This is a genomic window from Rhodothermaceae bacterium (assembly GCA_009838195.1).
Classification (GTDB): Bacteria; Bacteroidota; Rhodothermia; order Rhodothermales; family Bin80; genus Bin80.
In genome coordinates, this window is sequence record VXSC01000038.1 from 1 (window position 1) to 57,671 (window position 57,671).

The window sequence follows — 57,671 nt, forward strand, 5'->3', positions numbered from 1 at the left end:
AGACCCTTCATGACACCACCTATCCGGCTATCAACTATTTTTCGGGCAAGCACTATTTACCGGTAATGATGGTTATCCTGTGATGACTTGGTGTTTAAACATTTGCACCGTCAGGCTACTTACAATTTTACGATCCTCCTTGGCAAACTCACAGCCCTCCTCATCTTGTATATCCTCCATCATTGCTTTGATTACCAGCGGGATCGTCTTGCCCAACGATTCAACAGTATCCAGCTCTTCTTCCGTAACAGCGCCTTCCTGGAGTAATCCTTGGAGTACATGATGTAATCGTTCTTCTGTGACATGCACAGCATATTCACTTTTCAGAGGTTCTTTCCATGTCTTCTTTACCTTGGTTTCCATAAACGGCTTAGACTTAACTTTTAAGTACCAAGGATACGTAGTTGGATGATAAGGCGAGATCACATATCCTTCGCTGACTCCTTCCTCGTTATTTGCTTTGGTAGGCTGAACAGGAGCAAAGTTCGGATCAAGTTCAAGAATCTCTCTCAGAGGACGGACAGTCTTCAATAATGGGACTAGTTTGCACTTAGACGGAAACCCTATTTTATTCATAAAAACATATTTTAGAAAGTCATAGCCCAATGCGAGACGAATGAGATTGCCATTCTCCACATACTGGATATGCATATCGTAGAAGAATACATCCAATCCATCAAAGTCCCAGGTGAAACGCCTCTGCATTGAGTTTCCAACCAGTTCTCCAAAGAAGGCAATATCAAGGACACAATCAGCATCAATAGGAGAAACCAGATGCGAATGGGGAGACGTTTTTGAGTGATTTAGAACATACTCTAATGGATTGTCTTGTTTCCAGTACTCTAGGAATGCTACGAGCGGTTCACTAAACTTCATCGCTTGTGGATGCTTATGCCAATCGTCAAGTTCAGAGCTTCGCTGACCAATATAGAACTTCCCCTCTCTCCATCCCATCTTGAAGTTCTCGCCATCCAGTTTCTCCGTAGCAATTGCCTTTATCTCACCAGATTCAATCTCTGTATTTATACGAGATAATATCTCTGGATCAAAATAGCGGGACAGTTGTCCGTTATAGGCTTGGATTCCTCTACGTACCGTATTCTTGTGATTAGAGATCTTAAAGAATTTCATCTATTCATAAGTACAATTAAGCATAAACCCCTTATAAAACTACTACATTGTGCATTTTGGTCATGTACCAGACCGGCCGGCGGTTTTGCAACTATACCGCCCAGCGAAAATTCAAGGGATCCCGGTGAACCGCTAAGAAAGCCCTCGCATAGAAGTTGATTCCGCGATAAACTGATGTCGTGTAAAGTAAAAATTTGTGGACTGACGACTCTGGCGGATGCACGATTTTGTGCCGGAGCCGGAACTGATTACCTAGGTTTCATCCAGCATCTTCCTAGCCCACGATATATTCCGCCGGAAAAGGCAAACGAGATCAAGGAATGGATCTACGGTCCGCAAACGGTTGGAGTATTCGTGAATGCGGATGCAGAAACGGTCAATCAAAGCTGCGAAACCGCACGATTTGATCTGATCCAATTGCATGGAGATGAGTCTCCGGCGTACTGCAGACGTATGACACGCCCGATCATTAAGGCATTTCCTGTCCGGCCCAATGACACCGTCCGGTCACTTTCAAGAATTCTGACCGCCTATGAGGATTGTGTAGAGACCTTCCTCCTGGATACTTGGCATCCTGATTTGCCCGGTGGAACAGGAAAATCTTTTGACTGGAGTGTTGCAAAGGATCTAGCATCCGATTTTCCCATTATCTTAGCAGGTGGTCTAGACGTTGACAATGTTCAAGATGCTCTGGAAACTGTGTCCCCATGGGGTATGGATGTATCCAGCGGGCTTGAGGATGCCCCGGGGCGTAAAAACTTTGACTTGGTAACCAAATTCTTTGACTTAATTTCGGAGAATGATCCCGACCTATAACGCACCAAATGAGAACGGACGCTTCGGTCCATACGGAGGAGCATTTGTTCCTGAGATCTTGATTCCCGAGTTACAAGCCGTCCAAGCGGCCTTTGAGCAATCTTGGACTGATCCAGAATTTCAGAATCAGTATCTGCACCTGCTTAAAACTTATGTTGGACGCCCCACTGCCCTAACCCTCGCCGAACGGCTGAGTGACGAGCTCGGCACAGGACGAATCTTCCTGAAACGTGAAGATCTATGTCATACCGGGGCCCATAAGATTAATAATACCATTGGGCAGATCTTGCTCGCCCGCAGAATGGGAAAAACACGAATCATCGCGGAGACAGGTGCAGGGCAGCACGGTGTCGCTACTGCTACGGTTGCCGCCCGGTTTGGACTCCAATGCGTCGTCTATATGGGAGCCGAAGATATGAAGCGCCAGGCCCTGAACGTAGCTCGCATGCAACTGTTGGGAGCGGAAGTCCGCTCGGCAACGAGCGGGAGTCAAACCCTCAAGGATGCCACGAATGAAGCGATCCGTGACTGGGTTTCGAACCCGTCAGACACCTTCTATATCATCGGATCGGTCGTTGGACCACATCCATATCCAATGATGGTACGAACATTTCATAATGTCATCGGGGAAGAGGTTCAACGTCAACTAATGGAAATGACTGGTAGAAATACCCCCGACGTGTTGGTGGCCTGCGTTGGAGGAGGTTCAAATGCTATTGGGATGTTTTACCCATTCATCGACCATCCTGAAGTGCAGATGTTTGGCGTCGAAGCGGCAGGAGAAGGGCTTAACGGAAAACATGCCGCTACACTTTCACGAGGAACTGTCGGAGTGCTTCATGGAGCGATGAGTTATCTCTTGCAGGATGAGGACGGACAGATCTCGCTCGCACATTCGATTTCTGCAGGGCTAGATTACCCAGGTGTCGGACCAGAGCATTCGTGGCTGATGGACCTTGGTCGAGTGACTTACCTTACCGAGACAGATGAGGCTGCCCTGAGAGGTGTTACCCTCTTATCAAAAACAGAAGGAATCATTCCAGCCCTCGAAACGGCACATGCCATCGCAGCACTTGAAAAAATTGTGCCCGAGATTGCACCCGAGTCAATTATTGTGGTAAACTGTTCCGGGCGTGGAGACAAGGACATGCAAACCATCATGGATCATTTATGAGTTCCCGGTTGCCTTCCACACTGTACTCGCTCAAATTGAAGGGTGAGAAAGCCATGGGAATCTTTCTGACAAGTGGATTTCCCGATCCCTCGGCGACCAGCCTGCTCTTGGATGCGGTTGATCAGGGGGGGGCTGACTTCATCGAATTGGGGATGCCTCACAGTGATCCTCTTGCAGAAGGCTTGCCGATCCAGCATTCCAGTACCTGTGCATTGCAGGCTGGCGTCACCATGCAGAAGACACTAGAAGCTGTTACCGCCTTCAGGAAACACAGTGATACACCGCTCTTGCTGATGGGCTACATTAACCCAATTCTCCGTTTTGGTATGGAAGAGTTTTGTAAGCAGGCTGCTAGTGCAGGTGCAGATGGATTAATCATTCCTGATCTGCCCCCTCAGGAGTCATCCCCGCTCCGAGAAGAGGCACAAAAAAATGACTTGAGCATGGTGTTCCTGGTTGCACCGAACACTCCAACCGAGCGCATGGAGGAGATTGATCGCATGTCCGATGGATTTGTCTACTGCGTATCAATTACTGGACTAACCGGAACAGGGATTACCGGGCGGATGGATATGATCACTACCTATCTCAAACATGCGCGGCAGATTATTACCAAGAATCCGCTTCTTGTAGGTTTTGGGATTCAGACACAAGAAGATGCACACCGGTTGTCAAAATATACGGATGGATTTATCGTCGGGTCTGCCGTGGTCAAAGAGATTGAACATCTTTGGGCACGCCCCAACCTCTCGTTAACGGAACGAGGTCGGCTTCTGGCACGGTTTGTGCGCTCACTCAAATAACTCAAAGACAACTAATAATCATGCGATATACCATCCTCATATTCGCTGTGCTGCTGTCTTCCACAGGCTGTGGTGAAGGAGGATTTCTTGGAAGTGATTTCCGGCCTGATGCCACTGGCCTTGAAGGTCAGATTACTGTTGTGATTGATTCCTCTCTGTGGAATGGATCAGTTGGAGAAGCACTCCTGAATCATGTGGGCGGTGCAATTGAAACACTTCCAGCCGTGGAACCAGAATTTGACTTGGAACCGGTCAGGCTATCTTCTCAGGATGCCTTGAATATGGCCCAAGACCGGAAGAACGTGCTTTTTGTGGGTCTGATTTCTGACTCAACTGCCGAAAAGAGTGTTCCAGAAAATGAATATCTGAGCACCCTGTTCAGTAATGATTCCCTGCGACAGATGATTATGGCCGGATCCCCGGCCCTGGTTGCCAGGCCAAACCACTGGCGTAGAAACCAACTGGTCTATTATCTGGCAGCAGCTTCCCCCAGTGACCTGATTGCATCCATTGAACAACATTCAGGTCAGCTCAGATATCACTTTAATGAGATAGCAAGACAGCGTCTGCATCGTGATATGTTCGATATCGGTCGACAGCATGATTTAGAACAAAGACTGATGAATCGGCATCAATTTGCTGTCCATGGACAACATGATTATTTCATCGCCATTGATACCACACAGTTCGTATGGCTTCGCCGCTCACTCACCGATACATGGAGAAGCATGTTCGTGTACTATGAGGAAAATGGGGATCCCTCGAAGTTGAATGAAGCCTGGATTGTTGAAGCCCGAGACGCACTGACCCAGCGCTATATTGGTGGGACGGCAGGGGGATGGATTGAGGTTGATCGTCGTCGTCCAATGACCACAGCACAGATCAACTTCAAAAGACGTTACGCGATTGAGTTTCGAGGACTTTGGCATATGGTCGGGGAAGAGAATGGTCGTAAATTCCCCTTCGGAATGGGCGGCCCCTTCGTGACCTATGCCTTCTATGATGAGCCCAGCGGGAGACTTTATCTAATTGATGGAATGGTGTTCGCACCCAATTTTTCCAAGCGTGAATTCATGCGGCAAATGGAAGTCATTGCTTACACATTCCGTACCCTTGAAGAGGAGGAAAGTGAGAGTACATAGCCGATGCCTTGCAGTAATGCTCGCTCTGTGTGCCACAGCTTGTTCTCCGACACCTGAAGAGCTTGGAGTGACGCAGGGCGACAGCCTGATGATTGAGATTATGGTGGATATACATCTGATCAATGCACGTGCTGAATTGGGATATGGAGTAGATGAACTGTCACTGGATACGATCATTACCCTACACGGTCTTTCCCGAAAAGAGTATGATGACCAGATTGCGTTCTATACCGAACATCCAGATACATATTTAGCGGTCTTGAACAAGGTGATGGAGCGTATCGGGCAGGATGCTAGGCTGATCTCTGGTTATTAGCACGAATACGATCCTTACCTTATGGAGACCCCACATGTAGCCGTCATCATCGTCTCGTATAATGGGCTCCCAATTGTACAGCAATGCCTTCCAACAGTCGCACAGACAAAGTGGGAAAACCTGCAGATTGTATTTGTAGATAATCACTCTTCCGACGATTCTGTCGGCTGGGTAAGAGAGCACTTTCCTAACATTCAAATTCTTTCCAACCCGGACAACTGGCTGTTCAGCCGTGCAAATAATGAGGCGATCCGCCAAACTGAGTGCGATTATGTTGCCCTCTTGAACAATGATGTTGCCGTTTCTGATGATTGGCTAGAGCCCTTGGTAAAGCGTGCAGAAAGCTCTTCCCGCATTGCAGTGCTTCAGCCAAAAATTTTACAGTTCCACCGAAGGAGTCATTTTGAGTATGCAGGAGCCAGTGGAGGATTTCTTGACCAGCTTGGATACCCACTAGCACGTGGTCGTATTTTTGAGCATACTGAAGAAGATGTGGGGCAATATGATACGTCGATAGGGATTGACTGGGCAAGTGGTGCCGCCATGCTGCTGCGACGCAGTGCACTGGATGACGTGGGACTCCTTGATGAGTTTTTTGAACTCCACATGGAAGAAATAGACCTCTGTTGGCGGCTTCGCCGAGCAGGGTACAAAATTGAAGTGGTCCCCGAAAGCAAAGTATTCCACATAGGTGGTGCCACATTATCAAGAACCAGCCACCGCAAACTCTATTACAATATTCGTAACAACATCCTCATGCTGTACAAAAACCTTCCCCCTGTACAATTTAGGGCAGTGTTTTTTCAGAGAGTTATTCTGGACTATTCAATTGGACTTGCTTGGCTCCTGACAGGAAAGTGGAGACAATCTCTGGCAGTCCTCCGAGGGTATCTTGATGCACACAAAATGAAGCATCATTATTCCCCACCAATCAATGCAGCCGCACTTCCCTCTTACCGAGGACGAATTCTTCTGGATTACCTACTCCTGAGGCACCGCCACTTCTCCGATCTGCCTATCAAAAGATTAAAAAACACTCCCTCCAGCGGTAATATTCAATGAGTTCTCTTGATGCGCGTTGACCACTGACCTGCAGTACATTCAGGAATAAATTGGCATACTCCGACTTAATTCCAGAGCCTAATAATCGTACTTTCATAGCTTATCTTTTTCCTCTAAGGAAACCAAGCTTTACCTGAAGTTACTAAATTTTACAACTAAACTTCTGGGGCAGATGTGGAAATCAATCCAGGACTATGAGCAAAATCCAGAGACCTTGGCTACAAGGGAGATCGAAACTTTAGCTGCGCTTTGGAATGAACAACGAAATAAGTTGTCTGATGTGGGAGAATTTGACAGACGCATCAATCGAAAGTGGGCTATTGAAACTGGATTAATTGAACGTCTATATTCTCTAGACCGTGGTACGACCGAAATCCTGATTCAAAGAGGTTTGAACTCAGCATTGCTTCCCCATCGAATATCCAGAGGAGAGGCGGAGTATACAATTGCAATGATCAGCGATCAGCAGGATGCGATTGAAGGTATTTTTTCATTCGTAAGGCAAGATCGTGAATTGTCAACAAGCCTCATCAAAGAATTACACACAGTATTTACAAGGAACCAAAGGACTACTGAAGCAAGAGACCAGTTCGGCAATATCATAAAGGTTCATATTGAGCCTGGTCAGTATAAAACTGCTCCCAATAATCCTACCAGACCCAATGGCCAAGTTCATATCTACTGTCCCCCAGAGCACGTACATTCAGAGATGGATCGATTGATCCATATGCACAGAGAGCATCAATCCCAAAATATTTCCCCTGAAGTGGAAGCAGCTTGGCTTCATCATAGATTTACACAAATTCATCCATTTACGGATGGGAACGGGCGTGTCGCCAGAGCATTGGCCACTATGGTGCTGATTCAAGGAGGAAGTTTTCCCCTAGTCGTTCGTGATGAAAAGCGGTCCGATTACATTGATGCTCTTGAAGAGGCCGATAGAGGGAAATTAGCCCCCTTGGTAAATTTTTTCGTGTCACTTTTGAAACAGGAATTTATAGATGCCTTTGGAGTTATCAAAGAAACAGAGCGACATCTCAAACTCAGTAAACGGCTAGAATCTATAAAGGCATTGTTTACCAAATCACAGATTCAATTAGAACGAGAATTGAAAATAACTTTGCAGTACGCCAACGAGTTGCATGATCTTGTAAAGCTCCGACTGAATGAGATAAAGGAACAGCTACTTGAAATAATCCCAAAGAATTTTATCCTCTATGTTCATGATGCCGATAACGATTCTAAACAAAATTATTATTTCCGCCATCAGATCATTGAATCTGCCAGAAAACTTAATTACCATGCAGACACCAGCATTTATCGGTCATGGGTTCGGTTGTGTATAAAAGATTCTGCTCGCGAATACTCAATTCTAGTTTCATTACATGGAATCGGATATGACTTCAAAGGAGTACTTGTTTGTTCAGTGATTTGGTTTGAAAAGGTTCGTGTTAGTAGGAACGAATCGGAAATCGGAGACAACATCCCACTGTGTAAAGAGGTTTTTCTGGTCAACTACAAAGATGATCTTCCAGAGGTAAAGCGCCGCTTTGATAACTGGCTGGATGCTCCACTTGAAAATGGACTTGCGATCTGGCAGAACACAATTCCCAAAGTTCAGAATCACTCCTAGATCTAGACCATGAGCGTAGCAGCTACCTCTGTCCGATCCTCTGCTCATGGTACTCTAACTGTCGGTTCTATCACAATTTGCGCATCATCAGTTTTGCGTCAACTACGTAACTGAACTTCCCCCTATTTTGCTTTTTTGGGGGGTACAATTTTCTCTGGGGATTCGGGGATATTTTTGAAAAATTGACTGCTTCTGGCCGGGTAGTTCGGTGGTCTACAACGGTTTGAGATTCAGAAGTTTGAACGCTTGTTTTTGTGTGGCACTGACGTCCTTAATCATGACGATCTCTGCGGTCGTGTTCGTACTCATTTTCGGGATGACCGTCAAGCGGGACAGCTTCGAGAGTTCTTCCATCAGGCCCGCAAAGCTCCTGGCTTTTTCGCCATCTTGCGTCCGTTTGGTTTGGGCCTTCCTTTTCGCCGATTCCGAGGGTTTCACGGGCTCCACGACACGGGTGCGTTTTATTGGTTTTTCTTCTTCGGCAAACAGCAACGGGGCCCACTTCCGACGCAAGTGAATCTCCACGTAATACGCCAGCATACACAAAAATACATGCGCCACGACTCGGTTTTTGGTGCGGTGGTGAATCGGACGGACCTGCAAGGACATGGATTTCATCGTGCGGAAGGCCATTTCCACGGTGGACAGACGTTTGTAATGGGTCACCAACTCGCTCGCCTGTGGGTCCTGTTTCAGACTGGAACGAATGGCATACAGCCCATCGAGTTGTTCCGCCCTTGCGATCGTCTGTGCATTGCGAGTGTAGGAAAAATGTCCCTCCCGGATGTCGAGCGTGAAGTATTTTTTCATCTTGTACTTGTTGACCCACTTGCCAACGCGCCGTCCAATCTTTCCTTTGTCCTTTAACCGGCCCTGTTGAGTCGCCTCTACAATCTGGTTCAATTTCTGCTCGGTCTTGATCAGCAATTCGTCCCGGGTTTGTTGGTTTTTCGCGGCCTGTAAGGGGTTGCGGCACAGCACCAGGCGCTCCTTTGGGTATAGATCACTGAAGACCTCCACCAGGTCCTGTTCATCAAACAGGCTCATTTGCAGGCCCTCTTGCTCAACCACCTCACGAATCTCACTCTTTTGCATGGCCGTGATCCAGTCCAGCCCCACGGGCAATTCATCAATCTGTTTCTGCTTCAGAATCCCACGGTCTCCGACCAAGACCGCCTGCTGCAGACCGAACGTGTTCTGAATCTTCTCGAGCTGCGTCGGCAGCGTAGCCGTGTCCGCGGTATTACCACAAAACACCTCCACCGACACCGGAGTGCCCTCCTGGTCGGTCATCAGTCCAAAGACGATCTGTTTCTTGCCCTTCTTCTTGTCCCGGTTGGTGCCATAGGCCGCCCATTCATTTTTCTCGCCTTCCACATAGCTGCTGGTCACATCGTAGAGCACTAGTCCCCCCGAGTTCAGATGCCGCTTGGCCAACCGACACTCAATCTCGGTCTTGTGCTTGACCAATTGATCCATCGCCTCATAGAGGTCTTCCTCATTCACACGTTTGAGTCCGAGCTCTTCATTGAGCGTGGTCGTGGCGGTGTGGACATCCAACATGGCGCTGGTGGCGAGTTTGCTCTTGGGCTGGATCACCCGCGCGGCAATCATGCCAAGAATCAGTCGGCGGAAGCGGGTATGTTTCGGGGCAATCAGTTTGGGCAACTCAAGTTGGTTCATGATCCCCAGGACGGCCGCCACCTGTCCGTGCTGTTTGCTGCTCTGAATGTCGAAGGCGTCGTGTACCGATTGAACGGCCGTGCCTCCTTTGAGGAGAATCTGGATTCCCTTGATGACCTGCATGGGGAGTTTGGTGAGATTGGCCAGGGTAGTTTTTTGGACGTTTCCATCGACCCATTTGGACTCTCGAATGAGCCAGGTGGGATTGGAGTTTCGATTGGGGATTCGTTCGACGTACATGGGTAGGAACGGTGGATAAGCGGGAGATATATTCGGAGACAATATAGGCAATAAATGGATAAAAACCAAAAAAATGAGAAAATTTATCGCACCAATCGTTCAAAATAAACATGGGTAGGCACATAAGCGGTTATTTCGGACAACCATCCACAAAAATCGGCGCAAAATCGACAAAAACAGGAGAAATCAACCCAAAATGGGACCGATCAAACACAAATTCAGAACCTTATTCGTTATAAATCCCCAGATCAGGCAAATAAAGGGGGGAAGTTCAGACGTAAACGATCCACCTGACTCAGTAGCTTAAGATTGCGAGCCAATACACGTACAGATAGGGAGAGAAATACATATCCCAGCATTGGCGAAAACCAAGGTGCGATGAATTCCCAAAGCCGCCCCTCGCTATCAGACAATCCAGCAAATGCGCCGTTACTCCACAAAAAGTAGTAATAGAGAATCAAAAGCAAAACAATCGCCATCCGCACGGTTTTGAGAACACTGACCTGCTTTTCCGGCTTTCCGTAAAGCAGCAGGCTAACCAGAAGTACCGGAACCATCAAAATCAAACCGATCCTGACGAACTGAACTGTACCATCAGAAGATGGGACTGGACTGAAAAGTAAGAGTGAAAAGGCCAACGCAGATAAAACCAGAAAAACACTGTGGATCCGTCCCATAAGATTGATAAAGGGTTTGATTGCACAATAGAGCCTACCGCAAACTACCTGCCGAAATCGGGACCAAGTAACCTGGTGAAGAGCCTGAACTGGAATAGCTTTCCTGGGCTCCGCCTGTGATTGCAGATGTTTCCGTCATCTACCCAAAATGTGGTCTGTCTGTTTCCAATTGGGTTCCCCCCGTGACGGCTCGTATCTATCAACAAAGGGGACTAGACTTTTTCGGTAATCAATTGTACGATCCGATCCGTCATGGCTTCGGTGGATGCTGTGCCATCGACATCCGGGGTTAAACTCGTTCCTTCTTCATAAGCACACCATACTGCCCGTTCAACTTGCACCGCAGCCTCGACCTCTCCTATATGATGCAACAGAAGAGCACAAGAGCGAATTAGCGCCGTGGGATTCGCCTTGGATTGCCCTGCAATATCAGGGGCACTCCCATGAACTGCCTCGAATACGGCTGCCTCATTTCCGATATTCGCACCTGGAACGATACCTAAGCCACCTACGAGCCCTGCACATAGATCGCTCAAGATATCTCCAAACAGGTTCGTTGTCACAATGCAGTCAAATGCATCAGGCTGTATGACCAACTGCATTGCCATATTATCTACGATAAAATGGTCGAACTGGACGCTTGGATATTCTTGAGCGATTCTACGGGCTTCCTCCAGGAAAAGACCGGTTGAGAGCTTCAGAACATTTGCCTTGTGCACTGCCGTCAGTCGCTTACGTTGGTTTGCTATAACCCACTCGAATGCATAGCGTAGGATCCGCTGTGAACCCTTACGTGTAATCCGCGCGATAGAGTCTGCAATTTCGAGACGCTCGTCATAGCTCTCAATCCCCGAATATAATCCTTCCGTATTCTCCCGGAAAATAACCAGATCAACACCTGGAAACGGGGTTTCAATGCCAGGCAACCGTTTGCAGGGACGCAGATTTACGAACAGATCCAGTTTCTGGCGAAGCGAAACATTTACACTCCGAAATCCCCTGCCAACAGGGGTCGTGACCGGTCCCTTCAAGGCAAGACGATTTCTCCGTATCGAGTTAAGCACATCGTCGGGCAAGGGATGTCCCCGTTTTTCAATCCCTGCATAACCCACTTCCTCGAACCGCTCCCAGCGTATATCTACCCCCGTTGCAGCAACAACTTTACAGGTAGCTTCTGTGACTTCAGGGCCAATTCCATCTCCGGGTATCAAGGTAATCGTATACATGCCAATAATTAATGCTGTTGACCAGATACTCCCTGCAGGCTATAAAGAAAAAGGGTAGCAGCGCACACTCGCACCACTACCCAAGGAAAATCCAAATCGGCCCCGTGCCCGGCCTACGGGTACGGTCACCTTGAGTCTACTCAAATATTCGATATATCTCGTCTGGATGAATAACTGATTCGAAGAGTTCCCGCCTTTCGGAGCTCTCCCTGAACATCGGTTACAACACCCATCTCTGATTCTTCATCAACCCTGAGTGATACAATCAATCTCGGCTGCTCACTCAGCTTCCGATACATGATTGATCGAACGTTGGTCAGGTCTTCAATGACGGCATCATCAATTTGCACCTTTGTGTCACCAACCCTATTTCCGGGCATTTTCTCTGGACCCATCCATACGTACGATACATAGCGCTTTTGTTCAATCTTTGTCAATGCTTCCGCTTGCGGCAGAATCGTTCGAACCTGAACCTCCTGCTCCCGCAACACGGTCGTTACCATGAAAAAGATTAAGAGCATAAAGATGATATCCGGCAGTGATGCCGTAGAAATCTCGGGCTTAGCTTTAGATTTTTTTGTAAAGTGAGCAGCCATAATATTTCTTCAGATTCAGTTTCCGGGATCCGGTTCGGCCAACGAAACTTGTGCCGGCCACTTCTCACGAATTTCGTTCTCTTCACCAGCTTCCAATTCAGACCGATATTCAACATAGTTGGCATGCCCCATTGTCCGAGCTTCAATATCCCAAATCTCGAAATAAGCCATCCAGACCTCATCAAGCGTCTGGATGTAGAGATTATACGGAGTCAAACGGTCAGTTTTAATGGACACAACCGCCTTGGACGGAGAGTCAGAATAACGTGCGTCCGCGCCATTATTCTGAACATGGGTCAAAACCTCATTGCGTATCTGTGCTACAGACGAAGGTAAATCCTCAAGAAGAACCTGCCCCTGAGCATTAATCAGAATCTTGAGCATGTTACGATCACTGACTGGAGGTGGTGGAGTCGTTTCATCCGGCTCAGGCGGCAGCGTCATACCAATCCCGGTGTCTACGTCAATTGTAGTTGTAACCAGGAAAAAGATGAGAAGCAAAAAGGCGATATCCGCCATCGAAGAAGTGGGAATCTCAGCACCCTGTCGCTTCTTTTTCTTGGCAAGTATACCCATGAGGATAAAGGTTTAGTAGATCAGGAAATAAGATTCTTAACGCCTGACACCAGAAGGGCAAGAAGTGTCAGCACAAGAGATATGATAATCGTCATAATGCCCGCATCGGTCCAGGTCGGCATTGCAAGTCCGAGAATCAGGAATAACACCGGCGGGACTGCTACGAATCCAATCGAAAGCATCTTCACCTTGCCAAACATAAGACTACGAATTCCTGATGCCAGCATGACTAACAAGCCAAGGCCGATCAGTGCGAAAACGATATAGAGGGCAACGTTGAGCATAAAATCTTGGTTTTTTGGGTATGAAACCCCGATTAATGGACTGCCCCTTAGGAGGATGAGGACTCCTTCATGACAAGAGAATCAATCAACTCAATTGAGGCCTCTTCCATCTCTACAACGATTCTATCAATTTTGGATACTGCATAATTGTAGAAGAACTGTAGAATGATTGCAACAATCAAACCGAATACGGTAGTCAAAAGTGCAATCTTGATGCCCCGGGCCACCAAGCTTGGCGAAATATCGCCCGCAGCTTGAATCGCATCGAACGCGGCAACCATCCCAATAACGGTCCCAAGGAACCCGAACATCGGTGCCAATGCAATAAAGAGTGACAGCCATACAAGACCACGCTCCAGGAAGCTCATCTCAATCGAGCCGTAGGCGACGACAGCTTTTTCCACAGCTTCAATCCCCTCATCTGAGCGCATTAAGCCAGCTTGAAAAACTGCAGCGACCGGCCCGCGCGTTGCTGCACATATCTCCTCAGCAGCAGATACCCCACCCTCCTGTAAGGCTTCTTTGACGCTGACGATAAATTTGCGCGTGTTCACGTCAGCAAGAATCAACTGAATTACGCGTTCAAATGCTATGGCAAGACCGATGATTAGAATAATCAGGACGGGCCACATAAACTCGCCTCCCTGATTGAAATAGTTTACCAGTACATTTATCATGCCTTCCTCTGCAGCAGCTGCATCTTGAACTGACATGATGTTCCCGAAAAGCTTCATGGACTAGTCCTCCAGAAAATTGATTAGAATTTTAAGTGCTAAATGTCAAGCGATTCCCAATATACTACCTATTCAACAATCCTGCCAAACGGTTACCCCAGCTAGGTAGATAAAGGATTCGGATAAAGTTAACGTTTTAAGTGGAAAATGCAATGCAATTGCACATTACTGCTGAGCTATATTTTTTGCTTCCGGCCAAAGCTTCAGAGCCTCCTGCAAGGTACGGTCTTCTGGGTGCATGATTGGGTAAAACGCTTCCAGGTCAAAAAGACGTACCGCTAGTCTAGCCTTTATCCGTGCCTCGAGATAAGGCCTATCCGCTTCTATGTCAGTATAATCGAACGCATCTGTCCCCGTACCGATTTGTATTCCTCTGACGCGCGCATAATCCAGGAAGCCCTGATATTCAGCATCTGGAATTTCAAACGACTCAAAAAAATCATCCCGCTGATTGCCCCAGCGGGCAGTCAATGCCTCTCCTTCACGGTCATACCACATGCGGGCATATGTATTTGCAATATCACGACTCAGGATCTCACGTAAAAACAGTGATGCCGAATCAACACCCACGATAAAGTCCGGCAGGATCCCCCCGCCTCCCATCACTGCCCGCCCACCGACCGTTTTGTAGATCAATGAATCCGGGACACTATCCAGGATTTCCTGAGCACTCAGCAATGCAGTGTTCTCATGCATTTCACGCTTTAAGTTCAAGTACTCTTCACGGTCACCACTGACATATGGAGTTTGAATTAATCTCCCAGACGGCGTATAGTAACGGGCAATGGTCACACGCATTGCGCTCCCATCCGGTAGGGTATGCTGCTGCTGCACAAGCCCTTTTCCGAATGTCCTCCGACCAACAACAAGGCCACGATCGTGATCCTGAATAGCTCCAGCTACGATCTCACTAGCCGATGCAGAGGCCTCGTTCACCAATACAATGATCGGCTCATCTTCAATTAGTCCCGCCGAGGTACCAAAAAATGAATGGTTAGCATCCCGAATGCGCCCCTTCTGAGATACGATCAGTGCATCATCAGGAAGAAATTCATCCGAAAGCTGGACAGCCATTTCCATGTAACCGCCCGAATTTCCACGCAGGTCCAGCATCAGGCGTTGCATGCCTTGGGACTTGAGACGACTAATAGCATCTCGAAATTCCCTGTGCGTTGTTCCCGAGAAGCGATTGATCTTAATAAATCCGGTGATCTCGTCAATCATGTACGCCACGTCAACAGCATACAATGGGATACGATCACGTATAATCGTAAAGTCTATTGGATCCGAATGGTCTGGACGAACCACCACTATATCCACTGAAGTGCCTCGTGGCCCCTTTAGTGTGCGCTGGACATCCGCAGTTTCAAAACCAATGGTGCTCTGCCCATCCACCTCTACGATTCGATCTCCAGAATGGAGACCTACTTCTTCACTGGGCCCCTTGGGGATTACGCTAAGTACGATTAATGTATCCTGCCCTTGCTCTCCCTCAATAAACTCAAACGAGATCCCAATCCCCTCAAAACCACCACTAAAATCTTCTTCTACGCGACGCATCGTTTCCGCATCAATGTACACCGAGTGAGGATCCAGTTCGTCTAGCATCCCCTCTAAAGCATGTTCAGCGAGAGCCCCTGAATCTACATCCTCTACGTAACGTTCATTGATGACAAGGAATGCATGCTCGAGTTTTTTTAATGCGTCCCTCGTATCATCTGACAACGCAGACTCCAATTGCATACCCAAGAGTACGCCAGCAGCCAACACTAAGACACCAAACACTATTTTTGTCTGCACCTTCATAGAATTCCCTCTTGTCTCCGTGGATAGTTAAACCGACAGACCATGCAACAATCGCACCGGGTAATGGATCCAACCCCTAAACTCCTATAAGATAAGCTGTTTGGATGAAGATAGTCGGTTGGGTGCTCCTAGGAATTGTCGTTTTCATTGCCGCCATCGGCGGGATATGGCGCACAGCATATGACTGGAAATCTCGCCTCCCCAGTCAATCGAGTGTGGCCGGACTTGAATCTCCCGTCGAGATTCATTGGGGGGAATTCAATACCGCAGAAATTCAGGCGAATTCATTGCCCGATGCTCTACTGGGGCTTGGCTATGTGCAGGGGAAACTCAATGGTTGGACGATTGCTCTGTGGAGGCAGGCTGCCTTAGGAAAATTGGGGGACTGGTATGGGTCTGATGCGGTTGAGGCGGACCGAATCGTTCGACTGCTGGGCCTACCAGAAAATGCACAGCGTGCCGGCGAGCATCTGAGTTTGAATGAATCAAGCCTAATTGCAGCATTCGGGAAAGGAGTCCAACTTGGGTGGCAAGATGCAGATCATGTACATGAGTTTTTTTTGCAGGACATTACTCCGGAACCCTGGGAGCCATGGCATGCTCTGGCTATTGAGCGACTAATTGCCTGGATGAGTGCTGTTCCTGACTCTGTATGTAACCTTGGGGAACCCGCCTGTACCGACATTGCAAAGCTCAACTCTATCATCCTTCTGAACGGCTTGGAATCAAGTAGCGCCTGGATTCTTCCCACATCACAAGGCCCCTTTCTTTATCAGCGCCATGTACTTGGAAGAGCGGTTCCGCCGGCCTTTCAAGAAGTTGTGTTGAATGTGACCGATAGCTTTGAAATGCACGGAGCTTCACTCATTGGAACGCCCTTTTTTCCAGCAGGAAAAATAGAAAATCGGGCATGGTCTATTCTCCTGTATTCCCCCAAAACAACTCGACCCGTTCGTTTTGGACCGAACTATCCGCTACGATTTCGCTTTCCCGATCGGGAAGAAATCGTGTACTATCAAAGGTCTGACAGTACCTTCAGCATTCAAGGGACACAAGAGGAATTGTTTTGGCCTGGCCTTGGAACCGAGAACGATGTTCATGCCTGGTTTGCTTTACTTCGCAATCAGCCGGCCACATTTCAGCTCTGGCGTGGGGACGGAATTTTGGTGTCATCAGACAGCTCTTGGACGGTCCTTGGTGAACCAGGATTCGTATTCCCAATCCATTTATCCGGCCTCGTTATCAGCAATGATTCCTCTGCCGAACACAGTGCATATTATCTCCGTAATGTAGACTTGAATGTAGCGGACCCATCAAGCTGGGTCACCGATACCTGGAGTCCATGGGTTGCTAGCACCTTACCCCGCGAACTGGATTCCTTGCGCATCCCTGTCAATGCTCCGGCGCTGGTTCAATCAGCACTCGTCTACCTTGAGAACTGGAATCACACGTTTGAAGGAAAAAGTATTGGCGCAACCATCTACAATGAATGGGTTACATCTGAAGGGGGGACCCCGGAAGTGGCGTTCTATAATGCGGTTGACCAATTGACTCAAAAATTCGGAACCGATCAAAGCCAATGGCTCTGGGAGCGCGTACACGCGGATAGACGCTTGTTCACGCTCCATGGCCATCTGGATAGCAGGATGCATACTCCCCTGACATTTCCCGCTGTTGGTCATGAGTCAACGATGCTCTGGGGAGGGGCCAAGGCTGCTGCTGCACCCGTTACATGGGAGGGTTGGACATGGAGTGGACCTGACAGCCCCTTTTTCATTCGCAGACAGCACTTGAATTTGCAGCAGCCATTTGGACGATACATATCCGAGAAGAGTGATCCTTCCACATTTCCGCTATCCGACTTGTCTATGAGTACGACTGTTCTAATGCCGGATGACTTCTAATGATTGGTATTTCGGGCTTGACGCTGGTGCCACAAAAACACGGCTCTATGCCCGCTCAAGGATAGGAAATGCGGATCTGGAATTGCTCGGAGGTGCAGCCAACGCACTCCGACAAGGTGTAGCTCAGACGGCCTCTGTGCTGTCCTCTCTAATCAATGATGCCTTGGACGAATTACCCGGAGGAACCTTGCGTGCTGTTCATGCTGGCATTGCTGGTGCCAGTGCCCCATCAATCCAGAAAGAGCTCGTGCGTCGGATTCGCCTTCTTGTTAACTCAGACAGCCCTTTTAATCTTACCATATCCCATGATGGTATGATCGCGTTGGAAGGAGCTTTTGCAGGACAAAGCGGCCTCCTCTTCATATCCGGAACGGGAAGCGGTGTTATGGCTCGAACGGGAGCAGACATCTCGGACGTTGATCATGTAGGAGGCTGGGGACATATAATCGGAGATGAAGGAAGTGGATATGCGATTGGCAAGCGTGCGCTGGCCGCAGTGGGACACGCATTCGATGGCGGCCCAAAAACACGACTCACACATCTGGCCAAACGCCATCTGAATATTTACGACCGCCATTCTCTTCTGAACACGATAGGTCAATCTGACTGGAAGTTTCAAAATATGGCCCCGCTTGCACTGAATGCGGCCGAAGATGGGGATGATATTGCAGCATCTGTTGTGCAAGAAGAAACCAAACTGCTGGCTCGGCAAGCAGAATTGATGCTAAAGAAGTATCCAGATTTGGACCCCCGATATACGATTATTGGAGGTCTGAGCAATAACAAATTTTACGTGAATCGTCTCTGTGCAGCCACGGAAAATATTTGGCCAATCGCAGAATTTGTTGCCCCCAAAGCCACTCCAGTAGAAGGAGCGGTTCAGATTGCCATGCGGCAGTCTATCGATTCTGACGCTGTTCAATAAGAGAATCCACCACCGTCGGATCCGCCAGCGTAGATGTATCCCCTAGTTGACCGTAATCATTCTCCGCAATCTTACGGAGGATACGACGCATAATTTTCCCGCTTCTTGTCTTGGGTAACGACGGTGCGAACTGTATGTAATCCGGCTTCGCAATCGGACCAATCTGAGTCCGTACATGAGCAACCAATTCTTTCTGCAGCGAGTCCGAAGGGCTCTCACTCGCGTTGAGCGTGACGTAGGCATAAATCCCCTGCCCTTTGATTGCATGTGGAAACCCAACCACTGCAGCCTCGGCCACACACCTGTGAGCAACCAGTGCACTTTCGATCTCTGCCGTCCCCATGCGATGCCCACTCACATTCAGTACGTCATCAATCCTACCAGTAATCCAGTAATAACCATCTGCATCCCGCCGACATCCATCTCCTGTGAAGTATTTTCCCTCAAATGTAGAAAAGTAGGTCTGCACAAATCGTTCATGATCCCTGTACACCGTGCGGGCCTGACTTGGCCATGAGTCTCTGATCGCCAAGACTCCTGCTGCTTCTCCATTCAATACAATTCCAGCGTTATCAAGAACCTCCGGCTGAATACCGAAGAAGGGGAGTGTTGCGGAGCCTGGCTTCGTAGGAATCGCTCCTGGCAGAGGAGTAATCAGGATTCCACCCGTTTCTGTCTGCCACCAGGTATCTACAATCGGGCATTGCCCATTTCCAACAACCTCGTAATACCAGCGCCATGCTTCGGGATTTATGGGTTCACCAACCGATCCTAAAACTCGCAAGGAGGACCGACTCGTCTGTTTTACGAACGAATCTCCCTTACTCATGAGTGCGCGTATGGCGGTAGGGGCGGTATAAAACTGGTTCACCTGATACTTATCTATCACCTGCCAGAATCGGGAAGCATCTGGATATGTCGGTATGCCCTCAAAGAACACCTGTGTTGCTCCATTGAGGAGCGGACCGTATACGATGTATGAATGACCGGTTATCCATCCTACGTCTGCCGAACACCAGAAAACGTCTCCGGCATGATAATCAAAAACAAACTCATGGGTCATGGACGTATACACTAGGTAACCTCCCGTCGTATGCAATAACCCTTTTGGCTTTCCGGTTGACCCTGACGTATACAGTATGAACAAGGGATCTTCTGCATTCATGGACTGGGCAACGTACTCCGTACTCGCCGAGGGGACGTGTTCATGATACCAATGGTCCCGGCTATCGTCCCACGTAATCTCTCCCCCTGTCCGCCGGACCACGAGCACGGATTCCACCTCAGGACAACGTTTTAATGCCTCATCCACGTTTTGCTTCAGAGGTACTTTTTTGCCACCTCTTACTCCTTCGTCCGCCGTGATCACGAATGTCGAGTCACAATCCAGAATTCGATCGGCCAACGATTCTGGAGAAAATCCTGCAAAGACGACAGAGTGTACCGCCCCGACTCTGCTGCAGGCCAACATTGCAGCTGCTGCCTCGGGAATCATAGGCATATAAATGGTGACGCGATCTCCTTTCTTGACCCCCAAAGAAGTGAGAACATTACTGAGTTTGCATACCTCTCTGTGAAGCTCACGATACGTTAGATGCCGTGAATCATCTCCAGGGTTATCTGGCTCCCAAATCAGCGCAACCTGCTCTCCACGATCAGAGAGGTGACGATCCAGACAATTGTAGGACGCATTTAACTCTCCGTCCTCAAACCATCGAATATGCACATCGGAAGATGCATAGGATACATCCCGCACGCGGGTGAACGGCTTGAACCAGTCAATCCGCTCGCGTGCCTCCGTGCTCCAGAACCGTTCTGGAGCTGCGATCGAATCCTGATACTTGGCCAAATATGCCTCCTTGGAACTCAAATGTGCCTGTGCACTGAAATCAGCGGAAGGATGATAGAGGCCAGATGCGTTTTTACTTTCAGAATTGGGATTAGACATAACTGTCTTTGCTTTCTATGGTCTGAGGGAATAAATACCGTTCTCTTTAATTATTCAATTACTTCCATCGGGGCAAATGCCACGCGGAGTCGCTTCCGTCCAAATTTACTGAAATCGACGGTAACTGTAGTCGTCTCCCCACGCCCTTCCACATGTGTGACCTTGCCCGAACCATACTCTCGATGGTTTACCCGTACGCCGAGCTTAAAGGTGGAGGGATCTCCCGGTTGATAATTCTTCGCCGGACGCCCAGAAACCCTAGCACTCGTGACTCGAAAACGTTGCCCGCCGTAACTGGAATGTCTGGGATCACCAAACCGATTTTGAGGACCTCGAAATGACTTCTTTGACTGCCAAGAGCGATGTTTTCGGGTTCCCTCTGTGGCACGAGCGTTCAGAACAGTGGGATCTATCTCTCCAATAAACCGGCTCGGCTCCGCGTATTCTGCATGTCCCCCATATCTTGATCGAACTTTGGCCTGCCCTAAATACAAACGGGACTTTGCTCTCGTAATCCCAACATAGAATAGTCTCCGCTCTTCTTCAAGATCAGATGGGCTGATTACTTGCTCTCCACGAATTAATGGAAGCAATCTCTCCTCCAGCCCTGCAATAAATACTACTTCAAATTCTAGCCCCTTGGACGCGTGAAGCGTCATCAGTGTTACACTATCTGCATCAGATTTATCCGTATCTGCGTCGGTCATCAGCGCAATTGATTGGAGATAGCTGCTCAAAGTGCGGGATTGATCTTCCTCTGTATACTCCTGGATGGCCTGAAGAAGTTCGTGGATATTCCTCAATCTACTCTCCCCGCTTTGTGTTTCGTCCAGTTCCAGATCCCCGATGAGGCCTGATTTTCGAAAAAGCGATGCAGCGAGTTCAACTAGATCCATACCCGTTTCCATTCCTTCTGTATGGTCTTTGATGAGAGCGACAAAATTGGTCAGTGCATTTTGGGCTCGTCTGGGTATTGGCACGCGTTCAATTTCGTCGAGCGCGGTGCCCAAGTCATATTCTGGTTGCCTTGCATACTCAATAATTTTCTGCTGAGATTTCAAACCAATCCCCCTTTTGGGGTGGTTCACGACCCGCTGAAAACTTGCTATATCATTCGGGTTGACCAGAAGTCGGAGATACGCGATGGCATCCCTGATTTCCTTACGCTGATAAAATGAGAGACTGCCGACAATTCTATATGGTAAGCCCTCTCTGCGGAGCGCATCTTCGAAGGTGCGACTCTGTGCGTTCGTTCGATAAAGAACCGCAAAATCCTGGAGTTTGAGATTACTTTGGGCTCTTTCCCTTCTGATAATCTCCACTGCTCGGTGTGCTTCATCCCGATCATGCGCTGCGAAAATCAACGTTATAGGATTTCCATGGTCATTCTGCGTCCATAGAGTTTTCTTAATCTGATTGGCGTTCTTCGCAATAACCGAATCGGCTACTCTGAGAATATTTTTTGTCGAACGGTAATTCTGCTCAAGGCGTACGATTCTTGCCTCTTCGAAGTCTTCCTCGAATGAGAGGATATTTTTAATGTCCGCGCCTCTGAATGCATAAATGCTTTGGGCATCATCGCCCACCACACATAAATTGCGATGCTCCTTGGCTAGGGCATAGGCAAGTAAATATTGCACCCGGTTTGTGTCCTGATATTCATCAATCAATACATGGGACCATTTTTGCTGATATTTTTGAAGTATGTCCGGTTGCCTCTCGAAAAGCTCTAATGGCTTAAGCAGTAAATCGTCAAAATCAAATGCATTCGCCGCCTGTAGGGCCGCATTGTAGGGCATATATAGATCTGCGGCAACTTTGGCCTGTTTGGACTCTGCATGGGCCTCCATTTGATCTGGAGACAGTCGAGCATTTTTGGCCCCCGAAATATAATTCTGAACTACGCGTGGCTTGATTATCTTCGGATCATAGTCGTGTGCCTCAATGAGTTGTTTTAGAATACGCTCTGAGTCGCCTGTATCGTAGATCGTAAAGTCGGATGTGAACCCCAGGTGTCTGGCTTCCACTCGTAACAGTCGAACCATCTGTGCATGGAAGGTCCCCACCCACATTCCCTTGGCCATTCCATCGGGCAGGAGTTTCTCTACACGCTCACGCATTTCGCGTGCCGCCTTGTTTGTAAATGTGAGCGCAAGAATTTGATAGGGGCGGGCCACTTCAGATGCCAGAAGCCATGCAATTCTGCACGTTAGAACACGTGTCTTCCCGGAACCCGGTCCAGCTACAACTAATACAGGTCCCTCAGTCGTTTGAACGGCTTCTCTTTGCCGATCATTGAGCCCCGCGAGAATAGGTTTTGTATCAAATTCTGGCATGTTCAGAGGAAAGTTCGAAAATCAGCCGGAGCATAATGGAGACAACGACAATGCCGATACTCAATCCCAATACCTGATCTCAATCGTCGCATAACTGACACTCTCAATACAGTGGAGGCATCCCACAGGGGGAAAAATCGATTTAAGTCATCGTATGGAAATAACTTGTACATTTGAGCACATCATTAAATCGTAATCCAAACAATGTACGCTGCTGCAGAGTCTTGTCTGGATTGCGAAGGGTGCGAACATACGGAACCTCACTGCATCTTTCCCAATGGAATGAATCAATCAGGCATCTGCTGCAGCCTTACCTTGTACTGACGGAACGCCGAAGAGTCTACGGTTCATTTTTCTGGACAAATCATCCTGGGCTTGATGAAATGGATTAAAATACCCTGCGCAGTTTAGACGATCCTGTCACCGGTTCAATTGTTGAAGCAACATGCCTCTTTTACAGCCACCGTAATTCTGTATTCACAGATTAAGTATCCGCAGTCACATCTTCGGCTTGACGGCAAATGGTTTATCTTCAACGCATAATCGGAAAGTAAACAGTCCCCTACTTTCCACTTTCAACACAAGTAATTCTGATGGAATTTGCTGTTTCTGCTTCCCGTGCTCTTATAGGACTTACTACCGTCATTGGCCTTGCACTTCTATTCTCTGAAAATCGCCGTTCAGCAAACTGGCGTCTTATTTTTTTAGGGATTTTGGCTCAGATTGTGATCGCAATCCTCGTGCTCCAGGGAGATGCTATGGGGCAGTTTTTCTCCCCTTTGGGCTGGCCCAAGGCGCTCTTTTCGTGGATCAGCACTTTCTTCGTGAAAATACTGCAATTCACAACGGAAGGAGCTCAGTTTGTCCTCGGAGACATTGCACTCCCTCCAGATGGAAGTACGGAGCCGGGTACTCCTTTAGTCATCGGCCAAAGTTGGGGAAGTGCAATTGCCTTTCAAGTCCTCCCTACGATCATTTTCTTCGCATCATTGATGGCCATTTTGTACCACCTGGGCCTCATGCAGTGGGTTGTCAAAGCAATGGCGAGAGCAGTCGCAAAACTCCTAAATTCCAGCGGGGCAGAATCGTTGTCGGTTGCCGCCAATGTCTTCGTCGGTCAGACCGAAGCTCCGCTTGTTATTCGGCCTTATCTGGAAAACATGACCCGCTCAGAGATTATGACCCTAATGAGTGCCGGTATGGCCACAATGGCTGGAGGGGTCATGGCCGCGTACATCGCCTTCTTAGCCATTCCATACGCAGCGATGCAGGGAATCCCGTTAGACATGGCTCAACTCAAGTTCGCTGAACACCTCCTTGGAGCAAGCCTTATGGCTGCCCCCGCGGCAATCATCCTAAGTAAAATTCTCGTCCCTGAAACGGGTCAACCCATCACGCTGGGAAGGATTGAACTCCCAAAACTCACTGAGTCTAAAAATGTGATTGATGCGGCCGCAGCGGGAGCGCGTGACGGAGTGCAACTCGTATTGAATATTTCTGCAATCCTATTGGCATTTATCGCTCTTTTAGCAATGATCGATTTTCTTCTGGGCTGGAGCGGAGGCTTGTTCGGTGCAGAGTTAACACTCGGTAAAATCCTGGGATGGGGATTTGCACCAATCGCATGGATGATTGGAATCCCGTCTGAGGATATCGTGACGGTCGGTTCAATGCTTGGCTACAAAATCGTAGCCAATGAATTTGTCGCCTATCTGCAGCTTGCAGATATCATGCAGGCAGGAACGATTTCACAAAAATCGATTACCATGGCAACATTTGCCTTGTGCGGCTTTGCCAACTTCTCTTCTATAGCCATTCAAATCGGAGGAATTGGGCCACTTGCACCCAATCAACGCCCGCTCATTGCGGAGCTAGGAGTCAAGGCAGTGCTCGCTGGAACTTTGGCGAACCTTATGACAGCAACCCTTGCAGGGGTACTGGCATAGTAAAGTTCAAGATAATGAGCCAATATCTGTTAAATTAAAAATTTAACTTAATGACCCTAATATCTCTATAGATATAGAGATACCAATTATTGGTGTGAATACTCTTAAAGAGATCTGTGACCTCCAATAAAAATGGTAGTTGGTCACTCAACTGGGATGGTGTGTATATGGACCGAACACAGAAACCAAAACTTGAACTGGGCAAAAACGAAGGGCAAGCGGCTACTCTGTCAGCCAGGCTCTCACAACTAAGCGAGCGCTTGGCGGAGTCAGACCGAAAAGCTTTTCAGGAGTTGTTTGAAGAAGTAAACGTCACTCTTATTCGATTTTGTTGGCGCTATACGAAAGATGAAGATGCTTCACGGGACATTGTGCAGGATGTATTTGTCAAGATTTGGGAGAAACGGGCAACCTTGGACCCCGATAAGTCCCTCCTCGCACTCATGTACACGATGGTTCGGAACAAAGCCCTCAACCTGTTCCGTGACTCACATTACTCAGATGGGATAGACGCAGATGATGTCGCAACTAAAAATGATCCTGCCCCCGATGAGCAAGTGGACTTTGGTATGCTTGAAGAACATGTCCGTCAGTGGATTGACAGCCTCCCCCCTCGCCGCCGACAAGCCTTTAAGCTTAGTCGTTTCGAGGGACTCACACACGCAGAGATCGCAACTGTCATGAATCTTACACCTCGGACCGTCAATACACATGTGATGCTCGCTCTACGAGATCTTCGTACGAAATTGCAAGCACTACAACAAGATCACCAAGCGCATGAACACTGATCCTAATTCCTCTCTGCCCGACGAAATTCTAGGCCATCTGGATTTCTCTGAGATCCCTGACACCCTAACGGTGTGGCAGCTTGCGTCAGCCTATTATGACAGGGAACCCTCCGCGCAAGAATTTGAGGGCGTCGGCAGTGACATGTGGCCACTCATCCAGAAAGCCACAAGACCCGCCTACATGCGAGTTGTTACATGGCCTCGCGCCGTTGCTCTGGCAGCATGTATTGCGCTCGTTATAGCCGTTGGAATTACACTCACACAACCCACTTCCGTTTTTGCCCCGCATGGCGAGCAGCTTACGCATCAATTACCTGACGGGAGTACCGTGCTGCTCAACAGTGGTACACGTATTGAATACAGTAGGAATTTTGGAGAATCATCCCGTGAATTGACCCTGCAGGAGGGAGAGGTTCTCCTTGACGTTGAACATAGTTCAACCCCATTTACCGTCGAGACCTTTGATGCACAGACGAAGGTATTAGGTACGTCATTTAATGTTCGGTCCTGGCCTGATGAGCTTAATGCGGCCACCGATGTAACCGTTGAGTCAGGGCGAGTTCAGGTAGCTCCTCGCACTAGTGCCGACCTAGCTGTGGTTTTGACTGCTGGACAGTCCGCTAGAATACAGCCCGTCGGTCAGCGCCCCTTAGTCACACAGGGAACTGAGGCATCAATGGAAAAATTGGCATGGGTCGATGGCGGCTTCAAGTTTTCCGATCAACCCCTCGGGAAAGTTGCCCGAGAGATGGAACGGCGCTATGATGTGGAGATTACACTTGAAGCACCGGATCTTGAATCTTTTAAATCCAAGCCCATTGGGATCCTCAAAGAATCTCCAGAAACGGTTGAAGAAATCATTTTGGACATTTGCGCGTTACACTGCGAGTATCGTGCAGTTTCGAATGGGTTTTTGCTTACTCCACCGCGCTAATCCTCCATCCGTCACGCACGAGAATCGTCTTCTAAAAAGTCGTTAGCCTTGTTTCGTGCGCACCTTGATTTGTTGCGTAGCCATTCTGTCTGCCGCATCGCTCGGAAGTACCACAGTTTCGGTCGCGCAGTCTCAACTACCGCTTCTTGATGCAGTCAGGCACTTCCAATCCGTTTGGGGGGCTGATCTTTCCTACGCATCAAGTACTTTACAGGGCCGATACACTTCATGGTCTGCTCCCATCGCAGCCGATGCAGAATCTGATATAGAGTATTTGCTAGAGGGGACTGGTGTCTCTTTTTTCCGCCAGCCCAGTGGCACGTTTTTTCTCCGACCTAATGCAACCCAGATGGCTACACTCATTGGTCAGGTTCGATCAGTGAACAGCGGAACCCCGCTCCGAGGTGCACATATTGCCCTTGTCGGAACCCAGGAAGGTACAACCTCCAATTTCAACGGTTATTTTACCCTCTCAACCCAGCCTCGGAGATCTGCGAAAATCCGCATCAGTCATATAGGCTATCTAACCGAAGAACGAAATGTCAACCTGCTCGCTGACTCCGTCCTGACTATCGATGTCTCGTTAAACGACTGGATCCTCGAAGAGCTCCCCCTGCAAGTAACTGCCTCGGCCCTGCCCGAACTTTCACTTTCGTCTTATATTCGCCCTTATGAAATGGATACCCGAGGCCCTGCCGATCTGAGGCAGATAACCGGACTGGGGACCTCGGATGTTGTGCGGAATCTCAGGGACATAGCGGGAATCTACGTTGACTTAAACACCAGCGATATTCATATACAAGGCGGTGGAATCGGAGAGCACCAATTCAGATTAGATGAAAGTGCTGTTTTCGAACCCATCCATTTGGGCCTGTTTGGGATATTCAACCCGTTTGCAATTGATCAGGTCTCAGTCAGAAAAGCAGGCTTTAACGTAGAGCATGGAAGCTACTTGGCCGGAATTATCAATGCGGAACATTCGCTGAGAGCCGCTTACCCCATCGAAATACAGATAGATCCGATTTCGTTTAATGCACGCATCACGAACTATATGGATATCGGACCAACCAACCTATCCCTGATGGGGGCATTTCGAAGTAGTATTTGGGATCACTGGTGGAGCAATTTGCGCAGCGAGAGCGTGAATGACTTGCTTCGGGAATGGAATCGTCCAGATGAATTCCTGATGCGTGCTAGTATCTATCCTCTCAAACGTGCCTTTGAGCATGGCTATAACACACTGCTTGGCCGTCTCCAAAAAATCCCCACCCCCTCATTACCAGATATCAGTTTTAACGATGTACATGCTGCGGCAAGGCTCGAATTAGACGACCGAAGGGAAATTGGAGGTTCTCTCTACAGAGGGCGCAGCGAGTTTGAAGGGCAATTACTCTCCGCGGCAAGAGATTCTACGGCTGCGCGTAGGCAGGTCGCACCGGATCGTCATGCATGGATGAATCAGAATACGCGCCTGTACTGGAATCAGCATCTGACCGATAACTTCAGCTGGCGTATCTCCTGGCGTAAGGGCAAGTATTTCTTCTCACATAATTACGGAGGTCTTGATCGCCAGAATAGTGTCCATGCAGCATTCCTGCTGTATCGATACAACTCGGTTGAGACCAGTGATGAAAATGAGATTTCAAGCAACGATCTGAGTGTTTCTATTAATCAGGCACACGACCAAGGACTCCTGCAGGCTGGCGTAGATTTTTCATGGATTCAGCATCACTTCAGTATCCAGCACATATTCCCGAGAATTCTTAATCACGAACGGCGCTCTCATACATCCTCGGCTTATCTACAACAAACATGGAGGCCACGCCCCTGGGTAGACCTTACCACTGGTCTGCGCTTTACATGGTTGCGGGCTCAGAATCGGTGGCACATGGAGCCCCGTGCCGCCCTTCTCCTCAAATCACCCTACAGAGACGGCTACGGCGTTTCCCTCCGACTCTCGTCTGGGATCTATTACCAGTTTCTGAATCAGTTCGAGATTGCTACGGTCAGCCCCAGTACGATTGTCCCTTCAACCCGTTTCTGGATCCCTGTGGATGAAACTCTCCGCGCACCTGTCTCCCACCATTACAGCATTGATCTGTCGGCACAGCTATGGACCAATTGGCAATTTGGATTTGAATACCATTACAAAGATCAGCACCACCTTTACAGGATTGATTATCCCATGCTTTGGAGACAGGATCAAGATTCGACGATCATTGATCAGATCAATTCGTTTGTTAGCAATACGGATGGCTTTGTATACGGAGCATCTTTTGAGTTGCGCAGGAATGGCGAGATGGCGAATTTCGCACTCCTCTACGAGCGCAGCGAGTCAAAACGAAAGTATGCATTCCAGGATGGTGTACCCATCCTCCTTCCTGTACCCTGGAATGTACCCCAACGGCTTCAGACCAGGGCAATTGTGAGGCCGATCCCTGCATTGGAAGCCACAATACGTTGGCAAGCTACATGGGGACGCAGATGGGCATTCAAGCGGGCATACTATGATCTCTTAGGATCTGATATTGACTACGCCGCATCTTTTGATGACTACTCATTTAATGACCCTAGCGCAGAGGGACATACGCTAGCCCCATTCAGCCAATTCGACATAGGGCTTGCTGCAATCATTCGTGATAGAACCAATCGCAGATTATGGATCCGGATCGACTTACTGAATGCTTTCGATAGACTGAATCCCGCCTATCGTTACCTATTGGAGCAAAATGAATTCGGGACTGATAGAACAATCCTGGCTGACCGAACCAGCCATCTAATCGGCCGCACCCTTACCGTCTCCGCTCAACTACAGTGGTAGGTCCTACGCTACGCGGTATCTAAACGGGCAAAAAATCGGCGACGATCCATTGCAACGATACGGATATTGCTCCCAACAGCAATAAATTCTCCTTCGGTAGATACCTCTACGCGCTCTCCATTAATTTCTACAATGCCTGTCGGCCTAAGTGGAGTGATGGCGACTCCTGTTTTTCCCAGATAACGAGCTCTCTCATCGCTTTTTCGACTTGCTGCATCCCCCTCCGTCTGCAATGTAGCGGAAAGGATGAAGCGATCCCAAGCTCCTGATCTCCAAAGTACGATAAACAGTGCGATACCACTGCCTAAAGTCCCCGACAGCGCAATGGTCCCTCCAACCAGGCCAGATTCGCTGTAGGCGTATCCGATCGCAAAAATGATCAGCAAGGCCCCCAAGACCCCGATTACATTGAATCCCGGAATCAAGTAGACTTCTACAGCAATCAGCAGAAGACCAGCCAAAATGCACACAATAGGGATAAGTGTTTCCACGTTTATGACTCGTGAGTTCTAACTTCAATTCGGGTTCCACGCACATCAACGACCTGCACCTGTGTACCACGATCAATATACTCGCCAGCAGTGATTACATCTACACGTTTCTTGTCAATCAACATCACACCTGAGGGTCTGAGATCGGTCACAGTTGGTCCTACCCTACCGATATACTCGGAGTGCGTCATGGCTGTCGTATAACCTTCGCTACTCCTGAGTTCAGGTGCTAACACAAGTACATTTGCAGTGGCAGACGTAGGAAACACGCGTACGGCCATGATCAACCCCGCGGCCAGAATCGCCATGGTTACTGCCAATGTATAGACACTTGGCATTACACTGGCGATCGGAGGAAACGAAAAACCTACATTGCCTATCAGTGCAGCAACCAATGAGAACAAGACCAGGACCAGACCTGATATTCCCGCAATACCGAACCCTGGGAATACGAACAACTCAACGATAATCAATCCAACACCAAGTATAAACAGTAGAATCTCCCACACCTCAACAAGTCCCAGTAGGTAGTGAGGCGCAAAGAACAACGCGATCCCCAATAGTGCTACGGCTCCTGGAAACCCCACTCCTGGGGTTTGCAATTCGAAGTAGAGTCCACCAAGCATCATGAGCATCAGGATCGACTGGACCACAGGAGATCCAAGAAACCGAAGTACTCGCTCTGCTGTAGTTTCACGATGTGCTACCAGGGTTGGGCTGTCCAAACCATAAGCAGCGATCACCGCATCGGTCGTTCCCAGAATCTGATCCGCCACCCCAAATTCCAGCGCTTCCGTAGCGCTGAGCGTCAACACTTTGCCTTTCTCGGATACCCCTTCTACTTCAAGAGACGGATCCACCATTGATTCTGCAATCTGCGGATCCCGACCATTCGCTTCGGCGGTTGATCGCATCAAGCCGCGCATGTAGCTCTGATATTTATCCGGTGCTTCGTCTCCACCCACTCCTTCAACCACTGTTGCTGCACCAATCGAAGCCCCCGGCACCATTACAATGCGATCAGCTGCATAGGAAATCAGTGCACCGGCCGAAGCTGCATTCTTGTCAATGAACGCAACAGTAGACATTTCCGCATCCAATAACGTCTTTCGAATCTTGTCCGCAGCATCTACAAGCCCCCCAAATGTATCAATCTCAAATACCGTAAGCACTGCACCTTGGTTGGTTGCATCACGTACGGCCCGATCGATATAACGGGCCAGACCATTATCAATCATGCCATTGACAGGAACGACAAACACCGGCCCTTCAAGGGAATCCGAACTGAGTTCCAATGGCTTTGGTGCACGTACCTGTGCGAGCGTAGCAGGTACAAACAAAGAAAGCATCAACAATGTGAACAATCTATCCATTGGGATCAACCTTTCCTACTTTACGCCTCACCCGATAATAAGGATTCACAGGGAGAGCGTTACCATCATGAAGCATCGAGTCCGGTTTTTCCCATGTATCCATTATTTCGACGAGATTCTCCCGCAAAAATTATGGTTAAACCCTTGGGATCATTTCCCTATTTCTCAATAACCACAGGGGTTCCTTCCCGAACATACGACCACATAAAATCCATGTCTTCATCCCGAACAGCTACACATCCTTCCGTCCAATTTGATGCGAGGCCAGTACCATTACCATGAATCTCTATGAATCCACCCAGAATTGTCCCCATGGGCGGAGGCGTTCCTCTTTTTTCAGCCAGCATGATGGCCTCATAATCTTTCTGACTGATCAATCCGTCCCGCTTTCCCCGCTCGGCATCTTCCGCGTTGGGATAATTCAGTAAAAAAGCGCGATAAAATTTGCTGTATGGGTTCTTCTTAACTACATAAAAGACCCCCTCTGGAGTCCGCCACTGATCAGGATCCTCTTCTGAGCCGCGAATATTTTTATCCGAGTACGCATTGTAGCCAAAATCTGCCCTGAACTCAGATAGGACCCGCATACCCTGGTGAAGTATGACCTGCTTACGCCGCTTCGAAACGAGAATCCAGATATTTGAGATCTCGTCCGCATCTACGTATCCCAAGGCTCCATCCATTGTACGCACCTGCTTCACTGATCCTTCCGACGAGACGACTGCGACAGGTTCTCTGAAGCGAAGTCGCAAGTAAGGTTTCGTCTGCTCAACATCCCGGTATAAACTGACGGCTTGACCGGTCACATAATACAGATCAGCGACTCCCCTTTCCAGAGACTGTGACGCATACGAATCAACAGAGAAGAGATTGAGTGCGATTGCTGCACAAATCGCCAGCTGCATCATAGATTTGCTAAATGACGAATGCATCGTACGGCCTTGCTCATGACTGCTCGGGATTCAGCATCCGCATCATGGGCTCAACCATTGCATTTGTAATCCCGATACTGCTGAACCCACCATCATGGTACAAAGTCTGCATGGTAACCATACGTGTCAGATCGCTCAAAAGTGTAACCGCGTAGTCTCCACAACTGTCCGCATCTGCATTTCCCAGAGGTGACATATTCTTCCCGAATTCAAACATGGCATCGAATCCGGATATACCCTGCCCCGCTGTAGTCTGGGTAGGACTCTGTGAGATCGCATTGATGCGAATCTTGTGCTCGCCAAGCCGCGCCCCCCAGGTCCGTACAATACTTTCGAGTAATGCTTTCGCATCTCCCATCTCTGAGTAATGGGAGAATGAGCGCTGTGCTCCGATATAGGAAATGGTTAGGATTGAACTTCCCTCTTTTAGGGCTTCACTCTCCATTGTATGGTGCACGATCCGGTGCAAACTAACCGCAGAGACATCTAACGTCTTAGCATACCAGTCATAATTTAATTTCTCGTACGGGCGGCGTTTACGGACATTAACTCCCATACCAATTGCATGGACGATAAAATCTATCTGCCCATAATGTTCTTTGAGTTCATTAAAGAGCGAAGACAAATCAGCGTCTTTGGTTGCATCCGCCCAAATTACAGGGCTGTCGACCGATTCAGCTAGACCCTCCAGTGTCCCCAATCGTTTTGCAACCGGAGCATTCGAAAGGGCAAATTGTGCTCCTTCCCGATGAGCTGCTTTGGCGATTGCCCAAGCAATACTACTTTCATTCAGAGCTCCAAAGATGACTCCTTTTTTGCCTTGCAACAGTCCCGAGCGTTCCATTTCTATCAAATAATCTATCACTTCAAAGTGCGGTACTTCATACAACCTCCTTTTGAACCTCAACCTTACGCTTCGAGGCAACCCTGGAGATCGCGATTTTAAGTCTGAACCACCAACAAGGTTCACAGTCTGATTATTGTGAAGTTACTCAATTCTTCCGTATTGGACTCATCCGTGACGAACCCAGTGATCTCAAGATCATGGTTACTCTGACCAACCCTCGAGCCTCGTCAGTATCGTTCGTACAAGCTCTCCCGCATATTGAAGGATAGGTGTCAACTGTCTAAGGCATTCTGACGAACTGGAGCGAGTGATGTGAGGCATCAAAAAAGCTCTGAAAACGTTTATTCCGCATGCTGTCATAATAGCAGCGGTATGATAAAGTACCATGGGGATCCACCTCCGAGAATAAGCGGGAAGGAATAAATTAATGGTCGCATTGCAACTCATCAGAAAATATCTTCGAGACGAGCAATCTCTCGTGAATTCGACCTTTTGCTTCTGATGCCTCGCATCCTGACTCAAATGCGGTTTATCTTCGGGCTGGCAGTAATTGTTTGTCTTCCCTTTTGCATGTCCTGCTCCGCTCCCCTTCCGCCGCCCAGCGAAATAGAACAAGAAACTGCCGATGCCGCCTTGGCAATCTTGTCCCAAAGCCAAACGGATGAAATTCTAAATGCGTTTGATGAAATAGCCACTTGGTCTTATTCCCGACATGATCGCACAGAAAACAGGACTGCACACGAATATGAGTCTTTTACTCGTCTAGTGAAGGTTGATACGTCTGGTTCCGTAACTGTAATCGTGGGTTCGGATTCTGTCGAAGCTCTGGATCTGTCCGGTCTAGCTGAGGCCATGATGCCCGATGATCTTCCCTATTTGATGGAACGGTTCAAAGACGAATTTTCTTACCAGATACGGGAAGACACCACTTATTGGACACGTCCGGCGTATGAGATCACAATCCAAGCCAGACCGGGCAGTGCACAGGAAGGGGTGATGGCCTCCTACATATATGATACCGCTTCCAACAAATTGATCTCTGCGAATCTTCATAATTTCAGTAGTACAATTTTGTTTGGAGAATCCTCCCGTTACCTACTCCAACTTCGTCCTATCGGCACAGCTTGGGTCCCTTATCGCTTGAGTGCACACGTTACACTGAAGCTTCCGCTTGGACAAGAGCAGATATTCGCTCGTAATGTCACATTCTACAACTACACTGATCGGTCAACAAATTAGCTCATTGCTGAGCACGAGATTTCTGGGGCGTCCGTTGTATTACATGGATGAAGTAACGTCGACAAATTCTTTAGCTCTGGAGGCAGCGAAACGGGGGGCTACGCATGGAACTGTATTTGCGGCAGATTACCAAACGTCTGGGCGTGGCCGACAGGGTCGCACTTGGAACGCAGATGCAGGATTGAACCTCACCTTCAGCATTATCCTGGATCTTCCGATTTCTGGCAACCGAATCGGGCTCTTGCCCTTGACCGCCTGTCTGGGGGTAGCCGATGCCATTGCAGATGTCGTTGCACCCTATAGACCGCAACTGAAATGGCCGAACGATATCCTGCTAAATGGCCAAAAAGTCTGTGGGATGCTTTTGCAGACCGTTGGTTCGGCCATGACTCCAATCATACTTGGAATCGGTATCAACGTGAATCAGACCGTGTTTCCCGAGGAATTAGACAAGTTTGCAACTTCCCTGTTGCTCTCTACCGGGCAGCCGATTGACCGAGCGGTTCTGATGCCATCGGTCTTATTGAACTTGGAGAAAAATCTGGAATTAATGTTAACGGATTCCTCTGCCATTCGAAAGAATTATACAAATGATCTAGTCTGGATTGGCCAAAGTTGTCGGGTTATCGGAATGGACGAGGAGATTATCGGCACACCCATCGGCATTGAGGAATCTGGAGCATTAATTTTAGAAACCAGTACTGGAACTCGTACAATTTATGCAGGCAATGTCTCGCTCCGTATGGTTGACGATTGATATCGGCAACAGCACCATTAAAATTGGCCTGTTCGCAGAAGATCGGACCCTGGCAACAGTAACTGAATCTTCCGTAGAGGAAGCCTTGACACGTATTACTACATGGAATACGCAAACCCCACCCTGCCGAATCGGGTTATGCAATGTCGTTCCGCAACAGTCCGAGGTTCTTATCTCCAAAATTGCTGAGTTCACAGATGCACCTATATTTGAGGTTAATAGTCATGCCATTTTCCCAATCCGACTCGACTATACCCCTCCTGAAAATCTAGGTCCTGACAGATTGGCTGCAGCATGTGCGGCTTGGTATCCGGGTGGCACTTCCCAAATCATCATTGATGCCGGGACCGCAATTACGATTGATGTCGTACGAGCAGATGGATCTTTCCTGGGCGGAGTGATCATGCCCAGCCCTACATTATCTAATCGCGCTTTAGCCGATTACACCGCGAAATTGCCCAATGTATCTCTGACTCCTCCAGAAGGATCGTTTGGGACATCTACGGTTGAAGCACTGCAGCACGGACTTATCTATGGGATGATTGATGGGGTCCTGGGCACAATCGCCCGTATTGAACAATTCCTTGATTCCCCATCGGTCATTACCCTGACAGGAGGCTGGTACCAAATATTAGCAGAGCACATCCCAAGGGCGCAAATCAATCGGAATCTCGTTCTTCACGGCATCAGATTGCTGATGCAGTTCAACCCGCCGCCGGAGTGACACGGATTACTTCACCCAACGTAGCCAGAAAAGAAGGCTTACAGGAAAACACCGCATAGGGACCTCCCGCCGCTGCCCAAACCTGTTCGTAGTTCAACAGATCCCCATCCACAAAAGTGGGAATGGGCTTGGGGTGGCCAATCGGTGCGACACCACCTATGGCATGGCCCGTGTGTTGTCGGACAAAATCTGCTCGGGCACGCTGGATAGGGCTGCCGACAAGGCTCTCAAGAAGTCGTTCATCCACATGATTGCTTCCACTGACCAACACTAGGATAGGGTTATCATTTACGCGGAAGACCAGAGACTTTACAATCTGGCCGAGAGCACAATTGAGTGCGGATGCGGCATCTTTTGCCGTTCGAGTAGACTCCGAAAGTTGTGTGACCTTGGTATTCACTCCAAGTGACAAAAGAATCTTCTGAACATGCCTTGCCTTTGCTGGTAGAGTCATTTTGGGTTTGCGAATTGACTTGGCCTTTCTTCCCGATGTTAACCCTACGGTGACCAACGGACACTGTCCTAAGCTTCTGGCAATCGAAAGGTTTCTGTTCTGCTTACGAATACCTGTATACATAAATGAATTCTACACTCGTTCTTTCTTTGGAAATCTATTACGTCCCTGTGAGCATTAACCAAAAAGTAGACTGCTTCGCGTTTATGTCGTAAATTTGGTCAACCTCTGTTGCTCTTCGTGATTTATGAGGCAAATACCGATCAAACGATCACCATAATTCCGGTTTAATGAGTCAGCTTTCTCTTGCAGACATTGCTAATGGACTTGATTCCCTTTTGGACAAACAAATGACGGGACAGGCCCGAATTGCTGCACACCTAGTAGCCGCTGCAGAGGGGCATGGACTCTCCCCCTCAGAGGTAATCTCTATCTTTGACAAGATCGTAGAAAAAACCGTGCTGGATGAACTCTGGGTCACGGATTCAGAGGGGATAGCCTATCTGACTACGGTTCGCGGTGAAGACGGAAAGCCAATTCAGTTTAAGTTTTCTGACGATTCCGACACCCAACCTCAAGCATCTGCCTTCTATCCATTACTCTCGGCCAGTGTTGACAGCGATGAGTGTATTACCCAAGCTGCCCAGACACGCGAAATTGATTGGAATATATTCAAGTACGTGGGGGTAAGTGGGATTGATAAACCCCGAATTGTTCAGGTCGGGAACGCCCTTGCATTCGAAGAGCAGGGACTGCTGAATAATAGCTATGCTTCACCGGTTATGACCGCTGCATTGGCTGCTTTCGGTGAAGCCGAATTGCTTTCGTCTATGTACACTTCCCGTGTAGCCGAAGTTCGATCTGTTTTTGATGCAGTGCTATCAAAGCAAATGGTTGTTCAGGCTGGACTCATCGATGCATTCTTAACTGTTGCTGAAGCTTCTGGATGGTCCGTGGCAGAGACAAATAGCCGTCTGCATCGAATTGTCAAGACCACTCCCATCTCAGAAATAGAAATTGCAACTACTGGTGGCCAGATTGTATTATCCAGCTCCGCACCCTATGGGAAACTGCGCTATCCCGAATCTCTGCAGGCAATCAACGTAGATGTAATGGATGTCGTGGATCATCCATCCATTGCACATGATGAAAGCCATCCTTCAGAAAAGACAGTCACAGTTTATAGCCCTGGTCTTACAAGGATTGTACAAATCACGACCCTCCTGGACGACAGCTCATTGGTTTCACCACGCTTCAGAATTCCTGATTAGGCGCAAGTTTGGCTCTTTCCTTTTTGTGGGTAAGTAAGCCGTCTTTAGGGATCTATCAGATAATGGCCCGTTTCTCGTACACAGTCTTTCTCAGTGCTCTAGGCGTCGGGCGGAAATAAACGGCGTCAATTCGCCAGCCCCGGGGAAACCACGATCAGCGGGGGAAGGAGCTACCCAATCAGCGTGGCAAGCCTCGATTTCCATAAGCCCATCGGAGCGGAAAGTGATAAACGTATATAGCGCATGTGTGTATGGTGCCATGCGCCCGTATTCTGCTCCAACCCAATAGTAGGAAGCGCTGTTTATCCACAGATAATGGATGCCATTTTTGCGTGTGTGCCGATCGATATGGTGATGACCGCAAAAGCAGGCCACCACCTTGCTGTCGGACACGTTACTGTTGTGCTCTTCCAGTACGGCTTCGATGGCGCTGCTAGCCTCAGGCATGGAGGTTGGAAGCCCAAGGCCTTGGTGTACAAATACCACTATCGGAAGGGCTGATTTGGCGAGGTCATCACGGAGCCAAGCCAGCTGAGCGTCGTCAGCGTAGCCGCGCAGAGAGGCATCTACATAGAAATTAGCTTCGCTGTAGGGCGTATAACCTTCATCCGTTTTCAGATTGTTCCGGTCAAGAACTACCACATGATAGGGACCGAAATCGAAGGAATAGTAGCGAGCTGGCATGCCCCACTTTTGAACAATAGCATCCTTGGACACAAAATCCATGTCATGGTTACCGAGTACATGGTACCCCGGGCCTTTAAACGAATTCCATAGGTCTAGGCACTCTTCACTTTCTTTGGTGCCAAAATTGAAATCCCCCAACTGTAGAATGGCATCAGGTTTGCGCTCGGCAACAGCTCGCATGAACGTTTCCAGTCGCTCCATCGCCCGTGGTTCTAGGCCATGATGCAAATCTGCTATCACACCAAGACAAACGGAATCGGTCTGGGCTACACTGCGACCCGGACTGAGAAAAAGGCACCCTGCACCAATCTTCAGCAGCTCCCGACGTGATATCTGTCGTGGTATCATATCCCTGATTCAAAAGCCTTTGATATTTTCGGAACGCATGACCGTCGTGCTTCTGGTAACGACATTCTCTATTAGCCCAAGGTACGATATAATTCCCTATTGTCGGGAGCACAAATTCTTTCCTAGGCTAGTCACGTACCCGGTTCAGGGGAATGGAGCCTGAACCCATCATTACCCGAGAACTCTTCTAATCACCAACCCTTGTGGAAACACAAAAACCGAACTCTACCAGAGCGTGAGGAATACGCTGAATGCGGTTCAATGCCGCCCTTACGATGTTCTTTTTGCGCTTATGGTGAAGCACTTTGACTCCCAAGGTGACGGTGGTGCTCTATCTTCATGCAAAGACCCATGATGACATCCAAACCGCCGGCAGTCGCGATTGCAGCCGCTTCTTTGCTGAAGATGTTGAGTTGCAACCAAAGCGCTTTGGCACTAATTCGTACGGCCTGCTCCGCATGCTCTGGACACTCGTGCGATGGCCGGAATACATTTACAATATCAACCGGCTCAGGAATGTCCGCAACCTTCCTGTATACCTTTTCTCCTAAAATACGCTCAGCCTTTGGGTGAACTGGTATAACCTTGAAACCCCTGTTTTGAAGAAAACTTGCTACGACATGACTATCTTTCTGAGGACTCGTTGATAATCCTACAACGGCAATCGTTCGAGAGGAATCCAGGATTCGATGAACCAAATGTGGGTCCTGATATTTTGCAACCTGCTCCAGACTAAGATTGCCAAATAAGTCACATGAAGAACCGTCTCGCAATTTCATAATAAATCTCTTAAGTTTAGATAGACACCATAATTTCAATTTCGGGCATTCTTCGAGCAGAAAAACGAACGAAGTTTTCAATGAGGCCTTCCCCAGGGACGGAGTATTCCTCACATGCACCATGAAAATACAATCTCACTGCCACACAGCTGGCATCCCGGCTGATTTAGTTCACCCTATTCTGAACTCCCAGTACATCTTCACAGAGCTTACTCCTGGGAGAACTACTACCATCTTTGTCTAGCTCTATCCACTGTACTGCGAGACTCAAACAGAACAGACAAATCAATGCTTAGACCTGTTGAACACCACCATCAGATCTGATGAGCGAACCCTTTCACATGTTCAAGGCGAACGGAAAACTATCACGAAAATTCTACGAAGCAGAGTTGGCGAAGCTGCATCTACGCCTCGTCATTCTTCAGCGCTATATCCGGGTCAAAAAGAAACGTGTCGTTGTAGTGTTTGAAGGCAGAGATGCAGCGGGGAAAGGAGGAACCATCAAGCGCATTACGGCACCCCTGAATCCACGCATCTGCCGTGTCGTTGCCCTCCCCAAACCCACAGATCGTGAATCTACTCAATGGTATTTCCAGAGATATGCACATCATTTACCTGCTTCTGGTGAACTGGTCCTCTTTGATCGGAGTTGGTACAATCGTGCAGGAGTTGAACGCGTGATGGGCTACTGCTCCGAAGAGGAGTATTGGGAATTTCTTCGACAATGCCCAATATTTGAGCGTATGCTGATTGAAAGCGGCACAACCCTAATTAAATATTGGTTTTCTGTGAGCGCTGAGGAACAGGAGCGTAGATTCCGTCGCCGTATGGAAGACCCAAAACGGAGATGGAAACTCAGCCCAATGGACTTAGAATCAAGATCCCGGTGGGTGGATTATTCCCGGGCCAAGGACCAGATGTTTCTACATACGGATCTTCCCGACTCTCCTTGGTGGGTAGTCGAAGCAGACGACAAGCGCCGTGCAAGGTTAAACTGTATCAATCATCTCCTCTCAAAAATCCCCCATGAGACCATTGAACGTAAAAAGGTAGTTCTGCCTCCATTACAAACCGAGCAAGGTTACGTTCGCCCTGCAATGGAAACGCAGCGGATTGTGACCGACCAGTTCGGCGCGCCGAATTCCCCCACCCTTGACCCGAGCGAGACGGCTCAAGAGTAGCCGCTGATCAGTCAGCGACTACCGAGGGAGAGAGCTACCAAATTCATCGAGCCTGCTACTCACTCGCGGAGTAGGAGTTTGGTTTGGGCGAGGATATCAAGAGTATTGAATAGATCCTCCCGTACCAATCAGATTACTCTGAATTTTTTCCGCTGCTTGCATTGAGTACACCACTGCCAATGGCGACCCCCAAGGCACCCAATAATGGATTTAGCCAGACGTACCACATGGGTACAATACTCTGCCCCATCGCTTCCATGATTGACGGGGTCACTTCACGAACAGTCTCCATATCTCCCTGGTTTGTCGTCAACGCAGTGACAACCCCGAGAACAATAATCAGTGCAATCAAATACTTTGCAGCAACATAGTTACCTGCAATCCGAGTACAAATCTTACCGCCCAACCAAGCTGATCCAAGTCCAACAATAATGCTCAGGATCACCCATGTCGTGGAAACATTCCATGAGCCAGTTTGATACGACCCCTCGGCTCCCAAGATGAGATAGGCCAGACTATATATTACCATGATTGTAATCGCGATCGCAAAATAGCTGGCAACCACGGCCAATAGATTCATCCAGAATTTTCGCATGTTATCAGTAGAAGTGGATCCCAAAAATACTCATTCCGCAAATAAAAACCTGCCTCAAAAAACCACCACTGCCGGACAAAAATACCTACTACAGCTCCAACACCTGAACCATGGCCTCTCTGTATGCATATAGGTATAATTGACTCGTATCCTCTCTAAATGATCAGTATCCTTCATGGACTTGACTGCCCCTAATCTTATCCAGGATTTGCCGGCGGCAAACCCTGACATAGACCCGATTATTCAATTTGAGGAGTGGTTCGCCTTTGCACAGAATGCGAATATCTATCTCCCTGAAGCCATGACGCTCGCAACGACTACATCAGATGGGTTCCCGAGTGCACGAATTGTACTTCTCAAACAGGTCAGCCAGAAAGGATTCGTGTTCTTCACCAACTATGAGAGTCGTAAAGGATGTGAGTTGGACTCTAATCCCAAGGCCGCACTCGTCCTTCATTGGGCTACGCTTGAGCGCCAAATAAGAATTGAAGGACCAGTCGAACGAATTACGAGAGAGGAAAGCGAAGTTTATTTTCAGTCCCGCCCACGAGGAAGCCGTATTGGTGCGTGGGCTTCTGATCAAAGCAGTACACTACGGGATCGGTCACACTTGAAAGAGCGTGTGCATTACTTTGAACAAAAATATGCAGGCCAAGAGGTCCCCCTCCCCGAACGCTGGGGAGGATTCCGGGTTCTCCCCGAGAAAATAGAATTCTGGCAAGGTCGGCAAAGTCGCCTACATGAACGACTGGTCTACACAAAGTTACCCTCGGGGCATTGGGACACGGAGTTGCTTTTCCCCTAATTCTCCGCTCCAGAAAGTGAACGGTTTAAATACCCGCAGATGCCATGATCAGAAGAGTTCCCAGGGATGCTCTTTCTCTTCTTCAACCCAATCTGCTCGCACGCTGAGGAGTTTTTCTTGAACCGACAAGCTGTCCTCCACCGGTTCCGGCCTTGTATAGGTTCCCTCTGCAGTCAAGTATCTGGCCTTAACAGAATCCTGCAAATACGATTCCAGCACCGTGTCCCGGAGATAACGTACGTAATTTTTATCCTGAATTGGGAATAATACCTCTACCCGCCGGTTGAGATTACGGGGCATCAGGTCAGCACTCCCCAAGTAGATCTCCTCTTTTCCTCCATTGGAAAAGTAATAGATTCGACTATGTTCAAGGAAGCGACTCACGATACTGATTACTCGAATATTTTCACTTAGACCTGGAATTCCAGGCTTTAAACAGCAGATTCCCCGCACTAACAGGTCAATCTGAAGCCCCTCCTGAGATGCCCGATAAAGCTGACGAATCATCTTCTCATCAACGAGGGCGTTGGTTTTAAGGATCAGACGCGCCTCTCGACCCGCTTTTTGATGGTCAATTTCGCGGTGAATTAATTCGGTAAGGCGCTTCCTCATATTGATTGGCGCTACCAGTAGCTTGCGATAATCTCGCTTCTCCGAATAGCCCGTTAAAAAATTGAAAAGATCGGAGACATCCGCTCCAATCTTGGGATTAACCGTAAAGAACCCCAGGTCTTCATAAACGTGTGCGGTAATGCTATTATAGTTGCCTGTGGAAAGATGCACATACCGACGTATTTGACGCCCTTCATTCCGGATCACCAATGCGATTTTCGAGTGAGTCTTGAGTCCGATAAGGCCGTAAATTACATGGACCCCTTCCCGCTCCAGCACACGTGCCCAGCCAATATTACTTGCCTCATCAAAACGGGCTTTCAATTCGACCAACACTGCAACCTGCTTCCCATTCTCCCTTGCCTTCATCAGAGCATTAACAATTGGAGACTGGTTTCCTACACGATAAAGTGTCATCTTGATTGCAAGTACATCAGGATCTGATGCGGCAGCCTCCAAAAACTCAATCACAGGGGAGAATGAATCGTACGGATGATGAACCAGATGATTTTGAGACCTCAATGCCTTGAAAAAATCTCCATCACGGGTTTCCGATTTGAGCCTCAAAGGTGTAAAGGGCATAAACGGGGGATATTTGAGATCAAATCGATCAATCCCTGACGCAGCCTCCATCAAACTCTCAATTCCCAAGGGCCCGTCAACTACTACAATGTCCTCCTCGTCCGTGCCCATATTCTCAATCAGGAGCCTGAGTACCCGCTTGGGCATATCCGCATTTACCGTGAGTCGCAATACAGAACCGAGACGTCGCTGACGAACCCCCTCCTCCATCGTTTCCAATAAATCGTCTGCCTCCAATTCCTGGATTGTCATATCCGCACTTCGTGTGACTCTAAACGGATATGCTGCCTTGACTTCCATACCGGGAAAAAGAGATTGAAGGTTTGCTGCAATGACTTCTTCTACCCATACGAACGAAAAAATCCTTCGGGTATTTCCGCCCACCTGTATCGTCCAAGGGTCGGAAACTACAGACATTAAACGATCAATGGGTCTAGGAACCTTTACCCGCGCAAAACGCTCGCCGCCAAGTTCATCCTTGATGATGACAGCCAAATTGAGGCTCAGGTTCGAGATGTGTGGAAAAGGATGGGATGGATCCACAGCTAGAGGAGTTAAAACCGGAAATATTGTCCGCTTATATCTTTTTGTCGCTTCGGCCTTTTGAGTATCTGTTAATTCCGAATAGCTCAAGATTTGGACCCCTACCGCCGCCAATTCTGGAATCATTGTAGACAGGAGATAGTGGTGAGCACTCTGCATCAGAGTATGGGCTCCCTCTCTCACGGCCGAAAGCAGTTCTGTTGGGGTCTGCCCGTCAATTGAAAGATCCGTGATACCACTGGCAACCTGCTTCTTGAGTCCCCCGATACGCACCATGTAGAATTCGTCCAAATTCGAGCCAACGATCGAAAGGAACTTCAGTCGCTCCAATAGCGGATTAGCCTCGTCTTGGGCTTCTTCAAATACCCTGTATTGAAAATCTAGCAGACTCAATTCCCTGTTATTGTACAGGGAAGGATCCTTGAGGTCCTCTACAACGCTCGGAGTGTTGCTGTCAATAACTTCCATATTCATTTTTTGGCCATATCTAGTCAGATTTTTCTCGACAAAGTTCCATGTTGCTGTGCAAGATAGATGGCTCAACAGTGGGATTCTCTGTTAAAATTGGTTACACAAACTTATAACTCGTTTAACCTACAGTTAACATCTAATAGCGTTTCATAGCATTAAATACATCCCGAAAGCCTCTTGTTTATACTTTCTCAGATTCATTATGTCTTTCGGTATTCTCCGCCTGGCTGGTACAGTTCCGGTTCTTCTACTCTTCTTCTCACTCCAAGTCAACGCCCAAGTAGGCACGATCGCAGGTCTCATTGTTGACGGCGAAAATGGCGAGACCCTTATTGGAGCTACTGCTACAATAGATGGCTCTACACTTGGAGATGCCACCGACCTGAATGGAAGGTACGAATTTATTGCCGAGCCTGGTACATACACGATGAGGTTCGCTTATTTGGGCTTCTCCACTGTAATGGTAGAAAATGTGGTTGTGGTCGCTGGAGAAATTACCCGACTAGAGATCGAACTCCTCCCCGAAGCACTCTCTTACGGAGAAGTAGTGATTACAGCAGATGCAATCGAAGGTTCAGAGGCGAGGCTACTGCGAGAACGTGCCAAATCCGTAGCCGTCAGTGACGCAATTGACTCCGAGTCAATCAGTCGATCCGGCTCTGGCGATGCCGCGGCTGCCATGACCAAGGTAACCGGGGCCTCTGTCGTAGGTGGCCGCTATGTATACATAAGGGGACTCGGTGATCGTTATGCCAATACGACACTCAACGGATCCACACTGCCCAGTGCAGATCCTGATCGAAAAGCATTTCAGCTAGATCTATTTCCCGCAGCTCTACTGGAAAATATTGTCACTCTAAAAACATTTACTCCAGATAAACCCGGCGATTTTAGCGGTGGTCTGGTGGATGTAGCAACAAAAACCTTCCCCGAGTCCTTTACGCTGCAGTTGTCTGCATCTATGACATACGACGATCAGTCCAGCAGGATTGACCACTTTCTTTCTTATGCAGGCAGCAGCACTGACTGGCTTGGATATGATAATGGCTCCCGTGCATTACCAAAGGTTCTAGAAAACAAAGACCCAGAGGATCAATTACCAAGAGAATCCGACCTTCGTGATGTACGTCGCGGAGTGACCAACGAAATCCGGACCGATCGTGCGGATTCGCTGAATGCTTTTGCACGAGCATTTAATGGAGTGATGGCACCTAGTCATCGATCTACGCCCGTCAATCACAGTTTTTCTGCTGCAGCGGGCGGAAGGATGAAATTGTTTGGTCGACCACTCGGAGTCACCGGCAGCCTCACTTATGGGAGAAGCTACAGCTACTACGATGACGGGGTCTTCAGCCAGTGGCGTTTAGTCGGTGGAGACGTGAACTCCATTGAGAATCTATCCAGTACGACGTATTTCGGACCGAATCCCGATCTCGATGTAATTACGCGGGCAGATCCAAGGGAGGCCTCCTCATTTGCAAACATTCGAGGTAGTGATGAAGCCAACTGGGGGGCATCCGGGACAATTGCGTTCCAGCCCAGCGACAATCATGAGTTGGTCGCCACGATCCTGCGTACCCAAAGTGGGACGAGCCAATCTACCTTGTTAGGTGGCTTTCGTGATCAAACCGGCGGGACAACATTCATAACGCGTGCCCTTAGCTATCAGGAACGTGCCCTTCAAAGTTTCCAGTTAAGGGGTGAACATGCGATTGCTCCCCTTCAAATTGAATGGAAGGCTTCAATTGCGAGTAATTCTCAGGACGAACCTGACTTGCGATTCTTCTCCTCCACCCAGAATATCCGGGAAAATTCTTCGGGTATTGATACGACTTACTCACTCGGGGGAGGGAATGCACCTCCTCCTCAGCGCTACTTTCGTGACCTGAATGAGGATAGCCGTGGTGCCGTAGTGGATATCACGATCCCCTTTCGACAATGGTCAGGTTTGGGGGCACGCGTGAAGTTCGGGGGACGTTACGACCTGTCCGAACGAGAATTCCGACAGCGTCGGTTCGAATATCACGAAGGCCGGGAGATTGACTACAGAGACTTCGAGGGAAATGCCGAAAACTACTTCTCTGAGGAAAATTTCGGCGTATTAGATACACTTCAGGTGGGCGATCTTGTTGGATATAACGCCGGCTTATATCTCCAGGAAAACTCACCTGCCCGTGCTAACTACGATGCCTCTCGTGACATTATCGCGGGATATCTAATGTTAGAGCTGCCGCTCACACCTAAGCTAAAACTCGTTGGTGGAGTCCGATCAGAATCGACCGAAATCGTAACTGAGAGCTATGACCTAACGCTGCCGGACTCCCTGCGCAGAGGAGTACTCGATAATCCCGACTGGCTACCATCCATGAACGTAGTGTATGCGATCAACGAAAGCATGAATTTTCGTCTAGCGGCTACGAGAACACTTGCACGCCCTACGTATCGAGAACTCGCCCCTTTTCAGAGCTTCAATTTTGTTGGGGGTGACATCCAGGAAGGTAATCCCTTACTCAACCGAACACTGATTACCAACTATGATATTCGATGGGAGATGTTTGCCCGAGCTGGAGAGATTCTTGCCGTGAGCGCATTTTACAAGGTCTTCCAAGACCCTATTGAGCGCGTCCTGCGCAATGTTGGAGAAGGTCGATTCGTGTCATTCCAAAATGTGGATCATGCCCGTGTATTTGGTGCTGAATTTGAAGCACGCAAACGACTCAACAACTGGACCAATCTCCCAATTCTGAGAGACCTATCAATTAGTGGAAATTTCTCATTGGTCCGCTCTCAGGTAGATATTCCCGAAGATGAAATGATCATCATTCGCGCCTCGGATCCAAATGCCAGTAATTCCCGCTCGCTGGAGGGGCAATCCCCCTTTCTTCTGAATCTGAGTACGAGTTACGAAAATTATAAGCTGGGGACCATCATTGGGGTCTACTATACGGTCTTTGGTGATCGACTCCTGTCCGTCACCGAAGGGGCAACCCCTGATGTTTTTGAAAAAGCCCGGAGCGACCTGGATGTTACTATCACTCAAGACCTACCTGCGAATCTGCGACTAAAAATCACGGCGAAAAACTTACTCGGGTCAGATGTCCGCCAGATTCAAACGTTCAAAAATCGGGCCTACGACTATATCTCCTATTCAAGATCCCGAACGCTTGGAATTGGGATCAGCTATGTAATTGACTAACCTACTCTTCCACAAATGTGGATTTGTACCCAAGCTTCCCCGTCAGACCAATACACTAATCTGCGAAGGCTTCGCTGTGTATCACGTTAAGGGAATTCTGCGCAGCTCGCGGCACTTAACCCAAAAGCTCTCACTGCTCAAACCTAATCCTATGAAATGTTGTTGTACTGCTCGTCTTGCTGCGCTCCTGCTAGTTGTACTCTCCATGGATGCTGTGGCACAAACTGATGATGTTGAATCTCGTCCCGAGGTTACGGTAACGGATGATGACATCAATGCTGACGATGTAGTTCGATGGACTTCCGATAACGTATATGTTTTGGATGGCCTCGTTATCGTTGAGGATGGAGCCCAACTGCATATTGCTGCAGGAACCGTAATTAAAGCAGAAGACAGAACTGGACCAGATGCGTCTGCACTTGTGATTGCCCGCGGTGGTCAAATATTTGCCGAAGGAACAGCAACACAACCCATCATATTCACCTCAGTCCAGGATAGAATCTCCAGCGTAGATTTCCTCACCTATACAGATCGTGGGCTCTGGGGAGGGCTCGTCATTTTGGGTCATGCCACAACTAATAATCCAGGGGATGCTGCCGGCGACTATAAAGAGATTGAAGGGGTGAATGAACTCGTACCTGATGGGGATACCCGTGCTGAATATGGCGGAGACAATGACGATGACAATTCAGGCGTCGTACGCTATACATCCATCCGTCACACCGGAATTAACATCGGTGAATCAGATGGTAACGAGATCCAAGGACTCACTCTGGGTGGCGTTGGATCCGGCACGGTACTTGAAAATATTGAAGTCTATGCCAGCGGTGACGATGGTGTAGAGTTCTTCGGTGGCACCGTAAATCTTAAGTATTTCGTGAGTGTTTTCAATTCTGATGATGCCATTGACTGGGACCAGGGTTGGCGCGGAAAGGGGCAGTTCTGGTTTGTGCTTCAGGCACCAGATAAAGCTGGCGCTGCCGCTGAGCAGGATGGTGCAGGTGGAGATGAATTCTTCAAACCCTACGCGATCCCACGAATCTACAATGTTACCTATGTCGGCGCCGGATCGGATGCTTCCCCCGAATCAGATCGCGGCGAAATGCTCATGTTCCGTGATAATACAGGCGGGTTCTACCATAACTCAATCTTCACCCAGTTCAACACAGATAAGGGAGGACATGCACTCCAGATTGAGGACATTGATAAAACCGGTAGCACGACGGAAGACAGCCGACGACGGTTTGAAACAGGCGATCTTGGACTGACCCATAATATCTGGTGGGACTTCGGTGTCGGACCTGAGCTGACCTCTTGGGTTGCAGGCTCCGATCAGGGATTTGTAGCCGCTGTAGTTTCTTACCTTACATCCAATGGCAACACTGCAGCGGATCCGCAGCTACGAGGAATTGAACGTGGCACCGAAGGAACTGGAATGCTTGACCCAAGGCCACATGCCGGGAGCCCCGCATTCACCAATCCCAGAGCCAGCTATCCTGAAAATGATGCTTTCTTTTCTGCTACCGACTATATCGGTGCATTTGGCCACTCAAATTGGCTCAGCGGATGGACCGCACTAGATGAACTCGGATACTTGACAGATCTTGCGACTTCAGTTGAAGGGGCCTTCACAGAAGAATTACCTTCTGAGATTTCGCTTGACCAGAATTATCCCAATCCATTTAATCCCATCACCACGATCAAATTCAACCTTGATTACACACAGAACATAACCCTTGGAGTGTACGACCTTAGGGGTCGGCAGATAGCTCAGTTGATCAACGCTCCAAAAACGGCGGGCACTTATCGTGTCACGTTTGACGGAAGTCAACTCGCAAGCGGATTGTATATTTACCAACTGCAGACCGAGAACCAGGTATTTACTCGCAAAATGACACTACTCAAATAGGGCCGAATAATCTATATGGTACGAAAAGACCAGGTTTCTCCCATGTGAGGAGCCCGGTCTTTTAACTTTACCTCCATCATGGCAGAGACTACCCAGAAAGATCCTTCTGGAATCAAACGCTTTACCCCACTGCTCCCGGTACTCGGACTACTGGGCGTATTGTTTTGCTTTTTTGTGAGCCTAGAGCTTATGGGGACCTCCATGAAACTTCTAGGGAAAGGATTTGCGGCGCAATTGATTGAGACGACGAGCAACCCATTTGTTGCACTCTTTATCGGGATTCTCGCTACCTCCTTAGTCCAAAGCTCCTCAACGGTCACCTCTCTGGTAGTATCTGCAGTGGCTGGTGGCGGCCTTACTGTTGCAGGTGCAATTCCAATCGTTCTTGGGGCAAATGTTGGCACCAGTGTGACAAATACAATCGTTTCATTAGGCCATATTGCAAGAAAGGATGAGTTTGGAAGAGCTATGGGGGCGGCGACGGTTCATGATTTTTTTAACCTGCTGGCAGTCATACTCTTTTTTCCTCTTGAGTTGGCCTTCGGATTTCTATCGAAATCATCTGCCGCCCTCACAGAGGGAGTCACGGGTGTAGGTGGAGCAGAACTATTCGACTTTGTCGGCCAGATGACTGCACCAGTCGTGGATAGCCTAGTTCAGTTGATGCTGAATTCAGGCGTGCTCGTGCTGATCCTCGGAGTTCTTCTACTATTTCTATCCTTGCGCTATCTGGTTGTCCTCCTGCGATCGTTGTTTCTTGGACGTTCCGAACGGCTCATCAATAAGTACCTGTTCGGACCTGCTCCTATCGCTTTGATATTTGGTACACTCGTAACCATCATGGTGCAGAGTTCCTCCATTACGACCTCGATCACTGTCCCATTAGTTGGTGCAGGCATCGTTACCGTTGCGCAAATTTTTCCCTTCGTGTTGGGTGCAAATATCGGCACGACCATCACTGCGTTGCTTGCCGCTCTCGTTCTGGCAAGTGGAGGCGATACACTCGGGATCGCTGCTCTACAGGTAGCCCTTGCTCATCTAATCTTCAATTGTTGCGGCGTGCTCACTTTTCTTCCGGTTAAAAAATTACGAGGAATCCCAATTATGATGGCCGAGCATTTGGGGGCATTGGTTGTAAAAAATCGTGCATGGGCCGCCGTTTATCTTGGCTGTATTTTCTTTGTGATTCCTCTTCTAGTCATTCTCTTCACACGCAACTTCAGCTTCTGAACTACCCGGCCTCTGCGGTGAACATGCATTGCGGAGGTGCCTACTAAGCGATCACTATCTGCCCCAGCGATCACGTGATCACCAGTCGGACCGTGCTCATCCAAAGCTACACAGAGATTGCATGACCGCTAGGTTCTGATTGTGTTACCACCCTTGCCGGTCTCGTAGATTCGTGATATGTGCGATATGGTGAAGCCCGTGCCATGCATAAATAATCAGAAAATCCTGGCAGGAGCGGATTCCGTCTTCTGGGTGATCGACCTGGGATCCCCAGTCATCATCATCCATCGCCTGCATAAGCCTACACCACCGGCGATGCAGCGCGTCCAATAGGGCAAGTGATTCCTCCACTGGACCGTCACAAGCATCAGGTAAGCGGGCCCACTGATCTTGATCGTAGGCCTTAATCTTCGGCGAATCTTCGGTTAGCGCCCATCTAAAGCGAATATACGCATTTAGATGGCTGTCTGCAATATGATGTACAAGTTGCCGAACCGTCCAGCCATCGGGGCGATAGGGAGTCCCCAATTGATTGTCATTTAATCCTGCTACTGCTTGTCGAAGCAGCGCTGGAGCGGATGCAATTGCATCGATACGATTCTTTCGCTCTGATTCAGAGATTTCCTTCAGCAACTGAGGAGTGCCGATGGGATAACGTAATGGGTCAGGCATTTTCACTAAAGATTATTTACTGGTTTACTTTCCTCGTCCCCGCATTACATTGTGGCTACGAGGGCGACTCAACCCGCAATCATCATCTGAGGCAATGATGATTGCGGTGGATCAATTGTTTTCTCTATACGGATGGAGAATAGAATTCGCATAAATCCTACCCCTATATATCTCCTTCTGCAGGTCTGAGTAATAATTCTTCGACAACAGTACGGGAACTCAGCCTCCATGCGTCAACGATGCAACGAGCAACATCCTCTGGAGACATAAACCGATCTTCTGGTAACGTGGTCCCAGCCCAGCTTGGCGTGAGCGTAGCCCCTGGAAGAATTGTTGTAATCCGCACGCCCGTGTCGAGCGTCTCGGCCCGAATAGCTCTAGCGAGTCCGAGTAGCCCATGCTTTGCCGCACAATATGCGGATGCACCTGCATAACCCTTTATGGATGCTACGGATCCGACAAAGAACACGTGACCCGATGTGGCTGCAATCATGGTAGGAAGCAGGTTTTTCGTGACCAGGAAACATCCGGTCAGATTCGATTCAATCTGCTCCTTAAATAGATCCGGCGCGGTGTCCAGAAATGGTTTCCCCACGAAATGCCCTGCATTGTTGACAAGCACATCTGGAGATGATTGAAATATTTCACGGATCTCATTACAGGCACTCTCCACCTGGGCTTCATCCGTGATATCGCATATTAATGGGTGAGCATTTGTTGAATTTGCTACCGCCTCCAAACGGCTTTCTGAGCGCCCAATCAGGACCATCTCATGGGAGCCGTCTTGGTAAAAAGATTTAGCGATTGCAGCACCAATACCGCTACTGGCCCCAGTGATTACAATTTTAGCCATTAAATAGATATTCGCAGATGATAATTGTCCGACAACTCGCTCTTACGGTGGGCAATTGAGTTAAGTTTATGAACCCTTTCGATGAAACACATTTTCCCGCTGACAAACAGATTTCCCTGCAGGACGTCTTTATACTGGCATTGGTTCGATTTTGGCCACAAACTCGCAAAAACATCCACACCCGATTACTAAATCTTCCTGCCCTATTTTATTAAGAGAAAACCTCGGTTCAAGGAGCAGGAATCTACAAACGGTAGTGAACAGCGGCACGCTTTTGGCACGAATCACAAAGGAGCAGTTTTTATAGCTGGCAACCACTATTTATACCTATGCGATCCAGAACATCCCCAGTACGAATTTCTAACAACCAATCCCCGTAATTGTGACGACCGTATCCCCCCTCCAATCCATAGCGTTTGAAACTATCGGTGAAGCCTTGAGGAACACCGAACTTCCTGCAACTGACCTAGTAGTTGGAATTGGATCGGGTGGAGTCGTGCCGGCAGTATTGGCTGCGTACGAATTAGGAACCCCAATGCGCGTCCTATGGCTGAATTACCGAGGAATCGATAATGTACCCATCCATCCAATTCCCCAGCTATCCCAGCCTTTTTCACTGCCTCCAGGAACAAAGAGAGTCCTCCTAGTAGATGATGTAGTGGTTTCTGGCAAGACTCTGGAAGCTGCAGGAAAATTGCTGCCACAGACCGAAATTACAACCATGGCGCTCAAAGGAAAAGCCGATATCGTACTCTTTCCTAACATCCAATCGTGCGTGCAATGGCCCTGGAATCCAATTAGATAGCTTAACCATGAATCGAAGAGATTTTGTTCAATGGATCCTTGCTGCTGGATCCGCTGGGTTTGTTCATCAGCAATCATCGGGCAATTCCAGTGAATTGCCCCGTCGCCCGTTTGGCCGCACAAACGAAGAAGTAACGATGCTTGGCTTAGGCGGATGGCATATCGGGCGGATGAATGCGCGAGATGCCCAAGCCACTATTGAGTCCGCAATGGAAGGGGGTGTCCGTTTTTTTGATTCTGCCGAATCCTACCAAAATGGCCGGAGTGAGCGTTATCTCGGAGAATTTCTTGTCCCGCAATACCGGGAAAAAGTTTATCTGATGTCAAAGACAACTGCGACGACTTCCGAAGGAGCTCGCAGGCATCTTGAACAAACATTAGAGCGGCTCAGAACGGATTATTTGGATTTGTGGCAGATGCATGCGATTACTAGCCCGCAGGATGTTGATCACCGAATCAGCGAGGGTGTCCTCGATGTGATGGAGGAGGCACTTGCCGAAGGAAAGACACGGCATATCGGTTTTACGGGACATACTGACCCTGCTGCCCACCGCCACCTACTAGACTTGACGGATATTTTTCATTGTGTTCAATGCCCAGTTAATGTGGCTGATGTGAGCTATAAGAGCTTTACAAGAACCGTGATGCCCACCGTGGTCGAACGCAATATGGGAATGATCGCCATGAAAACTCTCGCAAATGGTGGATTTTTTGGAGGATCTTCCCATGGTCAGCACGGAAACAGACCACGCGTCGTACCCAACCGCCTTTCCGTTCAGGAGGCCCTCCACTTTGTGTGGTCTCTACCAGTCAGCGTGATTGTAACCGGCCCAGATAACATTGAACAGTTAGAAGAAAAAATTTCTTTGGCACATACATTTTCCGGCCTTTCTGAGGAGGAACGAGTAGAACTCATTGAACGCGTGGCAGACATGGCCGGGCGCGGAGTGGAATTCTATAAGGCATAGTACCCGACCGAAAATGACGATCCAGAAATATCTCCTGGTTTGTGTGCTCTTCGTTTTCTCCGCCCGTCTTGTGGAAGCACAGATCGCCGCAACGATCACTGGTACGGTGACCGATACCACGGGAATGCCGGTCTCGGAGGCAAACGTATTCATTGCTTCTTCTATGGTAGGAACCACTACAGATGAAAATGGCAGCTACACACTACGTAGTATCCCATTGGGGACATTACGACTCGTAGTCTCCCGCATCGGGTATGAATCGAGTCATGTTGATCTCTTTCTACGAGAAGCCCGGATCTATACGCAAGACTTTCAGGTCACCGAGAAAATATATGAACTAGGTGCCGTCACCGTTGCAAGTGATAACCGAAGATGGCAACGTCAATTGGAACGATTCACGAAGATATTTGTCGGGGAAAGTCCGAATGCTCAACAAACCATCATCACGAATCCTCATGTCTTGGATTTTTCGGCACGAGGTGGAAGTTTCAGAGCCCAAGCAAGTGAACCTTTAATCATCGAAAACAGAGGACTCGGTTATAAGCTAACCTATTTCTTGAACGAATTCATTGCTGAGCCAAACAGCTGGCGCTGGGATGGCGAGCCACTTTTCGAGCCGCTGGATCCCTCCAGCCCAGAGGAAGCAGCACAATGGAGCGCCCGGCGGGATTCAGCATTCTACGGATCATTCCGACACTTTCTCTTGGCAGTAATCAATGATCAGGTGGAAAGCCAAGGATTCAAAATTTATTCCAAAACAGGCTCGAATCAGGGGATGACAGATCCTCGCGGCGGTGCGCTAGGCAGGCAGGAAAATCGCTTTCCTCTCAAAGCATCGGAGATTATTGGCCCTGGCCAAAACGATGATGAACGTATCCTTGATTTTGAAGGCTATGTTGATGTAGTCTACACACACGAACTTGAAAGCCCGGCCTATCTGCGGTTACAGAGACGCGGACGCGGTCGGCCACGTTATCAGACATCAACGATCCGTCTTGATAGAGGCCCGACTGTTGTCGACTTGAAAGGAGATCCTTTAGATCCATACGGTGTAACTTTCTACGGTGGTTATTTTGCGTATGAACGTACAGGAGATGCGATGCCGAAAGAATTTCGTCCATGGAATCAGGGCGATAATTTTTAGAGGGCTGATTTATTTGCTACTGCTCGTACCGTGCACCCACGTACTTGGGCAGAATATCGTGCTAACTGGCACGGTCACGGATACAACCTCCCAACGAGCATTACCGGATGCCCACGTATTCATTGCCTCGTCACTGATAGGAACCGCGACTGATAGCAAAGGCAAATTCATTCTCAAAGACGTCCCTGCGGGTGCCCATCGTATTGTCGTTACCATGCTTGGCTACGAACCGGCCAGTGTAGATACTCTTTTGAGGGCTGGCAAAGAATACGAGTTTGATCTCACCCTGAATCCTACAACTGTCGAATTGGAAGAGGTGGTGGTGAATGCTCGATTGGCTCGCAGATGGCAGCGACGGCTCAGTAAATTTATACGCCTCTTTTTGGGAGAAACCAATAACAGTGCTCTAACCACAATTGTAAACCCCGAGGTGCTCAGTTTTACAAGCCGCCTCGGAAAATTATCGGCTACTGCGAGTGAGCCCCTGATTATAGAAAATCGTGCTCTCGGTTACCGACTCCAGTATTACCTGAAAGAGTTCTTCTATTACGGCAGTACAATCAAGTACGATGGCGAGCCATCTTTCACAGAGCTAGTCCCGACGGACAGTATCGAGTGGCAGCATTGGCTCATGAACAGGGAGGCTGCTTTCAACGGATCCCAGAGACATTTTCTGCTCTCGCTTATGGCTGGACAGACGAATGAAGAAGGGTTTGAGATACATCGACGATCTTCCCTTGAGTCAAACAGAGCCCGGTTTACGGTGGAGCCAGATCAATTGCTGGAGCCTGGTCCTACTCCGCTTGAGCAACTACTGACTTTTCACGGTCTATTGGAAATCACGTACGTCAACGAATCAGAAGACGACAGTTTCCAGGAGTGGCAACGCCAGCCAACCTGGACACGCCCCGCCCCTCAGCGCTCCTTTATGGAACTAAATTCCGGCCCCACACTGATTGATGAAACCGGTGAAGTCATTGACCCTTATGGTGTCGTGGTGTACGGCTATTATGCATTTGAGCGTATTGCCGACAAGGTCCCTAAAGAGTACCGTCCCCCTGATTGGGAGAGCAGATAATCGAGTTAATGAGGCAACAAGACTGTATTTCCTGACTTGGCGGATCGAATTGCGGCATCCAAGATTTCCGTCGCGACCATATTGACGGATAACGAGGATAAACTTCCCTCTGGATCAATATCACCTCGCACAACCGCTGCAAGAAATGCGAATGGATCGTCACGGGGGCTTTCCCTGTTCGGTGGCAACTTAAAATGTTCGAGATCTGCACCGGGGAGACCAATCGTTCCATCCGTTGAATTCTTTGCATAGATGTATCCGTCCGTACCATAGACATCCATGTCTTTTCGATGGAACGGCCAGTTCCAGGATGCCTGAATAATTCCCTGCGCAGACGGATAGGTCACAATAATCGTTGCTTCGTCATCAACTTGGCCATAAGGCGGATCTGGTTTGAAGATTTGCGTGATTGCCGTTACACTTATTGGCCTTTGCCCCCCTGCAAACCAGGTAATCAGGTTTGCACCATAGCAACCAAAATCTGTAATTGCGCCTCCCCCATTTTTTTCTTCCGTCAAAAGCCAGGAAGAAAATTCCTCCCCCACACCGATTTCGATGGGACCGGGGTGTCCATCCCGCACAACCATCTTACGTAAATCTCCGAGCGAGGCGAGAGATTCTTTGGCATAGTGAACGCTTGGGTACCAAGTCGTTTCGTAATTAGTCAGTAAGTGTATGCCCGCTGAATCTGCGACCGCCTTCATTCGCTGTGCATGATCCAGTGAGATTGCCAGTGGTTTTTCAACCATCACATGCACTCCGCGTGACGCAGCAGCCTTGGTCACAGCCAAATGATCAAAAATATTTGTAAAGACCGTGATTGCCTCTGGCTGTGTCGCATCAAGCATTTCTTCAACGGATTCGTAGACCAACTCCGTATCAAAGCCAAACCAAGCAGCATGACGCTCAACCAACTCATGATCTGATTCTGCAATCCCAACAATTTCTACATCACCCCGTGCTTCACGCCCAAGTATCCAGCCCACATGTCCATGAACGAGTCCAACCACTCCAATGCGTACGGGCGCTGATGTATCCGTATTAGAGGCACCGGTAGACAAAGGGGAAACCTGCAATACGACTGCAAAAAGTACAGATAAAAGTCCCATCACTCGCCGCCACTCCCGTCTACTTTCCGATACGCTTGGATAAGTGCCATCTCACCTTCTTGCCCAGGATGCATGTTCCCATGCTCCATCCCCAAAACCCCTTCAAATCCCTTTTCACGAATATGGGTGAAGACGTTCTGATAATTGATCTCACCAGTTGTCGGTTCTTTGCGCCCAGGATTATCCCCGATTTGAAAATAGCCAATCTCATCCCAGGCAGCGTCAATGTTGGGGATCAGGTTTCCCTCTGTGATTTGCTGGTGGTATAAGTCATTCAGGATTTTACACGCGGGACTATCCACCGCACGGCATATCTCATATGCCTGCGGAATCTTTGTTAAAAAGAGTCCAGGATGATTATGTGGGTTGAGTGGTTCGAGAACCATCACAAGACCATGCGGCTCCAGAATATCACAGGCCCGGCGCAAGCTCTCAATTACATGCGCGGTTTGATACCCCATATCTAGTCTAAGATCAACAAATCCAGGTACGACCGTCATCCACGTGGCATTGACA

The 57,671-nt window shown here is 48.6% G+C and carries 50 protein-coding genes (1 of these 50 running past the window's edge); 26 read left to right on the forward strand and 24 right to left on the reverse strand.

Annotation, left to right across the window (positions count from 1 at the left end; translation table 11 throughout):
• Window positions 1-72 precede the first annotated feature (72 nt).
• Window positions 73-1,131 carry a hypothetical protein gene (locus F4Y64_08930; protein ID MXX97718.1) on the reverse strand — a complete coding sequence of 353 codons (1,059 nt, stop codon included), beginning with the start codon at window positions 1,129-1,131 and terminating at the stop codon, window positions 73-75.
• A 174-nt stretch (window positions 1,132-1,305) separates the two neighbouring features.
• Between F4Y64_08930 and F4Y64_08935 the strand changes: the two genes are divergently transcribed.
• The 7 genes from F4Y64_08935 to F4Y64_08965 all read left to right on the forward strand — a co-directional run bounded on the left by F4Y64_08935 (window position 1,306) and on the right by F4Y64_08965 (window position 8,077).
• Window positions 1,306-1,947 (forward strand): phosphoribosylanthranilate isomerase, encoded by a 642-nt coding sequence (locus F4Y64_08935; GenBank protein MXX97719.1) that lies wholly within the window; start codon window positions 1,306-1,308, stop codon window positions 1,945-1,947.
• Entirely contained in the window at window positions 1,931-3,121 is a 1,191-nt protein-coding gene (gene trpB / locus F4Y64_08940) for a tryptophan synthase subunit beta (GenBank protein MXX97720.1), read from the forward strand. Before F4Y64_08935 ends, trpB begins: the two co-directional genes overlap by 17 nt.
• Entirely contained in the window at window positions 3,118-3,924 is an 807-nt protein-coding gene (locus F4Y64_08945; GenBank protein MXX97721.1) for a tryptophan synthase subunit alpha, read from the forward strand. Before trpB ends, F4Y64_08945 begins: the two co-directional genes overlap by 4 nt.
• A gap of 20 nt (window positions 3,925-3,944) precedes the next feature.
• Window positions 3,945-5,066, forward strand: coding sequence for a DUF4837 family protein (locus F4Y64_08950; protein MXX97722.1), 1,122 nt, complete (start codon window positions 3,945-3,947; stop codon window positions 5,064-5,066).
• Window positions 4,957-5,382: a DUF4296 domain-containing protein gene (locus tag F4Y64_08955; protein MXX97723.1), complete on the forward strand. Its 426-nt coding sequence runs from the start codon at window positions 4,957-4,959 to the stop codon at window positions 5,380-5,382. The genes F4Y64_08950 and F4Y64_08955 overlap by 110 nt, the downstream gene beginning before the upstream one ends.
• 21 nt (window positions 5,383-5,403) lie before the next feature.
• Window positions 5,404-6,444: a glycosyltransferase family 2 protein gene (locus F4Y64_08960; GenBank protein MXX97724.1), complete on the forward strand. Its 1,041-nt coding sequence runs from the start codon at window positions 5,404-5,406 to the stop codon at window positions 6,442-6,444.
• Window positions 6,445-6,616: 172 nt separating this feature from the next.
• Window positions 6,617-8,077, forward strand: a complete 1,461-nt coding sequence (locus tag F4Y64_08965) for a Fic family protein (protein MXX97725.1) — start codon at window positions 6,617-6,619, stop codon at window positions 8,075-8,077.
• 213 nt (window positions 8,078-8,290) lie between these two features.
• Here F4Y64_08965 and F4Y64_08970 read toward each other — a convergent pair whose 3' ends face one another.
• The 8 genes from F4Y64_08970 to F4Y64_09005 form a co-directional block, all read right to left on the reverse strand.
• Complete coding sequence (locus F4Y64_08970; GenBank protein ID MXX97726.1) at window positions 8,291-10,000, reverse strand: IS1634 family transposase; 1,710 nt, start codon at window positions 9,998-10,000, stop codon at window positions 8,291-8,293.
• 248 nt (window positions 10,001-10,248) lie between these two features.
• The gene (locus tag F4Y64_08975; protein ID MXX97727.1) at window positions 10,249-10,677 is read right to left on the reverse strand and encodes a hypothetical protein; all 429 of its coding nucleotides are present in this window, start codon (window positions 10,675-10,677) and stop codon (window positions 10,249-10,251) included.
• A 212-nt stretch (window positions 10,678-10,889) separates the two neighbouring features.
• The gene (locus F4Y64_08980; GenBank protein ID MXX97728.1) at window positions 10,890-11,903 is read right to left on the reverse strand and encodes an isocitrate/isopropylmalate dehydrogenase family protein; all 1,014 of its coding nucleotides are present in this window, start codon (window positions 11,901-11,903) and stop codon (window positions 10,890-10,892) included.
• Window positions 11,904-12,043: 140 nt separating this feature from the next.
• Window positions 12,044-12,499, reverse strand: coding sequence for a biopolymer transporter ExbD (locus F4Y64_08985; GenBank protein MXX97729.1), 456 nt, complete (start codon window positions 12,497-12,499; stop codon window positions 12,044-12,046).
• A gap of 15 nt (window positions 12,500-12,514) precedes the next feature.
• Window positions 12,515-13,075, reverse strand: coding sequence for a biopolymer transporter ExbD (locus F4Y64_08990; GenBank protein MXX97730.1), 561 nt, complete (start codon window positions 13,073-13,075; stop codon window positions 12,515-12,517).
• A 20-nt stretch (window positions 13,076-13,095) separates the two neighbouring features.
• The gene (locus F4Y64_08995) at window positions 13,096-13,359 is read right to left on the reverse strand and encodes a hypothetical protein (GenBank protein MXX97731.1); all 264 of its coding nucleotides are present in this window, start codon (window positions 13,357-13,359) and stop codon (window positions 13,096-13,098) included.
• A gap of 47 nt (window positions 13,360-13,406) precedes the next feature.
• A complete protein-coding gene (locus F4Y64_09000) occupies window positions 13,407-14,093 on the reverse strand; it encodes a MotA/TolQ/ExbB proton channel family protein (GenBank protein MXX97732.1) in 687 nt (228 codons plus the stop codon).
• A 165-nt stretch (window positions 14,094-14,258) separates the two neighbouring features.
• Window positions 14,259-15,899, reverse strand: coding sequence for a S41 family peptidase (locus tag F4Y64_09005; protein ID MXX97733.1), 1,641 nt, complete (start codon window positions 15,897-15,899; stop codon window positions 14,259-14,261).
• 104 nt (window positions 15,900-16,003) lie between these two features.
• On the opposite strand from F4Y64_09005, the gene F4Y64_09010 reads away from it, so the two are divergent.
• Both F4Y64_09010 and F4Y64_09015 read left to right on the forward strand, forming a co-directional pair.
• The gene (locus F4Y64_09010; GenBank protein MXX97734.1) at window positions 16,004-17,803 is read left to right on the forward strand and encodes a penicillin acylase family protein; all 1,800 of its coding nucleotides are present in this window, start codon (window positions 16,004-16,006) and stop codon (window positions 17,801-17,803) included.
• A complete protein-coding gene (locus F4Y64_09015) occupies window positions 17,793-18,728 on the forward strand; it encodes a hypothetical protein (GenBank protein ID MXX97735.1) in 936 nt (311 codons plus the stop codon). Before F4Y64_09010 ends, F4Y64_09015 begins: the two co-directional genes overlap by 11 nt.
• On the opposite strand, the gene acs is transcribed toward F4Y64_09015, so the two are convergent.
• Both acs and F4Y64_09025 read right to left on the reverse strand, forming a co-directional pair.
• A complete protein-coding gene (acs, locus tag F4Y64_09020) occupies window positions 18,703-20,676 on the reverse strand; it encodes an acetate--CoA ligase (GenBank protein ID MXX97736.1) in 1,974 nt (657 codons plus the stop codon). The two genes, F4Y64_09015 and acs, sit on opposite strands and share 26 nt — an antisense overlap.
• A gap of 50 nt (window positions 20,677-20,726) precedes the next feature.
• Window positions 20,727-23,012 (reverse strand): AAA family ATPase, encoded by a 2,286-nt coding sequence (locus F4Y64_09025; protein ID MXX97737.1) that lies wholly within the window; start codon window positions 23,010-23,012, stop codon window positions 20,727-20,729.
• A gap of 593 nt (window positions 23,013-23,605) precedes the next feature.
• Here F4Y64_09025 and F4Y64_09030 point away from each other — a divergent pair.
• From F4Y64_09030 to F4Y64_09045, 4 genes are all read left to right on the forward strand, one after another.
• Window positions 23,606-24,958: a NupC/NupG family nucleoside CNT transporter gene (locus F4Y64_09030; protein MXX97738.1), complete on the forward strand. Its 1,353-nt coding sequence runs from the start codon at window positions 23,606-23,608 to the stop codon at window positions 24,956-24,958.
• A gap of 167 nt (window positions 24,959-25,125) precedes the next feature.
• A complete protein-coding gene (locus tag F4Y64_09035) occupies window positions 25,126-25,746 on the forward strand; it encodes an RNA polymerase sigma-70 factor (protein MXX97739.1) in 621 nt (206 codons plus the stop codon).
• Window positions 25,736-26,680, forward strand: a complete 945-nt coding sequence (locus F4Y64_09040; protein ID MXX97740.1) for a DUF4974 domain-containing protein — start codon at window positions 25,736-25,738, stop codon at window positions 26,678-26,680. Before F4Y64_09035 ends, F4Y64_09040 begins: the two co-directional genes overlap by 11 nt.
• Window positions 26,681-26,735: 55 nt before the next feature.
• Complete coding sequence (locus F4Y64_09045; protein ID MXX97741.1) at window positions 26,736-29,501, forward strand: TonB-dependent receptor; 2,766 nt, start codon at window positions 26,736-26,738, stop codon at window positions 29,499-29,501.
• Between the two features lie 8 nt (window positions 29,502-29,509).
• On the opposite strand, the gene F4Y64_09050 is transcribed toward F4Y64_09045, so the two are convergent.
• The 4 genes from F4Y64_09050 to F4Y64_09065 form a co-directional block, all read right to left on the reverse strand.
• Entirely contained in the window at window positions 29,510-29,992 is a 483-nt protein-coding gene (locus tag F4Y64_09050) for a hypothetical protein (GenBank protein ID MXX97742.1), read from the reverse strand.
• A 2-nt stretch (window positions 29,993-29,994) separates the two neighbouring features.
• The gene (locus tag F4Y64_09055; GenBank protein MXX97743.1) at window positions 29,995-31,365 is read right to left on the reverse strand and encodes a nodulation protein NfeD; all 1,371 of its coding nucleotides are present in this window, start codon (window positions 31,363-31,365) and stop codon (window positions 29,995-29,997) included.
• 158 nt (window positions 31,366-31,523) lie between these two features.
• Window positions 31,524-32,297 (reverse strand): murein L,D-transpeptidase, encoded by a 774-nt coding sequence (locus tag F4Y64_09060; protein ID MXX97744.1) that lies wholly within the window; start codon window positions 32,295-32,297, stop codon window positions 31,524-31,526.
• 13 nt (window positions 32,298-32,310) lie between these two features.
• The gene (locus F4Y64_09065; protein ID MXX97745.1) at window positions 32,311-33,141 is read right to left on the reverse strand and encodes an enoyl-ACP reductase; all 831 of its coding nucleotides are present in this window, start codon (window positions 33,139-33,141) and stop codon (window positions 32,311-32,313) included.
• A gap of 504 nt (window positions 33,142-33,645) precedes the next feature.
• Between F4Y64_09065 and F4Y64_09070 the strand changes: the two genes are divergently transcribed.
• Genes F4Y64_09070 through F4Y64_09080 form a run of 3 tightly spaced genes read left to right on the forward strand, consistent with a single transcriptional unit; the run spans window position 33,646 to window position 35,864 of the window.
• Window positions 33,646-34,383, forward strand: a complete 738-nt coding sequence (locus F4Y64_09070; protein MXX97746.1) for a hypothetical protein — start codon at window positions 33,646-33,648, stop codon at window positions 34,381-34,383.
• Complete coding sequence (locus F4Y64_09075; protein MXX97747.1) at window positions 34,343-35,140, forward strand: biotin--[acetyl-CoA-carboxylase] ligase; 798 nt, start codon at window positions 34,343-34,345, stop codon at window positions 35,138-35,140. The genes F4Y64_09070 and F4Y64_09075 overlap by 41 nt, the downstream gene beginning before the upstream one ends.
• On the forward strand, window positions 35,103-35,864 hold the full coding sequence (locus F4Y64_09080; GenBank protein MXX97748.1) for a type III pantothenate kinase: 762 nt from the start codon (window positions 35,103-35,105) through the stop codon (window positions 35,862-35,864). Before F4Y64_09075 ends, F4Y64_09080 begins: the two co-directional genes overlap by 38 nt.
• On the opposite strand, the gene F4Y64_09085 is transcribed toward F4Y64_09080, so the two are convergent.
• Window positions 35,845-36,318, reverse strand: a complete 474-nt coding sequence (locus F4Y64_09085; GenBank protein MXX97749.1) for a YbaK/EbsC family protein — start codon at window positions 36,316-36,318, stop codon at window positions 35,845-35,847. The genes F4Y64_09080 and F4Y64_09085 overlap by 20 nt on opposite strands.
• Window positions 36,319-36,608: 290 nt before the next feature.
• On the opposite strand from F4Y64_09085, the gene F4Y64_09090 reads away from it, so the two are divergent.
• Window positions 36,609-37,589, forward strand: coding sequence for a hypothetical protein (locus F4Y64_09090; protein MXX97750.1), 981 nt, complete (start codon window positions 36,609-36,611; stop codon window positions 37,587-37,589).
• 90 nt (window positions 37,590-37,679) lie between these two features.
• Here F4Y64_09090 and F4Y64_09095 read toward each other — a convergent pair whose 3' ends face one another.
• Both F4Y64_09095 and F4Y64_09100 read right to left on the reverse strand, forming a co-directional pair.
• A complete protein-coding gene (locus F4Y64_09095; GenBank protein ID MXX97751.1) occupies window positions 37,680-38,624 on the reverse strand; it encodes a metallophosphoesterase in 945 nt (314 codons plus the stop codon).
• Between the two features lie 290 nt (window positions 38,625-38,914).
• On the reverse strand, window positions 38,915-39,403 hold the full coding sequence (locus F4Y64_09100) for a CoA-binding protein (protein ID MXX97752.1): 489 nt from the start codon (window positions 39,401-39,403) through the stop codon (window positions 38,915-38,917).
• A 341-nt stretch (window positions 39,404-39,744) separates the two neighbouring features.
• Between F4Y64_09100 and ppk2 the strand changes: the two genes are divergently transcribed.
• Complete coding sequence (ppk2, locus tag F4Y64_09105) at window positions 39,745-40,584, forward strand: polyphosphate kinase 2 (protein ID MXX97753.1); 840 nt, start codon at window positions 39,745-39,747, stop codon at window positions 40,582-40,584.
• A 133-nt stretch (window positions 40,585-40,717) separates the two neighbouring features.
• Here ppk2 and F4Y64_09110 read toward each other — a convergent pair whose 3' ends face one another.
• The gene (locus F4Y64_09110) at window positions 40,718-41,179 is read right to left on the reverse strand and encodes a hypothetical protein (GenBank protein MXX97754.1); all 462 of its coding nucleotides are present in this window, start codon (window positions 41,177-41,179) and stop codon (window positions 40,718-40,720) included.
• A 175-nt stretch (window positions 41,180-41,354) separates the two neighbouring features.
• Between F4Y64_09110 and pdxH the strand changes: the two genes are divergently transcribed.
• Window positions 41,355-41,984, forward strand: coding sequence for a pyridoxamine 5'-phosphate oxidase (gene pdxH, locus F4Y64_09115; protein MXX97755.1), 630 nt, complete (start codon window positions 41,355-41,357; stop codon window positions 41,982-41,984).
• A gap of 48 nt (window positions 41,985-42,032) precedes the next feature.
• Here pdxH and ppk1 read toward each other — a convergent pair whose 3' ends face one another.
• Complete coding sequence (gene ppk1, locus F4Y64_09120) at window positions 42,033-44,189, reverse strand: polyphosphate kinase 1 (GenBank protein ID MXX97756.1); 2,157 nt, start codon at window positions 44,187-44,189, stop codon at window positions 42,033-42,035.
• A 205-nt stretch (window positions 44,190-44,394) separates the two neighbouring features.
• On the opposite strand from ppk1, the gene F4Y64_09125 reads away from it, so the two are divergent.
• The 3 genes from F4Y64_09125 to F4Y64_09135 all read left to right on the forward strand — a co-directional run bounded on the left by F4Y64_09125 (window position 44,395) and on the right by F4Y64_09135 (window position 50,527).
• Window positions 44,395-47,388: an outer membrane beta-barrel protein gene (locus tag F4Y64_09125; GenBank protein MXX97757.1), complete on the forward strand. Its 2,994-nt coding sequence runs from the start codon at window positions 44,395-44,397 to the stop codon at window positions 47,386-47,388.
• A gap of 151 nt (window positions 47,389-47,539) precedes the next feature.
• Entirely contained in the window at window positions 47,540-49,297 is a 1,758-nt protein-coding gene (locus tag F4Y64_09130) for a T9SS type A sorting domain-containing protein (protein ID MXX97758.1), read from the forward strand.
• A 78-nt stretch (window positions 49,298-49,375) separates the two neighbouring features.
• Window positions 49,376-50,527 (forward strand): Na/Pi cotransporter family protein, encoded by a 1,152-nt coding sequence (locus F4Y64_09135; protein ID MXX97759.1) that lies wholly within the window; start codon window positions 49,376-49,378, stop codon window positions 50,525-50,527.
• A 144-nt stretch (window positions 50,528-50,671) separates the two neighbouring features.
• On the opposite strand, the gene F4Y64_09140 is transcribed toward F4Y64_09135, so the two are convergent.
• On the reverse strand, window positions 50,672-51,199 hold the full coding sequence (locus F4Y64_09140) for a putative metal-dependent hydrolase (GenBank protein ID MXX97760.1): 528 nt from the start codon (window positions 51,197-51,199) through the stop codon (window positions 50,672-50,674).
• 163 nt (window positions 51,200-51,362) lie between these two features.
• Window positions 51,363-52,052, reverse strand: a complete 690-nt coding sequence (locus F4Y64_09145) for an SDR family oxidoreductase (GenBank protein ID MXX97761.1) — start codon at window positions 52,050-52,052, stop codon at window positions 51,363-51,365.
• Between the two features lie 370 nt (window positions 52,053-52,422).
• Here F4Y64_09145 and F4Y64_09150 point away from each other — a divergent pair, with 370 nt between their 5' ends.
• Genes F4Y64_09150 through F4Y64_09165 form a run of 4 tightly spaced genes read left to right on the forward strand, consistent with a single transcriptional unit; the run spans window position 52,423 to window position 56,046 of the window.
• Complete coding sequence (locus F4Y64_09150) at window positions 52,423-52,857, forward strand: hypothetical protein (GenBank protein ID MXX97762.1); 435 nt, start codon at window positions 52,423-52,425, stop codon at window positions 52,855-52,857.
• Between the two features lie 7 nt (window positions 52,858-52,864).
• Window positions 52,865-53,824 carry an aldo/keto reductase gene (locus F4Y64_09155; GenBank protein ID MXX97763.1) on the forward strand — a complete coding sequence of 320 codons (960 nt, stop codon included), beginning with the start codon at window positions 52,865-52,867 and terminating at the stop codon, window positions 53,822-53,824.
• A 13-nt stretch (window positions 53,825-53,837) separates the two neighbouring features.
• On the forward strand, window positions 53,838-54,968 hold the full coding sequence (locus tag F4Y64_09160) for a carboxypeptidase-like regulatory domain-containing protein (GenBank protein ID MXX97764.1): 1,131 nt from the start codon (window positions 53,838-53,840) through the stop codon (window positions 54,966-54,968).
• On the forward strand, window positions 54,904-56,046 hold the full coding sequence (locus F4Y64_09165; protein ID MXX97765.1) for a carboxypeptidase-like regulatory domain-containing protein: 1,143 nt from the start codon (window positions 54,904-54,906) through the stop codon (window positions 56,044-56,046). The genes F4Y64_09160 and F4Y64_09165 overlap by 65 nt, the downstream gene beginning before the upstream one ends.
• 5 nt (window positions 56,047-56,051) lie before the next feature.
• Here the strand turns inward: F4Y64_09165 and F4Y64_09170 are convergent, their stop codons facing one another.
• Together F4Y64_09170 and F4Y64_09175 are read right to left on the reverse strand one after the other, a co-directional pair.
• Entirely contained in the window at window positions 56,052-57,155 is a 1,104-nt protein-coding gene (locus tag F4Y64_09170; GenBank protein ID MXX97766.1) for a Gfo/Idh/MocA family oxidoreductase, read from the reverse strand.
• On the reverse strand, window positions 57,155-57,671 hold the 3' portion of the coding sequence (locus F4Y64_09175) for a TIM barrel protein (GenBank protein MXX97767.1). It continues 395 nt past the right edge of the window; 517 of the gene's 912 nt are visible here — the last part of the coding sequence; its start codon lies beyond the right edge, outside the window; its stop codon occupies window positions 57,155-57,157. The genes F4Y64_09170 and F4Y64_09175 overlap by 1 nt, the downstream gene beginning before the upstream one ends.

Bases quoted from the DNA above. Each gene is read 5' to 3' on its own strand.
- F4Y64_09130 (MXX97758.1), top strand. From the start codon at position 47,540: ATGAAATGTTGTTGTACTGCTCGTCTTGCTGCGCTCCTGCTAGTTGTA.
- F4Y64_09155 (MXX97763.1), top strand. From the start codon at position 52,865: ATGAATCGAAGAGATTTTGTTCAATGGATCCTTGCTGCTGGATCCGCT.
- F4Y64_09035 (MXX97739.1), top strand. From the start codon at position 25,126: ATGGACCGAACACAGAAACCAAAACTTGAACTGGGCAAAAACGAAGGG.
- F4Y64_09025 (MXX97737.1), bottom strand. From the start codon at position 23,012: ATGCCAGAATTTGATACAAAACCTATTCTCGCGGGGCTCAATGATCGG.
- F4Y64_09040 (MXX97740.1), top strand. From the start codon at position 25,736: ATGAACACTGATCCTAATTCCTCTCTGCCCGACGAAATTCTAGGCCAT.
- F4Y64_08930 (MXX97718.1), bottom strand. From the start codon at position 1,131: ATGAAATTCTTTAAGATCTCTAATCACAAGAATACGGTACGTAGAGGA.
- F4Y64_08975 (MXX97727.1), bottom strand. From the start codon at position 10,677: ATGGGACGGATCCACAGTGTTTTTCTGGTTTTATCTGCGTTGGCCTTT.
- F4Y64_08970 (MXX97726.1), bottom strand. From the start codon at position 10,000: ATGTACGTCGAACGAATCCCCAATCGAAACTCCAATCCCACCTGGCTC.
- F4Y64_09005 (MXX97733.1), bottom strand. From the start codon at position 15,899: ATGAAGGTGCAGACAAAAATAGTGTTTGGTGTCTTAGTGTTGGCTGCT.
- F4Y64_08960 (MXX97724.1), top strand. From the start codon at position 5,404: ATGGAGACCCCACATGTAGCCGTCATCATCGTCTCGTATAATGGGCTC.
- F4Y64_08985 (MXX97729.1), bottom strand. From the start codon at position 12,499: ATGGCTGCTCACTTTACAAAAAAATCTAAAGCTAAGCCCGAGATTTCT.
- F4Y64_09065 (MXX97745.1), bottom strand. From the start codon at position 33,141: ATGGAACGCTCGGGACTGTTGCAAGGCAAAAAAGGAGTCATCTTTGGA.
- F4Y64_09080 (MXX97748.1), top strand. From the start codon at position 35,103: ATGCAGGCAATGTCTCGCTCCGTATGGTTGACGATTGATATCGGCAAC.
- acs (MXX97736.1), bottom strand. From the start codon at position 20,676: ATGTCTAATCCCAATTCTGAAAGTAAAAACGCATCTGGCCTCTATCAT.
- F4Y64_08980 (MXX97728.1), bottom strand. From the start codon at position 11,903: ATGTATACGATTACCTTGATACCCGGAGATGGAATTGGCCCTGAAGTC.
- F4Y64_09030 (MXX97738.1), top strand. From the start codon at position 23,606: ATGGAATTTGCTGTTTCTGCTTCCCGTGCTCTTATAGGACTTACTACC.
- pdxH (MXX97755.1), top strand. From the start codon at position 41,355: ATGGACTTGACTGCCCCTAATCTTATCCAGGATTTGCCGGCGGCAAAC.
- F4Y64_09110 (MXX97754.1), bottom strand. From the start codon at position 41,179: ATGCGAAAATTCTGGATGAATCTATTGGCCGTGGTTGCCAGCTATTTT.
- F4Y64_08935 (MXX97719.1), top strand. From the start codon at position 1,306: ATGTCGTGTAAAGTAAAAATTTGTGGACTGACGACTCTGGCGGATGCA.
- ppk1 (MXX97756.1), bottom strand. From the start codon at position 44,189: ATGGAAGTTATTGACAGCAACACTCCGAGCGTTGTAGAGGACCTCAAG.
- F4Y64_08965 (MXX97725.1), top strand. From the start codon at position 6,617: ATGTGGAAATCAATCCAGGACTATGAGCAAAATCCAGAGACCTTGGCT.
- F4Y64_09145 (MXX97761.1), bottom strand. From the start codon at position 52,052: ATGGCTAAAATTGTAATCACTGGGGCCAGTAGCGGTATTGGTGCTGCA.
- F4Y64_08945 (MXX97721.1), top strand. From the start codon at position 3,118: ATGAGTTCCCGGTTGCCTTCCACACTGTACTCGCTCAAATTGAAGGGT.
- trpB (MXX97720.1), top strand. From the start codon at position 1,931: ATGATCCCGACCTATAACGCACCAAATGAGAACGGACGCTTCGGTCCA.
- F4Y64_08990 (MXX97730.1), bottom strand. From the start codon at position 13,075: ATGGGTATACTTGCCAAGAAAAAGAAGCGACAGGGTGCTGAGATTCCC.
- F4Y64_09055 (MXX97743.1), bottom strand. From the start codon at position 31,365: ATGGATAGATTGTTCACATTGTTGATGCTTTCTTTGTTTGTACCTGCT.
- F4Y64_09160 (MXX97764.1), top strand. From the start codon at position 53,838: ATGACGATCCAGAAATATCTCCTGGTTTGTGTGCTCTTCGTTTTCTCC.
- F4Y64_09095 (MXX97751.1), bottom strand. From the start codon at position 38,624: ATGATACCACGACAGATATCACGTCGGGAGCTGCTGAAGATTGGTGCA.
- F4Y64_09170 (MXX97766.1), bottom strand. From the start codon at position 57,155: ATGGGACTTTTATCTGTACTTTTTGCAGTCGTATTGCAGGTTTCCCCT.
- F4Y64_09085 (MXX97749.1), bottom strand. From the start codon at position 36,318: ATGACTCTACCAGCAAAGGCAAGGCATGTTCAGAAGATTCTTTTGTCA.
- F4Y64_09000 (MXX97732.1), bottom strand. From the start codon at position 14,093: ATGAAGCTTTTCGGGAACATCATGTCAGTTCAAGATGCAGCTGCTGCA.
- F4Y64_08955 (MXX97723.1), top strand. From the start codon at position 4,957: ATGGAATGGTGTTCGCACCCAATTTTTCCAAGCGTGAATTCATGCGGC.
- F4Y64_09140 (MXX97760.1), bottom strand. From the start codon at position 51,199: ATGCCTGACCCATTACGTTATCCCATCGGCACTCCTCAGTTGCTGAAG.
- F4Y64_08995 (MXX97731.1), bottom strand. From the start codon at position 13,359: ATGCTCAACGTTGCCCTCTATATCGTTTTCGCACTGATCGGCCTTGGC.
- F4Y64_09060 (MXX97744.1), bottom strand. From the start codon at position 32,297: ATGCATTCGTCATTTAGCAAATCTATGATGCAGCTGGCGATTTGTGCA.
- F4Y64_09100 (MXX97752.1), bottom strand. From the start codon at position 39,403: ATGAAATTGCGAGACGGTTCTTCATGTGACTTATTTGGCAATCTTAGT.
- F4Y64_09125 (MXX97757.1), top strand. From the start codon at position 44,395: ATGTCTTTCGGTATTCTCCGCCTGGCTGGTACAGTTCCGGTTCTTCTA.
- F4Y64_09165 (MXX97765.1), top strand. From the start codon at position 54,904: ATGAACGTACAGGAGATGCGATGCCGAAAGAATTTCGTCCATGGAATC.
- F4Y64_09070 (MXX97746.1), top strand. From the start codon at position 33,646: ATGCCTCGCATCCTGACTCAAATGCGGTTTATCTTCGGGCTGGCAGTA.
- ppk2 (MXX97753.1), top strand. From the start codon at position 39,745: ATGTTCAAGGCGAACGGAAAACTATCACGAAAATTCTACGAAGCAGAG.
- F4Y64_09015 (MXX97735.1), top strand. From the start codon at position 17,793: ATGACTTCTAATGATTGGTATTTCGGGCTTGACGCTGGTGCCACAAAA.
- F4Y64_09090 (MXX97750.1), top strand. From the start codon at position 36,609: ATGAGTCAGCTTTCTCTTGCAGACATTGCTAATGGACTTGATTCCCTT.
- F4Y64_09075 (MXX97747.1), top strand. From the start codon at position 34,343: ATGTCACATTCTACAACTACACTGATCGGTCAACAAATTAGCTCATTG.
- F4Y64_09010 (MXX97734.1), top strand. From the start codon at position 16,004: ATGAAGATAGTCGGTTGGGTGCTCCTAGGAATTGTCGTTTTCATTGCC.
- F4Y64_08950 (MXX97722.1), top strand. From the start codon at position 3,945: ATGCGATATACCATCCTCATATTCGCTGTGCTGCTGTCTTCCACAGGC.
- F4Y64_09135 (MXX97759.1), top strand. From the start codon at position 49,376: ATGGCAGAGACTACCCAGAAAGATCCTTCTGGAATCAAACGCTTTACC.